Annotated in this window: 55 protein-coding genes and 1 riboswitch (2 of these 56 only partly in view); of the genes, 31 read left to right on the top strand and 24 right to left on the bottom strand. The window is 66.4% G+C overall.

Features of this window, described 5'->3' with window-relative positions:
• The 4 genes in view from fliL to SR870_RS11415 are tightly spaced (at most 6 nt apart) and all read left to right on the top strand, a layout consistent with a single transcriptional unit that may run on beyond the window.
• A protein-coding gene (gene fliL, locus SR870_RS11430; protein ID WP_322518074.1) for a flagellar basal body-associated protein FliL crosses the window boundary here: on the top strand, window positions 1-138 show its 3' end. It extends 366 nt beyond the left edge of the window; 138 of the gene's 504 nt are visible here — the last part of the coding sequence; its start codon lies off the left edge, out of view; the stop codon is at window positions 136-138.
• Between the two features lie 6 nt (window positions 139-144).
• On the top strand, window positions 145-1350 hold the full coding sequence (fliM, locus tag SR870_RS11425; RefSeq protein ID WP_322518073.1) for a flagellar motor switch protein FliM: 1206 nt from the start codon (window positions 145-147) through the stop codon (window positions 1348-1350).
• Entirely contained in the window at window positions 1347-1781 is a 435-nt protein-coding gene (locus tag SR870_RS11420; RefSeq protein ID WP_322518072.1) for a DUF6468 domain-containing protein, read from the top strand. The genes fliM and SR870_RS11420 overlap by 4 nt, the downstream gene beginning before the upstream one ends.
• A complete protein-coding gene (locus SR870_RS11415; protein ID WP_322518071.1) occupies window positions 1778-2554 on the top strand; it encodes a flagellar protein FlbB in 777 nt (258 codons plus the stop codon). The genes SR870_RS11420 and SR870_RS11415 overlap by 4 nt, the downstream gene beginning before the upstream one ends.
• A gap of 26 nt (window positions 2555-2580) precedes the next feature.
• On the opposite strand, the gene SR870_RS11410 is transcribed toward SR870_RS11415, so the two are convergent.
• On the bottom strand, window positions 2581-2910 hold the full coding sequence (locus SR870_RS11410; RefSeq protein WP_322518070.1) for a GrlR family regulatory protein: 330 nt from the start codon (window positions 2908-2910) through the stop codon (window positions 2581-2583).
• Window positions 2911-3257: 347 nt separating this feature from the next.
• On the opposite strand from SR870_RS11410, the gene SR870_RS11405 reads away from it, so the two are divergent.
• Window positions 3258-7022, top strand: a complete 3765-nt coding sequence (locus SR870_RS11405) for a tetratricopeptide repeat protein (RefSeq protein WP_416221150.1) — start codon at window positions 3258-3260, stop codon at window positions 7020-7022.
• Between the two features lie 194 nt (window positions 7023-7216).
• Here the strand turns inward: SR870_RS11405 and fliP are convergent, their stop codons facing one another.
• Window positions 7217-7981, bottom strand: coding sequence for a flagellar type III secretion system pore protein FliP (gene fliP / locus SR870_RS11400; RefSeq protein ID WP_322518068.1), 765 nt, complete (start codon window positions 7979-7981; stop codon window positions 7217-7219).
• Window positions 7978-8997 carry a flagellar biosynthetic protein FliO gene (locus SR870_RS11395; protein WP_322518067.1) on the bottom strand — a complete coding sequence of 340 codons (1020 nt, stop codon included), beginning with the start codon at window positions 8995-8997 and terminating at the stop codon, window positions 7978-7980. Before SR870_RS11395 ends, fliP begins: the two co-directional genes overlap by 4 nt.
• Before the next feature lie 341 nt (window positions 8998-9338).
• Here SR870_RS11395 and flgB point away from each other — a divergent pair, with 341 nt between their 5' ends.
• From flgB to SR870_RS11350, 9 genes are all read left to right on the top strand, one after another.
• The gene (gene flgB / locus SR870_RS11390; protein WP_322518066.1) at window positions 9339-9749 is read left to right on the top strand and encodes a flagellar basal body rod protein FlgB; all 411 of its coding nucleotides are present in this window, start codon (window positions 9339-9341) and stop codon (window positions 9747-9749) included.
• 25 nt (window positions 9750-9774) lie between these two features.
• Window positions 9775-10200: a flagellar basal body rod protein FlgC gene (gene flgC / locus SR870_RS11385; protein WP_322518065.1), complete on the top strand. Its 426-nt coding sequence runs from the start codon at window positions 9775-9777 to the stop codon at window positions 10198-10200.
• A gap of 26 nt (window positions 10201-10226) precedes the next feature.
• Complete coding sequence (fliE, locus tag SR870_RS11380; RefSeq protein WP_322518064.1) at window positions 10227-10532, top strand: flagellar hook-basal body complex protein FliE; 306 nt, start codon at window positions 10227-10229, stop codon at window positions 10530-10532.
• Window positions 10533-10677: 145 nt separating this feature from the next.
• Entirely contained in the window at window positions 10678-10941 is a 264-nt protein-coding gene (fliQ, locus tag SR870_RS11375) for a flagellar biosynthesis protein FliQ (RefSeq protein ID WP_322518063.1), read from the top strand.
• 112 nt (window positions 10942-11053) lie between these two features.
• Window positions 11054-11821: a flagellar biosynthetic protein FliR gene (fliR, locus tag SR870_RS11370; protein ID WP_322518062.1), complete on the top strand. Its 768-nt coding sequence runs from the start codon at window positions 11054-11056 to the stop codon at window positions 11819-11821.
• Between the two features lie 26 nt (window positions 11822-11847).
• Entirely contained in the window at window positions 11848-12924 is a 1077-nt protein-coding gene (gene flhB / locus SR870_RS11365) for a flagellar biosynthesis protein FlhB (protein ID WP_322518061.1), read from the top strand.
• A 189-nt stretch (window positions 12925-13113) separates the two neighbouring features.
• Window positions 13114-15657, top strand: a complete 2544-nt coding sequence (cckA, locus tag SR870_RS11360) for a cell cycle histidine kinase CckA (protein ID WP_322518253.1) — start codon at window positions 13114-13116, stop codon at window positions 15655-15657.
• Between the two features lie 160 nt (window positions 15658-15817).
• Window positions 15818-16825: a Tim44 domain-containing protein gene (locus SR870_RS11355; protein WP_322518060.1), complete on the top strand. Its 1008-nt coding sequence runs from the start codon at window positions 15818-15820 to the stop codon at window positions 16823-16825.
• 148 nt (window positions 16826-16973) lie between these two features.
• Entirely contained in the window at window positions 16974-17684 is a 711-nt protein-coding gene (locus SR870_RS11350; RefSeq protein WP_322518059.1) for a glutathione S-transferase, read from the top strand.
• Between the two features lie 188 nt (window positions 17685-17872).
• On the opposite strand, the gene SR870_RS11345 is transcribed toward SR870_RS11350, so the two are convergent.
• Entirely contained in the window at window positions 17873-18232 is a 360-nt protein-coding gene (locus SR870_RS11345) for a GFA family protein (protein WP_322518058.1), read from the bottom strand.
• 612 nt (window positions 18233-18844) lie between these two features.
• Here SR870_RS11345 and SR870_RS11340 point away from each other — a divergent pair.
• Window positions 18845-20149 carry a serine hydrolase domain-containing protein gene (locus SR870_RS11340; protein ID WP_322518057.1) on the top strand — a complete coding sequence of 435 codons (1305 nt, stop codon included), beginning with the start codon at window positions 18845-18847 and terminating at the stop codon, window positions 20147-20149.
• 35 nt (window positions 20150-20184) lie between these two features.
• Here the strand turns inward: SR870_RS11340 and SR870_RS11335 are convergent, their stop codons facing one another.
• Window positions 20185-20673: a hypothetical protein gene (locus SR870_RS11335; RefSeq protein WP_322518056.1), complete on the bottom strand. Its 489-nt coding sequence runs from the start codon at window positions 20671-20673 to the stop codon at window positions 20185-20187.
• A gap of 186 nt (window positions 20674-20859) precedes the next feature.
• On the opposite strand from SR870_RS11335, the gene SR870_RS11330 reads away from it, so the two are divergent.
• The 4 genes from SR870_RS11330 to SR870_RS11315 all read left to right on the top strand — a co-directional run bounded on the left by SR870_RS11330 (window position 20860) and on the right by SR870_RS11315 (window position 24800).
• Window positions 20860-21141, top strand: coding sequence for a BrnT family toxin (locus tag SR870_RS11330; protein ID WP_322518055.1), 282 nt, complete (start codon window positions 20860-20862; stop codon window positions 21139-21141).
• Complete coding sequence (locus SR870_RS11325) at window positions 21116-21355, top strand: hypothetical protein (RefSeq protein ID WP_322518054.1); 240 nt, start codon at window positions 21116-21118, stop codon at window positions 21353-21355. Before SR870_RS11330 ends, SR870_RS11325 begins: the two co-directional genes overlap by 26 nt.
• Window positions 21356-21543: 188 nt before the next feature.
• Window positions 21544-23031 (top strand): hypothetical protein, encoded by a 1488-nt coding sequence (locus SR870_RS11320; protein ID WP_322518053.1) that lies wholly within the window; start codon window positions 21544-21546, stop codon window positions 23029-23031.
• Between the two features lie 113 nt (window positions 23032-23144).
• Window positions 23145-24800: a fumarate hydratase gene (locus tag SR870_RS11315; protein ID WP_322518052.1), complete on the top strand. Its 1656-nt coding sequence runs from the start codon at window positions 23145-23147 to the stop codon at window positions 24798-24800.
• 143 nt (window positions 24801-24943) lie between these two features.
• Here SR870_RS11315 and SR870_RS11310 read toward each other — a convergent pair whose 3' ends face one another.
• Window positions 24944-25240: a hypothetical protein gene (locus tag SR870_RS11310; protein ID WP_011442639.1), complete on the bottom strand. Its 297-nt coding sequence runs from the start codon at window positions 25238-25240 to the stop codon at window positions 24944-24946.
• Between the two features lie 251 nt (window positions 25241-25491).
• Here SR870_RS11310 and SR870_RS11305 point away from each other — a divergent pair, with 251 nt between their 5' ends.
• On the top strand, window positions 25492-26199 hold the full coding sequence (locus tag SR870_RS11305; protein WP_322518051.1) for an Ig-like domain-containing protein: 708 nt from the start codon (window positions 25492-25494) through the stop codon (window positions 26197-26199).
• 24 nt (window positions 26200-26223) lie between these two features.
• Here SR870_RS11305 and SR870_RS11300 read toward each other — a convergent pair whose 3' ends face one another.
• Window positions 26224-26796 (bottom strand): inner membrane-spanning protein YciB, encoded by a 573-nt coding sequence (locus tag SR870_RS11300; RefSeq protein ID WP_322518050.1) that lies wholly within the window; start codon window positions 26794-26796, stop codon window positions 26224-26226.
• A gap of 511 nt (window positions 26797-27307) precedes the next feature.
• Here SR870_RS11300 and SR870_RS11295 point away from each other — a divergent pair.
• Window positions 27308-27973 carry an SET domain-containing protein gene (locus tag SR870_RS11295; RefSeq protein ID WP_322518049.1) on the top strand — a complete coding sequence of 222 codons (666 nt, stop codon included), beginning with the start codon at window positions 27308-27310 and terminating at the stop codon, window positions 27971-27973.
• A 244-nt stretch (window positions 27974-28217) separates the two neighbouring features.
• On the opposite strand, the gene SR870_RS11290 is transcribed toward SR870_RS11295, so the two are convergent.
• Complete coding sequence (locus SR870_RS11290) at window positions 28218-28616, bottom strand: hypothetical protein (protein ID WP_322518048.1); 399 nt, start codon at window positions 28614-28616, stop codon at window positions 28218-28220.
• 114 nt (window positions 28617-28730) lie between these two features.
• On the opposite strand from SR870_RS11290, the gene SR870_RS11285 reads away from it, so the two are divergent.
• Window positions 28731-29552, top strand: a complete 822-nt coding sequence (locus SR870_RS11285) for a helix-turn-helix transcriptional regulator (RefSeq protein WP_322518047.1) — start codon at window positions 28731-28733, stop codon at window positions 29550-29552.
• A 72-nt stretch (window positions 29553-29624) separates the two neighbouring features.
• On the top strand, window positions 29625-30290 hold the full coding sequence (locus SR870_RS11280) for a DsbA family oxidoreductase (RefSeq protein ID WP_322518046.1): 666 nt from the start codon (window positions 29625-29627) through the stop codon (window positions 30288-30290).
• A gap of 169 nt (window positions 30291-30459) precedes the next feature.
• Here the strand turns inward: SR870_RS11280 and SR870_RS11275 are convergent, their stop codons facing one another.
• Complete coding sequence (locus tag SR870_RS11275; RefSeq protein ID WP_416221162.1) at window positions 30460-31611, bottom strand: GNAT family N-acetyltransferase; 1152 nt, start codon at window positions 31609-31611, stop codon at window positions 30460-30462.
• A gap of 275 nt (window positions 31612-31886) precedes the next feature.
• Here SR870_RS11275 and SR870_RS11270 point away from each other — a divergent pair, with 275 nt between their 5' ends.
• Window positions 31887-33353: a caspase family protein gene (locus SR870_RS11270; RefSeq protein WP_322518044.1), complete on the top strand. Its 1467-nt coding sequence runs from the start codon at window positions 31887-31889 to the stop codon at window positions 33351-33353.
• Between the two features lie 10 nt (window positions 33354-33363).
• Here SR870_RS11270 and SR870_RS11265 read toward each other — a convergent pair whose 3' ends face one another.
• Entirely contained in the window at window positions 33364-33603 is a 240-nt protein-coding gene (locus SR870_RS11265) for a PilZ domain-containing protein (protein ID WP_322518043.1), read from the bottom strand.
• A gap of 195 nt (window positions 33604-33798) precedes the next feature.
• Here SR870_RS11265 and SR870_RS11260 point away from each other — a divergent pair, with 195 nt between their 5' ends.
• Window positions 33799-34095 (top strand): HdeA/HdeB family chaperone, encoded by a 297-nt coding sequence (locus SR870_RS11260; RefSeq protein WP_322518042.1) that lies wholly within the window; start codon window positions 33799-33801, stop codon window positions 34093-34095.
• 12 nt (window positions 34096-34107) lie between these two features.
• Here SR870_RS11260 and SR870_RS11255 read toward each other — a convergent pair whose 3' ends face one another.
• Entirely contained in the window at window positions 34108-34572 is a 465-nt protein-coding gene (locus SR870_RS11255; protein ID WP_322518041.1) for a PaaI family thioesterase, read from the bottom strand.
• A 328-nt stretch (window positions 34573-34900) separates the two neighbouring features.
• Here SR870_RS11255 and SR870_RS11250 point away from each other — a divergent pair, with 328 nt between their 5' ends.
• Together SR870_RS11250 and SR870_RS11245 are read left to right on the top strand one after the other, a co-directional pair.
• Window positions 34901-35182 (top strand): hypothetical protein, encoded by a 282-nt coding sequence (locus SR870_RS11250; protein WP_322518040.1) that lies wholly within the window; start codon window positions 34901-34903, stop codon window positions 35180-35182.
• A gap of 154 nt (window positions 35183-35336) precedes the next feature.
• Window positions 35337-36035 carry a Crp/Fnr family transcriptional regulator gene (locus SR870_RS11245; protein ID WP_322518039.1) on the top strand — a complete coding sequence of 233 codons (699 nt, stop codon included), beginning with the start codon at window positions 35337-35339 and terminating at the stop codon, window positions 36033-36035.
• Between the two features lie 51 nt (window positions 36036-36086).
• Here the strand turns inward: SR870_RS11245 and SR870_RS11240 are convergent, their stop codons facing one another.
• The 4 genes from SR870_RS11240 to SR870_RS11225 form a co-directional block, all read right to left on the bottom strand.
• Window positions 36087-36224 (bottom strand): hypothetical protein, encoded by a 138-nt coding sequence (locus tag SR870_RS11240; protein WP_322518038.1) that lies wholly within the window; start codon window positions 36222-36224, stop codon window positions 36087-36089.
• A gap of 270 nt (window positions 36225-36494) precedes the next feature.
• Window positions 36495-36854, bottom strand: coding sequence for a hypothetical protein (locus tag SR870_RS11235; protein ID WP_322518252.1), 360 nt, complete (start codon window positions 36852-36854; stop codon window positions 36495-36497).
• Window positions 36855-37374: 520 nt separating this feature from the next.
• Complete coding sequence (locus SR870_RS11230; protein ID WP_322518037.1) at window positions 37375-37518, bottom strand: hypothetical protein; 144 nt, start codon at window positions 37516-37518, stop codon at window positions 37375-37377.
• A gap of 207 nt (window positions 37519-37725) precedes the next feature.
• Window positions 37726-38124: a response regulator gene (locus SR870_RS11225; protein WP_322518036.1), complete on the bottom strand. Its 399-nt coding sequence runs from the start codon at window positions 38122-38124 to the stop codon at window positions 37726-37728.
• 172 nt (window positions 38125-38296) lie between these two features.
• On the opposite strand from SR870_RS11225, the gene SR870_RS11220 reads away from it, so the two are divergent.
• Entirely contained in the window at window positions 38297-38479 is a 183-nt protein-coding gene (locus SR870_RS11220) for a hypothetical protein (RefSeq protein WP_322518035.1), read from the top strand.
• Between the two features lie 73 nt (window positions 38480-38552).
• Here SR870_RS11220 and SR870_RS11215 read toward each other — a convergent pair whose 3' ends face one another.
• On the bottom strand, window positions 38553-38816 hold the full coding sequence (locus tag SR870_RS11215; protein WP_322518034.1) for a hypothetical protein: 264 nt from the start codon (window positions 38814-38816) through the stop codon (window positions 38553-38555).
• 152 nt (window positions 38817-38968) lie between these two features.
• Window positions 38969-39220 (bottom strand): hypothetical protein, encoded by a 252-nt coding sequence (locus tag SR870_RS11210; RefSeq protein WP_322518033.1) that lies wholly within the window; start codon window positions 39218-39220, stop codon window positions 38969-38971.
• Between the two features lie 372 nt (window positions 39221-39592).
• Here SR870_RS11210 and recA point away from each other — a divergent pair, with 372 nt between their 5' ends.
• The gene (gene recA, locus SR870_RS11205) at window positions 39593-40687 is read left to right on the top strand and encodes a recombinase RecA (RefSeq protein WP_011442619.1); all 1095 of its coding nucleotides are present in this window, start codon (window positions 39593-39595) and stop codon (window positions 40685-40687) included.
• Between the two features lie 470 nt (window positions 40688-41157).
• Here the strand turns inward: recA and gcvP are convergent, their stop codons facing one another.
• The 3 genes from gcvP to gcvT form a co-directional block, all read right to left on the bottom strand.
• The gene (gene gcvP, locus SR870_RS11200; RefSeq protein WP_322518032.1) at window positions 41158-44052 is read right to left on the bottom strand and encodes an aminomethyl-transferring glycine dehydrogenase; all 2895 of its coding nucleotides are present in this window, start codon (window positions 44050-44052) and stop codon (window positions 41158-41160) included.
• A 221-nt stretch (window positions 44053-44273) separates the two neighbouring features.
• Window positions 44274-44639: a glycine cleavage system protein GcvH gene (gcvH, locus tag SR870_RS11195; protein ID WP_322518031.1), complete on the bottom strand. Its 366-nt coding sequence runs from the start codon at window positions 44637-44639 to the stop codon at window positions 44274-44276.
• 9 nt (window positions 44640-44648) lie between these two features.
• Window positions 44649-45797: a glycine cleavage system aminomethyltransferase GcvT gene (gene gcvT / locus SR870_RS11190; RefSeq protein ID WP_322518030.1), complete on the bottom strand. Its 1149-nt coding sequence runs from the start codon at window positions 45795-45797 to the stop codon at window positions 44649-44651.
• A 135-nt stretch (window positions 45798-45932) separates the two neighbouring features.
• A riboswitch (glycine riboswitch) is annotated at window positions 45933-46037 on the bottom strand.
• A 227-nt stretch (window positions 46038-46264) separates the two neighbouring features.
• On the opposite strand from gcvT, the gene alaS reads away from it, so the two are divergent.
• Window positions 46265-48940: an alanine--tRNA ligase gene (gene alaS / locus SR870_RS11185; RefSeq protein WP_322518029.1), complete on the top strand. Its 2676-nt coding sequence runs from the start codon at window positions 46265-46267 to the stop codon at window positions 48938-48940.
• Window positions 48941-49240: 300 nt separating this feature from the next.
• Here alaS and SR870_RS11180 read toward each other — a convergent pair whose 3' ends face one another.
• The 3 genes from SR870_RS11180 to SR870_RS11170 all read right to left on the bottom strand — a co-directional run bounded on the left by SR870_RS11180 (window position 49241) and on the right by SR870_RS11170 (window position 53601).
• Window positions 49241-51205 carry an AI-2E family transporter gene (locus SR870_RS11180; RefSeq protein ID WP_322518028.1) on the bottom strand — a complete coding sequence of 655 codons (1965 nt, stop codon included), beginning with the start codon at window positions 51203-51205 and terminating at the stop codon, window positions 49241-49243.
• Between the two features lie 56 nt (window positions 51206-51261).
• A complete protein-coding gene (locus SR870_RS11175; RefSeq protein WP_322518027.1) occupies window positions 51262-51537 on the bottom strand; it encodes a GlsB/YeaQ/YmgE family stress response membrane protein in 276 nt (91 codons plus the stop codon).
• A 291-nt stretch (window positions 51538-51828) separates the two neighbouring features.
• Window positions 51829-53601, bottom strand: a complete 1773-nt coding sequence (locus tag SR870_RS11170) for a cation:proton antiporter (RefSeq protein ID WP_322518026.1) — start codon at window positions 53599-53601, stop codon at window positions 51829-51831.
• Between the two features lie 193 nt (window positions 53602-53794).
• Between SR870_RS11170 and ybaL the strand changes: the two genes are divergently transcribed.
• On the top strand, window positions 53795-55477 hold the full coding sequence (gene ybaL / locus SR870_RS11165) for a YbaL family putative K(+) efflux transporter (protein ID WP_322518025.1): 1683 nt from the start codon (window positions 53795-53797) through the stop codon (window positions 55475-55477).
• Window positions 55478-55525: 48 nt separating this feature from the next.
• Here ybaL and SR870_RS11160 read toward each other — a convergent pair whose 3' ends face one another.
• Window positions 55526-56027: the end of a prolyl oligopeptidase family serine peptidase gene (locus SR870_RS11160; protein ID WP_322518024.1), read on the bottom strand. The gene runs 1568 nt beyond the window's last position; only the last 502 of its 2070 coding nucleotides appear in the window; its start codon lies off the right edge, out of view; the stop codon is at window positions 55526-55528.

Below are 56027 nucleotides of genomic sequence, written 5' to 3'. Positions count from 1 at the left end.
CGCGAACTGCGCTCCGGCGACCTCAACGGTTCGGTCGGGATGTTCCGGATGAAGGAGGAACTGACCCGGCGCGTCAACGTCGCGATCGCCCCTGCGCAGGTGACCGCGGTGCTGTTCAAGGAAGTACTGGTGCAGTGATCTGACATGGCTGGCCAGGAACAACTCGACCAGGACGCCATCGCCGCCCAATGGGAAGCGTCGATGGCCTCGGAAGACCCCGAGGCCGCCGCGAAGGCGGCCGAGGAGAACGAACTCACCGGGACGATGGCGGAGCAATGGGCCGCCATGGTCGAGGACGGCGGCCGCGATCTCGCCGGCACCGGCAAGAACAGCGGCGAGCGCGTGCTGTCGCAGGAGGAGATCGACAATCTCCTCGGCTTCAGCGTCGGCGAGGTGCATCTCGACGAGAATTCCGGCATCCGCGCCATCATCGACTCGGCGATGGTCTCCTACGAGCGTCTGCCGATGCTCGAAATCGTGTTCGACCGCCTGGTGCGGTTGATGACGACGAGCCTGCGCAATTTCACCTCGGACAACGTCGAGGTCTCGCTCGACCGCATCACTTCGGTGCGGTTCAGCGACTACATGAATTCGATCCCGCTGCCGGCGGTGCTGTGCGTTTTCAAGGCCGAGGAGTGGCAGAATTTCGGGCTCGCCACCGTCGATTCCAGCCTGATCTATTCGATGATCGACGTGCTGCTCGGCGGCCGCCGCGGTCAGGCCGCGATCCGGATCGAGGGCCGGCCCTACACCACAATCGAAACCAATCTGGTGAAGCGGCTGCTGGAGGTCGTGCTCGCCGACGCCGAGCAGGCGTTCCGGCCGTTGTCGCCGGTGGCGTTCTCGATCGACCGGCTCGAAACCAATCCGCGCTTCGCCGCGATCAGCCGTCCGGCCAACGCGGCGATCCTGGTCCGCCTGCACATCGACATGGAAGACCGCGGCGGCAACATCGAGCTGCTGCTGCCTTACGCCACGATCGAACCGATCCGCGGCGTGCTGATGCAGATGTTCATGGGCGAGAAATTCGGCCGTGATCAGGTCTGGGAAGGCCATCTCGCCACCGAGATCGGCCAGGCCGATATTTCGGTCGACGCCGTGTTGTACGAGGCGGAGGTGCCGCTGAAGCAGTTGATGGCGCTGCAGGTCGGCGACACCCTGCCGCTGGATCTGCGCGCCGACGCGCTGGTCGCGGTGCGCTGCGGCAGCGTCACACTGACGGAAGGCCGGATGGGCCGGGTCGGCGATCGCGTCGCCATCCGGGTCACCAAACCATTGCGCAAGCCGGTCACGACCTACGCGATGTTCGAGCGGACCGATGAGCAGAGCAAAATGATGGAGGCACAATGAGCCATACTCTCGGACTGGTCATCGAAAGCCTGGTCGCTGTGCTGCTGATGCTGACGATCGGCTATTGCTGGCTGCTCAACAAGCGGCTGCTGCGGCTCAGGGCCGACGAACAATCGTTGAAGGCGACGATCGGCGAACTGATCACCGTCACCGAAATCGCCGAACGCGCGATCGGCGGGCTCAAGCTCACCGTGCGCGAGGTCAACGAGCATCTCGGCCGCGACATCGCGTCGGCGACGGCGCTGTCCGAACATCTCAAGAAGCAGCTCGCCGAGGGCGACAACGTGCTGCGCCGGCTGTCGAAGATCGTCGCTGCGGCGCGGCCGTCGTCGGAGCAGACCGACGAGCCGGTGATGTCGGCGGCGCGCGCTAATGCGGCGGCGGCGGAAGCCTTCGCCGAGCGACGACGACACAGCGGCCTGGCTGCATGAACGCCTTTCGGGACATCCGCATCCTTCCGGTGGTGCTGGTGGCCATCGCCGGCCTCGCCGTGCTGAAGATTGCCGGTCTGTTGCTCGATGGCGGCTACGTGTTCGACTACGATCCGAACGCGACCAAGCCGTCATGGGCGCAGTCCAACTTCAACTTCCCGGGCGGCAACGTCAAACCAGTGGATCCCGAACTCGCGTCCGATATCACCGGCTCGGTGCCGGCGCCGAAGAAAGAGGAGGCCAAGCCGGAGGTGTCCGCCCCGGAGGAGGTCAAGCTCGTCGATCAGCCGGTCGAACAGCCGCCGGGGATTTCTCCCTCGGAGCGTGCGCTCCTGGAACGGCTGCAGGCACGGCGGCAGGAGCTCGATGCGCGGGCGCGCGAAGTCGAAATCCGCGAGAGCCTGCTGAAGGCCGCGGAGAAGCGGATCGAGGCCCGCGTCGAGGAAATGAAGGCGACCGAGGGCCAGATCGGCAAGGCGACCGAGCAGAAGTCGGAGGCCGACGCCGCGCGCTTCAAGGGCATCATCACGATGTACGAGGCGATGAAGCCGAAGGACGCCGCCAAGATCTTCGACCGGCTGGAAATGCCGGTGCTGATCGAGATCGCGTCGCAGATCGCGCCACGCAAGATGTCCGATATTATGGGGCTGATGACTCCGGAAGCCGCCGAGAAACTGACCGTCGAACTGGCGCGCCGCGCCACCGGCAAGGCCACCGCCTCGGCCGCGGCGCTGCCGAAGATCGAAGGCCGGCCCGTTCCGGCCCGGCAGTAGGTCGGCTCGTCCCGGCAGCGCGCCGGTCAATCGCAGATCCGCGTCAACACCGCCTTGAAGCCCAGCGTCGGCGCTTCCGCGGCGACGCCTTCGACTTGCGCGAAATCGCCGATCGACGAGCCGTAGAAATCGACGCGGACTTCGTCGACGCCGAACACGGAAGGAAAATTGGGATCGCTGGTATGGCGGCGACTCATGACCTCGCCGCGGATCGAGCCGCCGTCCTGTTCGTAGGATCCGATGAAGGCGAAGGCCGAGCTACCCCCGCGCAGCTTTCCGTCCTCTGCGAACAACACGCCCACCGCTTTCCGGCGCGGTGTTTCGAACTCGACCTTGTACAGTCCCTTCAACAGCATGACGCAAGCGATCCTGAATGAAGCCGCTGGGACAACGTTCGAAGTAGCAATCAGATACCGTGCGGAATTGGCGCTTCGGTCCCGAGCGGGTCATACTACATAAAACGTGCTTAGCCGACCGATTTAAATCAGAGATTGTAAAATTGCTGGCACATACGGCCGCGCGTCGATTTCCGGGCGGACCCCGGCCCGCCGCGTACCGGGATGGTTAAGCCAGCGTTAACGGCTTCCATGCTGGAGTGGGGTGCGAATGCCTTCGCTGCGTCGGTGCGCGGCGAACGTCGAGCAATGCGAGAAGGCGGGTGCGGCCCGCCCGGCAGAACAGGGTCGTTGACCGGAAGATACGAATGGCGCGGATGGCTGCCGCTGCAGTTTGGTCGCAGGCGCTCTGCGGGCGCTTCGCACGAGTCTGCCTGGCGTTAGGGCTCGTTCTCGCCGCGGTGCTGTCGCCGCGGCCGGCGGCCGCCCAGGCGGTGCGCGGCGAAGTGAGTTTCGAGTCGACCGGCGGTTACGGACGGTTGCTGTTCAAGCTCGCCGAGGACGTCGAATCCGACGTCGTGATGGCCGGCCTGATCGTGGTGATCCGGTTCAAGCGGCCGGTGGATATTCCGATCGACAAGCTCGCGGATTCCGCGCCGAACTACATCGGCTCGGCGCGGCTCGATCCCGACGGCTATGCGGTCCGGCTGGCGCTGCTGCGCAAGTTCAGCGTCAATCCGATGTCCGCGGGCGAGCGTCTGTACATCGATTTCCTGCCCGACAATTGGGCCGGCGCGCCGCCCGGTCTGCCGCAGGACGTCGTCAAGGCGCTGGCCGAGCGCGCCCGCGCCGCCGAGCGCGCGCTGCGCGCGCAGCAGGCGCGGGCCGAGGTCAAAAAGCGGCCGCCGAGCCGGGTCCGCGCGTCGATGCAGCCGACTTTCGTGCGCTACGTGTTCGAGGTGCCGACCGGCGTGCAGGTGTCGTCGACGCTGACCGACAAGAAGCTCACCGTGCTGTTCAATACTGGGCTGAATTTCGATCTCGCCGATGCGCAGCTCGCGGGCGCGCCGAATGTCGGGTCGATCAGCCAGAAGATCGACGGCGACGGCTCCAGCGTGGACTTCGCACTGATCGGCGGCGCCGACGTGCGCTCGTTTCGCGAGGACAAGAATTTCATCGTCGATGTCAGTTTTCAGCCGCAGGATGCCGAGCCGGCGAAGAAGGATTCGTCGGCGCTGATGCTGCCCGAAATCGCCAGGCTGGAACGCGAGGCCGCGGCCGCAGCGTCGCGCGGCGCGGACAATCCCAAGCCCGATCCGAAGCCGGAGACCCGATCCGAGGCCAAATCGTCCGAGACCAAGCCCGCGGCGAGGCCGGATGCGAAGCCCGATACGAAGCCGGTCGTTGCGGCGGTGCCGCCGCCGGCGCCGCCGAAAGCCATGGCGGTCTCGCCGACGCCCGCCGGCCCGTCGGCGCGGCGCGACGAAACGCCGGTGCCGGCTGTGATCGCACCGGCCGTCGCCCTACCGGTCGCGGTCGCGCCGAAGATTGCGGCGCCGGCTGCCGTGGTGAGCGAGACGCCCACTCCCGCCGGGCCACCGGTCAAAGCCGGCGCGGCGGCGGCGGTCGCCGAGGCTCCGAAGCCGCCGCCCGCGCCCGAACCGCCGGCCGTTGCAATCAATCCCGCTGCAGCCAATGCGGCCCGTCCCGTCGAGGCGCGCCGCAACACCGACGGCCTGCAGCTCGCTTTCGCCTTCGCGGCGCCGACGCCGGCGGCGCTGTTCCGGCGCGGCGACATGATCTGGCTGGTGCTCGACAACACCGCCCCGTTCGATCTTTCGGCGATCCGCCGCGAGGGCGGCGGCATCGTCGGCGACGTCAGCCGCGTGGCGCTGCCGAACGGACAGGCGATCCGGCTGGGTCTCGATCGCCCGCAACTCGCAACGCTGAGCGACGACGACGGCTCCGGAAAGAACTGGTCGATCACGCTCGCCGATTCAGGCCGCGGCGCTGCGCGGCCGTTGACCGCGGTGCGCAACATCGCCGATCCCGCCCGCGCCACCGTCGCCGTGGCGCTCGCCGGCCTCGGCCAGATGCATCGCCTGACCGATCCGGAAGCCGGCGACGCACTCACGGTGATCACCGCGCTGCCGCCGCCGCGCGGTTTCATCAAGCGTCAGAGCTTCGTCGAGTTCAATCTGCTGGAGACGCTGCACGGCGTGGTGATCGAACTGAAGTCCGACGACGTCACCGTCGAGACGGCGGCGGATGCGGTGGTGCTGTCGCGGCCCGGCGGCCTGACGCTGTCGTCGGCCGAACCGGCCGGGCAGGCGGGCTCCCCGGCCGAGCGGCCGTTCTTCGACATCACCCAATGGGCCAAAGACCAGGAGGGGCGCTTTATCGATGCGCTCGACGCTCGCATCCGGACGGCGTCGGCGGCGACCGGCGACGACCGCTTGCCGACCCGGCTCGATCTGGCGCGGTTCTACATGGCGCGCGGCCTGTATCACGAAGCCAAGGGCGCGCTCGACCTGGCGTTGCTGGGCGTCAAACCCGGGCAGGAAGACGCCGCGACGATGATCGGCCACGCCGCGGCGAGCGCGCTGATGGCGCGGCCGGAGCAGACGCTGAAGGACGTCGCCAATCCGGCGATCGCCTCGACCTACGAGGCGCAGTTGTGGAAGGGCGTCGCGCTGGCGCGCCAGGGCAAATGGCCTGAGGCCCGCGAGAAGCTCAAATCCGTGCAATTCGCCATCACGGCGCTGCCGCTCGACATGCAGCGCGAGGTGCTCGCCACCGCGATGCGCGCGTCGCTGGAAGTGCGCGACTATGCCGGTGCCGCCAAGATCAGCAGCGATTTCGATCTGGTCGGGATTCCGCCGGAGATGAAGCCGCAGCTCGCGGTGATGCGCGGCTGGCTCGACGAGGCGCTCGGCCGCGATCCCGAAGCGCTCAGGAGGTACAAGGAAGCGATGGCGTCGGCCGATCGTCAGGCCGCCAGCGAAGCCAAGTTCCGCGACGTCGTGCTGCGCAGCAAGCGCGGCGAGATGACGCCGGAGGAAGCGCTGCCGGAGCTCGAGCGACTGTCGATGACGTGGCGCGGCGACGATCTCGAGGTTCGCACCCAGCAATTGCTGTCGAAGCTCTACGCCAATGCCGGGCGCTATCGCGATTCGCTGGCTGCGGCGCGGACCGCGACGCAGCTCGCGCCGAACTCCGAATATGCGCGCCAGGCGCAGGACGACAGCCGCGCGCTGTTCGCGCAGCTCTTCATCGGCAACAAGGGCGACGACCTTCCGCCGATCGAGGCGCTGGCGACCTTCTACGAATTCCGCGAGCTGACGCCGATCGGCCGCCGCGGCGACGAGATGATCCGCAGGCTCGCCGACCGCCTGGTCGCGGTCGATCTTTTGGATCAGGCCAGTGAGCTGTTGCAGTACCAGGTCGACAAGCGGCTCGAAGGCGCGGCGCGCGCCCAGGTCGCGGCAAGGCTGGCGATGGTCTATCTGATGAACCGCAAGCCCGACCGCGCCATCGCCGCGCTGCATTCGTCGCGGATCGCCGACCTCGCCGGCGAACTGCGTCAGCAGCGGCTGCTGCTCGAAGCGCGGGCGCAGAGCGATATCGGCCGTCACGATCTCGCACTCGACATCATCACCCATATCGGCGGCCGCGAGGCGATCCGGCTGCGCTCCGACATCTACTGGGCGTCGCGGCGCTGGCGCGAATCCTCCGAGCAGATCGAACTGTATCTCGGCGACCGCTGGCGCGATTTCACGCCGCTGTCGCAGGCCGAGAAGAGCGACGTGATCCGCGCCGTGGTCGGCTACGCGCTGGCCGAGGATGCGCTCGGCCTCGGCCGCTTCCGTGAGAAATTCGCGCCGCTGATGACCGATCCCGCCGACCGCGCCGCGTTCGATATCGCCAGCACGCCGGCCGCGGGCGATACGGCGGCGTTCGCTGCGATCGCCAAGATGGCGGCGAGCGTCGACACGCTGGAAGGCTTCCTGCGCGAAATGAAGCAGCGCTTCCCCGAGGCCAGCGCCCGCGCCACGCCGCCCGTCGCCGACATGACCTCGACCGGCTCGCTGCCGGAAATCCCGAAGATCCGCGTCATCAAGATGACGCGGTAGCAACTCGCTCCATTCGACAATCCTCTCGTTCGTCATTCCGGGGCGCGCGCAGCGCGAACCCGGAATCTCGAGATGTCCTGAACCTCTGGATTCCGGGTTCGCGAACTGCGTTCGCGCCCCGGAATGACGGATAGGACGTATCAGGAAGTACACAGGAGGAGGGCGAGCCACTATTCGCCCTATGGCATCCTTGACTACCCGCTGCCCGAATAGCTCTGCACCAGCGAGCCGGCGACCAGCGACCAGCCGTCGACCAGCACGAAGAAGATCAGCTTGAACGGCAGCGAGACGACGACCGGCGGCAGCATCATCATGCCCATCGACATCAGCACCGAGGCGACGACGAGGTCGATGATCAGGAACGGCAGGAACAGCAGGAAGCCGATCTCGAAGGCGCGTTTCAGTTCGGAGATCATGAAGGCCGGCATCAGGATGCGCAGCGACAGATCCTCCGGCGTCGCCGGCGGCGGCTCGCCGGAGAGGTCGAGGAACAGTTTGAGGTCCTTCTCGCGCACGTTCTTCTGCATGAAGATCCGCAGCGGGCCGGAGGCGCGCACCAACGCGTCCTCGACGCTCATCTCGTTGGCGATCAGCGGCTTGATGCCGTCGTCGTAGGATTTCTGCAGCGTCGGCCCCATCACGAAGGCGGTGAGGAACAGCGCCAGCGCGATGATCACCATGTTGGGCGGCGCCGTCGCGGTGCCGAGCGCGGTGCGCAGCAGCGACAGCACCACCACGATCCGGGTGAACGACGTCATCATGATCAGGATCGACGGCGCGATCGACAGCACCGTCAGCAGCGCGATCAGTTGGATTGCGCGCTCGGTGACGCCGGTGCCGCCGCCGCCGAGATTGATGCTGACGTCCTGCGCATGGGCCGGAGCCGCCAGCGCGGCTGCGGTGGCGGTCAGGACGGCGAGAAAAAGAACAACTCTACGCGGTGTGGCCGGGCGGCTCACGAAGGAGACTTCGGACGCCCCAGCAGCGACGCCATTTCGTCTTCGAGGCTCTCGAATCCGGATTTCGGCGAATCGGGGGCGGGCGCCGGTGACTCGGGGCGCGACGGCTCGAGGCGCGACGGCTCGGGGCGCGGCGGTTCGGACGCGCGGGGCGCCGGGCGGGCCGGCGGTTCGGGCGCGACCGGTGGTGCGGCTTCCGGCCTGGGGTCGGCCGGACGACGCAGCGCGGCTTCCAGCCGGTTGGCCATGTCGGCGAGATTCTGGTCGGCAGACGACAGCGCCGTCGGTGCCGGTTGCGCGGGGGCGGGCGGTGCCGGGGGTGGAGGCGGCGCCGGGCGCTCGGCCCGAATCGGCGGCGGCGCCTTCGGCGGCTCGGGCCGGGGCGGGCGCGGCATCGCCGGCTCGGCGCGCGGGCGCGGCGCGGGATCCATCCGGGGCTCGGGCCGGGATTCGCGGGGCTCGGGTCGAGGTTCCGGACGCGGCTCGTGCCGGGCGATCGGCGGCAGTTCGGGCCGGGTCATCGGCTCGGGGACCAGACCGGCGAACGGATCGTTGCCCGGGAACTCGGCGGGGCGGCGCGTCGGCATCGCCGGCGGTGCGGGCCTGCGCGCCTCGTCCGCGAACGAGGGGCGCGACGGGCGCGGCTGCGGCTCCGGTTCGGGCGCTTCGGCTGCGCCTTCGGGCTCCCAGTCCACCGGGCTCAGCCGCGGCTCCACGCCGAGCCCCGGACGCGGCGCCTCGCGCGCCGGGTTGGCGCGGACGATGTTGGGTTCGACGACGATGTCGCTCGGGCCGCCGATCATCAGCAGATGCTCGACATTGTCACGGCGCACCAGCACCAGCCGGCGCCGGCCGTCGACCGCGGCAGCGTCGATCACCGCCAGCCTCGGCATCCGGCCGCTCTTGGTGTGCGCGCCGAGGCGGTTGCCGGCGAATCGGCGAACCAGCCAGGCTGCCGCGCCGATCATCGCCAGGACGGCCAGAAACGCAAAAAAGAACAACAATGGTTGCGACATGCTCGATCCCCGGAGAGAAGCGGGTCGGTTTCGGCGTCCCCCGCCGTCACTGACCCGAATGAAGGTAGATGTCCGGCGACGCTCGGCGCCCCTCGTTCATCCTTCTTAATAAGCAGCGGCAAGAACTGCCATCCGATTTTTCTCATACGCCACGAATCATGGGGACCAAAACGCCTTCCGCACGCGGCAAACGCGATTTCGCGCAGCGTGCCGAAAGACATTCGTAACGAAATCGCAAGCCTTTCGTAACCAATCTTAACCGGCCGTTAACCATAACCCCGGCAAATTCTGCCTACTCCCGGCAGTGTCGCAAAGCAGTGGCGGCCGGGACGGAGGCGGCGATGGCGATCAATGATCTTCCGATGCTGGCGGCGCTGCGCACCAAGATGCAATGGCATCAGGAGCGCCAGAAAGTGCTGGCCGAAAACGTCTCGAACTCGGACACGCCGGGGTTCCAGCCGCGCGATCTGGTCGCGCCGAAATTCAACTCGGCCGGCCAACTGACCGCCAGTTCCGCCGGCGGCGCGCTGCCGATGATGATGACGAGCGCGTCGCATATGAAAGCGCCCGGCGGCACGGTTTCGTTTGCGGAGGATCGTCGGGCTGGATTCCAGACCCGTCCGGCCGGCAATGCCGTCAATCTCGAGGACCAGATGATGAAGGTCTCGGCCAACCAGATGGATTACGCCGCCGCGACCTCGCTCTACAGCCGCAGTCTCGGCCTGCTGAAAACCGCAATCGGCAAGCGCTGACCCACGCCACCCGGGAGATTGAACCATGGCAGACGACGCAGGCGATTTTTCAAGGTCGATGGGCATCGCCACCTCCGGGCTGCGTGCCCAGGCCGGGCGGATGCGGGTGATCTCCGAAAACATCGCCAATGCGGATTCGACCGCGCAGAAGCCGGGCGGCGATCCGTATCGGCGCAAGGTGCCGACCTTCACCTCGGCGCTCGACCGATCGCTCGACGCCCGCACCGTGGCGCTCGGCCGGGTCAAGCCGGACACCTCGGCGTTCCGGCTGAAATACGAACCGACCAATCCGGCCGCCGACCCGGCCGGCAACGTCAAGTACCCGAACGTCAATTCGATGATCGAGATGACCGACATGCGCAGCGCGCAGCGGTCCTACGAAGCCAATCTCAACGTCATCAGCGCGACGCGCCGGATGATCCAACGCACCCTCGATATCCTCAAGGCCTGAACCGGGCCCGAGCCGGGAGACCACCCATGGCGTCACCGATTTCCGCAGCCAATGCCTATGCGAGCCTCGCCCGGCTCGCCAATCCCGGCGGTGCCGGCAAGCCGACCGACGCCGGCCCGTCATTCGGCGCGCTGGTCAAGGATGCGATGGGCAGCGTCCTCGACGCCGGCCGCAAGTCCGACGCCCAGACCGTGGCGATGGCCAACGGCAAGTCGAACGTCATGGACGTGGTCACCGCCGTCGCCGAGACCGACGTCGCGGTGTCGACGCTGGTGTCGGTGCGCGACCGGGTGATCCAGTCCTACGAGGAAATCCTCAGGATGCAGATCTGATCGGCGACCGCTCGCAGACGGGTCGACGCCGACAGGTGCCGTCATTGCGAGCGAAGCGAAGCAATCCAGGACCAATCGGTGAAGCATCTGGATTGCTTCGTCGCTGCGCTCCTCGCAATGACGCCACACAACGAAGGATCTCCATATGACCGGCGCTGAAACTCTCGATATCGCCCGCGAAGCGGTCTGGACGATCGTGATCGTCTCGGCGCCGTTGATGGGGGTCGGCCTGGTCGTCGGCGTGGCGGTGTCGCTGGTGCAGGCGCTGACCCAGATCCAGGAACAGACGCTGGTGTTCGTGCCGAAGATTCTGGCGATGTTCCTCACGCTGGTGCTGACGCTGCCGTTCATGGCCGATCGGCTTCACGCCGAAATGCTGCGGATTTCATCGCGAATCGTCGGCGGTTGACGCATGATCGGGGTCCGCGCCACCGGACGGTGTGCGGCGTTCGCGGCCGCTATCGCAGCGGTCCGCCGCGCCGCCACCGCGGTCGCCCTTGATCCCGACGCAGATTCCCGCCATGCGCATCGACGTCTCGTTCCTGCCCGCGCTCGGCGCCGCCTTCATGCTGGTGTTCGCCCGCGTCGGCGCGATGGTGATGCTGATGCCGACGCTCGGCGAAACCAACATCCCGACGCGGATCAAGCTGTCGATCGCGCTCGGCCTGACGCTGATCATCCTGCCGCTGCACCGCAATGCCTATCAGGTCGACATGTCGTCGCTGACGCCGCTGCTGGTGCTGATGGTGCAGGAAATCATCATCGGCATCGTGCTCGGCGCCACCGCGCGAGTGACGCTGTCGGCGCTGCAGGTCGCGGGCTCGGTGATCGCGCAGCAGCTCGGGCTCGGCTTCGTCACGGCGGTCGATCCGACCCAGGGGCAGCAGGGGCTGCTGATCGGCAATTTCCTCACCATTCTCGGCGTGACGATGCTGTTCGCCACGGATTCGCATCATCTGGTGATCGAGGCGCTCAGCGACAGCTACAAGATCTTCGCGCCCGGCGAGTTGCTGAACAGCGGCGACGTCGCCGCGCTCGCCACCAAGGCCTTCGCCGCCTCGTTCAAGATCGGCATGCAACTCGCCGCGCCGTTCCTGGTGTTCGGCCTGGTGTTCAATATCGGCCTCGGCATCCTGGCGCGGCTGATGCCGCAAATGCAGGTGTATTTCGTCGGCGTGCCGCTCTCCATCGTGATCGGCTTCATTATCCTCGCGGCCGTGCTCACCACGATGATGACCACGTTTCTCAACTATTTCGGCGGCGTCATGCAGGAATTGACGCCACGCTGAGCCCGACCGCGCGGGACGCCTGAGCGATGTCGGACGACAGCGACCAGGAGAAACAAGAAGAGCCGACACAGAAGCGCCTCGACGACGCGCTCGAGAAAGGCGACGTCGCCAAGAGCCAGGAGGTCAACACCTGGTTCGTGATCGCCGGCGCGACCCTGCTGCTGTCGTCGTTTTCCGGCTCGATCGGCACCGGCATCACCGGGCCGATGAAGGTGCTGATCGAGAAGTCCTGGATGCTCCCAGTCGACGGCGACGGCCTTCTCGGGCTCACCAAGAGCCTGATGCTGACGCTGATCTCGGTTCTCGGCGTGCCGCTGCTGCTGCTGGCGCTGGTCGCGATCGGCAGCAATCTGATCCAGCATCGGCTGGTGTTCTCCGCCGAGGGGCTGAAGCCGAAACTCAGCAAGCTGTCGCCACTCGAGGGCGCCAAGCGGTTGTTCGGCAAGCAGGCGCTGGCGAATTTCGTCAAGGGCCTGTTCAAGGTGATCGCGCTCGGCGTGGTGATGGTCGCGGTGCTGTATCCGGAGCGCGACCGGCTCGACGCGCTGCTGCAGATGGACGTCGCCGCGCTGCTCGGCGTCACGGTTTCGCTGACACTGAAACTGATGGGGACGGTGGCGGCGGTGCTCGCCTTCGTCGCGGCCGGCGACTATTTCTTCCAGTACCACACCTGGCGCGAGCGACAGAAGATGTCGCTGCAGGAGGTCAAGGAAGAATACAAGCAGTCGGAAGGTGACCCCCACATCAAGGGCCGAATCCGGCAGATCCGTTACCAGCGGATGAAGAAGCGGATGATGGCGGCGGTGCCCGGCGCCTCGGTCGTCATCACCAACCCGACCCACTTCTCGGTGGCGCTGAAATACGAGCGCGGCATGCAGGCGCCGATCTGCGTCGCCAAGGGCGCCGACGCGATCGCGTTCAAGATCAGGGAAGTGGCGAAGGCCAACGACGTGCCGATCGTCGAGAACGTGCCGCTGGCGCGCGCGCTCTACGCCACCGTCGACGTCGACGAGGAAATCCCGGTCGAGCACTATCACGCCGTCGCCGAGGTGATCGGCTACGTCATGAACCTGCGGCGGCGCTTCGGCGGCCGGCGGACCTGAAGCAATGGCGATGCGGGGGCCGGGCGATCGCCGTGAGCGGATTTTCGGGGATTGCCGCTCCGATCAGGCCGTTCGGACCTGTCGGGAGAGCGGCCGGGACCGAGGATGTACTTGCGCGGTCGGCTCCGATTCAGGCAGGTGGGGCCGTGCCGCCGCTGCGCCGGCGGGCAAGGGATCGGTTCGGTGACCATGACCATCAACGACCATCAGGCTCCGCCCCCCGCCGCGGAGCCGGGGCGCCGCCGCGGCAGCATCGTCCTGGTGTTGCTGGTGGCGGGCGCCATCGTCGCCGCCGCCGTGGCGTTCATGACGCTCGGCCGCGCCGAGGCGCAGCCCTATATTCTCGGCCTGCTGGCGCTTCTGGCGATGGTCGGGCTGTTCATGCTGTTCGCCTTCGCCGCCGGGATCGTCGGCTTCGCCGACCGGGCTGCCGACGATCCGGTGCTGCGGGCGATCTCCGAGGGCGCGTTCGACGGCATCGCCGTCACCGATTCGCGCGGCCATGTGGTCTATGCCAACCCGGCCTATCTGGCGCTGACCGGCGCTGCGACGATGCTGGACGTCCGGCCGGTGGAGCGGGTGTTCATCGGCAATCCCGACGTCTCCGAGGCCGTGTTCCGGCTGCTGAAGGCGGCGCGCGAGGGCAAGCGGCTGCAGGAAGAGGTCCGCGTCGCCGGCGCCGACGGCGTGCAGGGCCGCTGGATGCGGATGCGGGTGCGTCCGCTCGGGCCCGGCAAGCGCGAGGCCAAGCAGACGGTGTGGTCGCTGGCCGACATCACCCGCGACCGCGAGCACCAGGAGGACGTGTTCCAGGAACTGCAGCACGCCATCGAATATCTCGACCACGCGCCCTGCGGGTTCTTCTCGGTCGATGCCGCCGGCAACCTGGTCTACGTCAACGCGACGCTGGCGAACTGGCTCGACCACGACCTCGCGGAAATCGGTTCCGGCGGCTTGAAGCTCGGCGACATCGTCTCCGGCGACGGCGCGGCATTGCTGACCTCGATCGTGCCCGAACCGGGCGAGGTCAAGACCGAAGTATTCGACATCGACCTGAAGATGCGCAGCGGCAAGACCATGCCGGTGCGGCTGTATCACAAGCTCGCCTTCGGCGCCGACGGCGCGCCCGGCGCGTCGCGCACGCTGGTGATCAGCCGCGCCCGCGACGAGCGGCTCGATCCGCAACGCGCCGCCGAGATCCGCTTCATGCGGTTCTTCGACCACACCCCGATGGCGATCGCCACGGTGGACAAATCCGGCGCGGTGGTGCGCGCCAATGCCCGCTTCGCCAAGCTGGCGCAGAGCCTGGACTCGTCGGGCGGCGCCGCCAGGTCGATTCTCGCCGCGGTCAGCACCCGCGACCGCGCCACGCTCGGCGCGGCGATCGATCAGGCCGCGCAGGGCCAGGCCGACATCGCGCCGGTCGAGGTGATGCTCGACGGCGCCAAGGAACGCTGGGGGCAGTTCTTCGTCACCGCGGTCGCCGACGACGGCGACGCCGAGGCCGCGATCGTCTATCTGCTCGAGACCACCGAGCGGCGCGCGCTGGAGAACCAGGTCAACCAGGCGCAGAAGATGGACACGATCGGCCAGCTCGCCGGCGGCATCGCGCACGATTTCAACAACGTGCTCTCGGCCATCATGATGGCCAACGACTTCCTGCTGAACGCGCACAAGCCGACCGACCCGTCGTTCCAGGACATCATGCAGATCAAGCAGAACGCCACCCGCGCCGCGACGCTGGTGCGGCAATTGCTGGCGTTCTCGCGCAAGCAGACATTGCGCCCGCAGGTGCTCGATCTCGGCGAGGCGCTGACCGACATCGACCGGCTGCTGAAGCGACTGATCGGCGAGAAGGTCTCGCTCGAAATGCAACACGGCCGCGACCTGTGGCGGGTCAAGGCCGACGTCTCGCAATTCGAGCAGGTGATCGTCAATCTCGCGGTGAATGCGCGCGACGCGATGCCCGACGGCGGTAAGCTCGCGATCCGCACCTCCAACGTCCCGGCCGCGGAAGCGGCGCAACTCGCCCACAAGGGCATGCCGGCGGCGGACTACGTGCGGATCGACGTCAGCGACACAGGCACCGGCATCCCCGCCGATATCGTCGACAAGATATTCGAGCCGTTCTTCTCGACCAAGGACGTCGGCAAGGGCACCGGCCTCGGGCTCTCGACCGTGTACGGCATCATCAAGCAGACCGGCGGCTTCGTCTACGTCGACTCCGAGCCCGGCCGGGGCACCACCTTCCACATCTTCCTGCCGCGCCACGACGCGCTGCCAGAGGCGCAGCCGGACGCGCCGGCGGTGATCGGCAGCGCGGCGGCGGCGGCCTCCGCCAAGCCGCGCGCCGACATGACCGGGCAGGGCACCATCCTGCTGGTCGAGGACGAGGAGGGCCTGCGCTCGCTCAACGCCCGCGGCCTGCGTTCGCGCGGCTACCACGTGATCGAGGCCGGCAACGGCATCGAAGCGATGGAAGCGCTGGAGGCGGAGAACGGCGGCATCGATCTCGTCGTCTCCGACGTGGTGATGCCGGAGATGGACGGCCCGACTTTGTTGAAGGAAATGCGCGCGCGCAATCCCGATCTGAAGATCATCTTCGTCTCCGGCTATGCCGAAGACGCGTTCGAGAAGAGCCTGCCGGAAAACGAGCAGTTCGCGTTCCTGGCGAAACCCTTCGCCCTGAGCGCGCTGGTTGCGAAGGTGAAGGAGACGATGGGGGCGAACTAAGCCGTTCGTCTTGGTTCCGGCCGATTCGGGCCGCAAACACGCCCTCCGCGACCGAGGGCCGCAGGCTTGCGACGCCCCTGCGACGTTGAGAAGGCTTCCAATCCGGGCCGCCCTGACCATTTTACAAGAGCTTCCCCCTGACGGGGATTGAGGGAAACCAATGAACTTTTTGCATCGCACGCGTGGCGTTGTTGCTGCACTGGCCGTGACCCTGTCGCTGGCCATGCCGCTTGCGCTTGCGCTCTCGTCGGCGGCCGAAGCGCGCGTGGGCGGCGGCGGCAGCTCGGGCTCGCGCGGCTCGCGCAGCTTCATGGCGCCGAAAGCCACGCCGACGGCGCCGAACGCCGCCCAGCCGTTCAATCGCACCATGAGCCAGCCGGGCAGCCCGGGCATGGCCGCGCCCGCGGCCGGCGCAGCCGCCAAGGGCGGCTTCTTCAACCGGCCCGGCATGGGGATGCTCGGCGGCCTCGCCGCCGGCTTCCTCGGCGCCGGCCTGCTCGGCATGCTGTTCGGTGGCGGCTTCCTGTCCGGCCTCGGCGGCTTCGCGTCGATCATCGGCCTGATCCTGCAGGTCGTGCTGGTGGTCGTGGTCGCGCGGTTGGCGTGGTCGTGGTGGCAGCGTCGCAACAACCCGCAGCCGGCCCCGGCCTATGCCAACACCAACTCGAACGCCGGTCCGACCGTCGGTCCGGGCCCCGAGCCCGCGCCGGCCTATCGCACCGGCTTCGGCTTCGGCAGCGGTGGCAGCGCCCCGAACCTGCCGCCTCTCGAGATCAAGCCGGAGGACTACGAGGCGTTCGAGCAACTGCTCGGCGACATCCAGTCGGCCTGGTCGAACGAGGACACGGAGAAGCTGAACCAGCTCACGACCCCGGAGATGGCGTCGTACTTCGCCAAGGATCTGGCGGAGAACAAGGCGAACAACGACATCAACAAGGTGTCGGACGTCAAGCTGCTGCAGGGCGATCTCGCCGAGGCCTGGCGCGAAGGCGAGACCGACTACGCCACCGTGGCGATGCGGTTCTCGCTGGTCGACAAGACTCTGGAGCGCGGCACCGACCGGCTCGTCGCCGGCAGCGAAACGCCGATCGAGGTCACCGAAGTGTGGACCTTCGCGCGGCGGCCCGGCGCCAATTGGGAACTGTCGGCGATCCAGCAGACCAACTGATCCTCACGCATGTGAGGTCGAAGCGCCGCGGAGGTTTCCGCGGCGCTTTTCGTTTGGGACGATGCGCGGCAATATCGTCGGCGATGAACCGCTGCCGCGTTGACGCATTGGTCATTCCGGCACCGCGTGAGGCAAGGGAGGATCGCCGATGCGCTACGAGCTGTACTACTGGCCGAGCATCCAGGGCCGCGGCGAATTCGTCCGCCTCGCGCTGGAGGAGGCCGGCGCCGACTATGTCGACGTCGCCCGCCGCAACAAGGCGGGCGTTTCCAAGATGATGAAGATGATGCAGGCCGAGCAGGGCACGCCGTCCTTCGCGCCGCCGTTCCTCAGGGCCGGATCGCTCACGATCGGCCAGACCGCGAACATCCTGCTCTATCTCGGCGCGCGGCACGGCCTCGCGCCGAAGACCGAGGCCGGGCGGCTGTGGGTGCATCAGCTCCAGCTCACCATCGCCGACTTCGTCCAGGAGGTGCACGACACCCACCATCCAATCGGAACCTCGTTGTACTACGAGGAACAGCGCGCGGCGGCGAAGAAGCGCAGCGTGGAGTTCCGCAAACAGCGCGCGCCGAAATATCTCGGCTATTTCGAGCGGCTGATCGCGGGTGGCGGCGGGCCGTTCGTCACCGGGCGCAAGCCGACCTATGCCGATCTGTCGCTGTTCCAGATCGTCGCGGGGATGCGCTACGCGTTTCCGCGCGGTATGAAGAAGCTGGAGCGCAAGCTGCCGGGCCTGATCGGCCTGCACGATCGCGTCGCCGCGCGGCCGAACATCAAGGCCTATCTCGACAGCGCCCGCCGCATCCCGTTCAACGAGGACGGCATCTTCCGGCACTACAAGGCGCTGGACAAGTAACGGGCCCGCCGGTCGTCGCGCATTGCCTCTCCGCGAGTCATTCCGGTCCTCTCCACGAGTCATTCCGGGGCGCGCGCAGCGCGAACCCGGAATCTCAGGGGCGAGTCATTGCGCAATCATCTCGGGATTCCGGGCTCGCGAGCTGCGCTCGCGCCCCGGAATGACGGCCGAGAGGGGAGGACTGGCGACTACCTGCTCCGTCCATCCACCGGCGTCATCTTCAGCGCGGCGAGATCGATCCCGTCGATGCACGAGACGTTCAGGGCGATCACTTCGCTGCCGTCCGGCTTGGTGCCGCGCGCGAACACGTCGACGCCGCATTCGATGCAGAGCTGGTGGCGGATGGCGCGCTGGTTGAAGAGATACTCCTTCAGGCTGTCTTCACCGGCGCGGAGCTGAAAGCTCAACGGCGGCAGAAACGTGAAGTGCAGCCCCTTCTTGGTGCAGATCGAGCAGTTGCATGCGGTCACCATCGCAAAATCGGTGGTGCATTCGAACCGCACCTGGCCGCAATGGCACCCGCCGGTGCAGACTTTCCGTCCGGTCATGGATTCGCTCCCGCGCGCGCCGCCTGGATCGATCGACGGCCTCGCCCGTTCTACCAGAGCGCAGGACGCCGGCGATAGCGTCGCGCACGGTCGCGGTGCGACGGATGCGGCGCCATGCAACCATCCGGCGACGCCGATCGTTGTCGAGACGGCGCGTCATCGCGGCGCCTGCGGGCCATCGTCACCAGGAATCGAGCATGGTCGGAAGCCGGACGGCGGATGTGAAAAGCCCCGCGCGAGGCGGGGCCGGTCACCGGGGCAGCTCGCCGGTCAGGCGAGCTGATCGATCCGCGTTCCCTGTCCGGGCGGCAACGCCGCCTTTGCCGGTGGGGTGGTCGTCGAATCGTCCTTGTCCCTGGCCGGGGGCGGCGGCGGAGGGCTCGCCTGCGTCGGCGTGGGGACGGTCGTCGACGACACGCTCGAAATGCTACTCATCATTGATCCTCGTAGGTTTGCGAGTGTCACCGACAATCACACGGCGCGACCTCGATCGAAGAAACCTCGTTCGACATCGCGCCCGTCGTCGGATCGCATCATCATCCCCCCAGCAGGTGAACTTTGCGCGCAACCGCCCGATCGCATTTGGTTAAAATACATCGATCGCCGTCGACCGTGGTGAGGACGCGCGCGGATCGTCGCGTCCTGGCTGCGGCGTGGCGGGCCGTTGCGCTGGTCTGCGTGCTTGCGTGCTTCGTCACCGCTCCCGCGCTCGCCGCGCGCGAGCGCATCGGCCCGCCGCCGCGGGCTGAACTGTCGCGCGACCTGCTGGCGTCGCGGATCGACAATTTCTTCAACGCCGAAGTCGCAGCCGGCAAGATCCCCGGCGCGATCGTGGAGATCCGCCACCGCGGCGAGACCGTCTACGCAAGGGCCTTCGGCCTGCAGAACGTCGACAGCGGCAAGCCGATGCGGGACGATGCGATTTTCGAGCTGCATTCGGTGACCAAGACGATTACCAGCGTCGCCGTGATGATGCTGGTCGACGACGGCAAGCTCGAGCTGAACGACCCCGTCGGCAAATACATCCCCGCTTTCGACCGGATGTTCGTCGGCGTCGAGAGCAAGGCCGACAACGGCAACCGGCAGCTCGATCTGGTGCCGGCGAAGCGGCCGATCACGATCGAGGACCTGCTGCTGCACACCTCGGGCATCACCTACGGCTTCTACGGCGGCGATAGCATGGTGAAGTGGCTGTACTCGGCGATGTATTTCGGCGACTACGACAACGAAGAGTTCGCAGACCGGATCGCCCACGCCGTGCTCGCCGACCAGCCCGGTACGCTGTGGAACTACGGTCACTCCTATGACGTGCTCGGCCGCGTCGTCGAGGTGGTGTCGGGCCAGTCGCTATACGCGTTCGAGAAGCAGCGGCTGCTCGATCCGCTCGGCATGACCGACACCAAGTTCTTTCTCACCGATCCGGCCGAGCGCGCGCGTTATGCGCAGCGGCTGCCGAAGGATCGTCGCGAGGAGCGCAACGCGCTGGAGCCGACGCGCTGGCAATCCGGCGGCGGCGGCATGGTCTCGACGCGCCGCGACCTGTCGCGCTTCGTGCAGATGCTGGAAAACGGCGGCGAATTCGAGGGTCGACGCTATCTCAGCCCGTCGGCGTTCAAGGCTATGACCAGCGATCACATCGGCCCGGAGACCGGCATCAAACGCAACGAGCACTACTATCCGGGCGATGGGTTCGGTTACGGCTACGGCTACGCGGTCCGCACCTCGGCCGGCCGCAAGCAGCCGCCGGACCCCGGCTCGCTGGGCGAGATCAAATGGGACGGCGCCGGCGGCGTGTATTTCGTCATCGACCGCGCGCAGCAATTGACCATCCTGCTGATGGAAAACCTCGGACCCGACCACGTCCGCATCCAGCAGGCATTGAAGCGGATCGTCTACGACGCGTTCGAGGAGAAGTAGGTCTCTCGTTCGTCGCGCCGGGCCCGAGTTCGCCCTTACTCCGCGTTGCTCCGCGAGATCGAAATCGACGACTCGGCCTTGCCGCGGATGCAGCGCATGTCGAGGCGGCGGAAGCGCGTCTTGATATCGTTGCCGCGCAACAGCCCGACGCGGCTGAAGCAGCGCTTGACGCCGCGCAGCGTGTCCGATTTGGGGATCGTGAACACGATAGCCGCAGCACTTGCGACCACCTCCTGAAACGCCACCGACGGTTTTCGCGAAGGCGCGATGCCGAACACCTCGTTCTTGAACGTGCGGCTCGGGCAGCCCAGCCGCAACGACTTCGCCGCCGGATGCGACAGGTAGATCACATTGGCGACCGTCTTGCCGACGGAGACGCTGTCGATCTGCGACTTGAGCTGCTGCGCAAGGTCGTCGCAGCGATCGGCGCGGGCCGGGGAGGCGGCGAGGGTTAACGCGGCCAGCGCGAGGGCGGCGAGCGCGGCGCGGCGCGGGCGAGACAAGGCGGCTGAAACGACGATCATCAGGCAATGCTCCACGAACAATCCGGCCAAGCTTCATAGCGAAGGCGGCGCGGAATGCAAAATGGGGGGAGGGGTGCGTCCCCGCAGGACGGGTCGTGGTACCGCTTCGGAGCAGCAAGCGGGCTCGTTGTGGGCCATAACGAAATATGGTAATATAACCATATCAAGCCGAGCCGGGTGGCACTGATGTCGGACTTCGAATGGGACGACGCCAAGAACCGGCTCAACCAGACGAAGCATGGGATTGGATTCGAACTGGCACAGCGGGCATTTCTCGATCCGCTCCGGGTGATCGCGGAAGATCTCGATCACAGCCGGGACGAGCGCCGTTATTTCTGTTTTGGCAAAGTGGAGGGCGGCATCGTCACGGTGCGGTTCACGATGCGCAGCGGCAGGATCAGGATCTTCGGCGCCGGCTATTGGCGCAAAGGAAAGGCGATCTATGAGGAAACCAACGGTCAAGTATAGCAAGGGCGAGATCGGCCGCGTCCGGATCGTCGACGACTTCCTGCCGTCGCCGGATCAACTCGTGCTGCGCGAGAACAACGTCAAGGTCACCATCAGCCTGTCGCAGCGCTCGGTCGATTTCTTCAAGCGCGCCGCCGCGAAGCAGAAGGTGCCCTATCAGCGCATGATCCGGGCGCTGGTGGATGCGTATGCGGAAAAGCAGGGGAAGGGGTGAGCGTGGTGTAGTCAGGATGGCGCGGCGGTCTCGCGGCTGCGCGTGTGGGGTGGAACGGATTTAACTCTGGCCTCGCTCTAAAGGGTGGCTCTTGGGGGCACCTTAAACCAAAGCGCCATTTCCATCTTTCGTTTTTATAGTATTGATGCGATATTACTACTTTGAATTGTGGCTTCCGGGGCGATTCGATGTTGGATATTCCAAGCTATTTGTGTCGTGGGGAACGGGCGCGGTTATTTCCCGTTCTGGCGGATACCTCAAAAGAAGGGAGGACGGCATCCATCCTCTTAGCTTGCCTGGCCAATGTGGACGAATTCGGCCGTTCGATGATGAGTACGCTTGGCCAGCGCGCCGGCCCCCGAACTAAAATAGAGACGTTTACCGAAGTCTGTTTTTCGTCTCAGGCCGACAAGATGCGACCAGACGGTCTGATCGTGCTAACGACTGGCGGTCGGGAATGGCGGGCTTTGGTCGAGGCTAAGGTCGGCAATTCCGATCTGGAGGTCGGACAGGTCGAAAGTTATCTGGCTCTCGCACGCGAAAACGAGATCGATGCACTGATTACGATCTCGAACCAATTTGCTGCCGTTCCTGCGGTACATCCGCTTCAGCTTCCTGCAGCGGCGCGCAGAAAGATCGAACTGTTTCATTGGTCTTGGATGCACGTATTAACGGAAGCGAGCTTGCTTCTGGCCAACGACGAAATTCTTGACCGCGATCAGAGGTTCGTCCTCAACGAGATGGTTCGTTTCTTGACCCATCCCAGCGCAGGCGTGAAGGGCTTCGACCAGATGCCCGCCTGTTGGACGGATTTGGTCGCGGCGATACAGGCGGGAGCGGTGCCTGCATCCAGCTCACCTTCCACTCGCGAAGTGGTTGGAGCATGGCATCAGGTCGTGCGCGATCTTTCACTTACGATGAGTCGACAGCTCGGAGTGGAGGTCTCCCCGCGGATTCCGAGGGAGCATCTGCGCGATCTGGATGCGCGGGCGAAAGCGGACATCTGTCATCTGTGCGACGACCACGCGCTGTCGGCGACCTTGATCGTTCCCGATGCGGCATCTCCTTTGGAGATCACTGCTGATATCAAGACACGGTCGTTAATTGTGTCCATGCATCTCCGTGCGCCGGACGACAAGAAGGGTACGAAGGCGAGGTTGAACTGGTTGCTACGTCAGTTTCCCCAAACAACCAATGACAATTGGCACGTCCGTCTGTATTGGCCGGGTCGCACAAGCAGCACTCAGAGGCCGCTGAAGGTGCTGCGGGAGAATATTGACGCAGCTGTCGATGAGCGGGCAGGCCAGGTGGTGACGTCGTTTGACGTCATCATGGTTCGCGACATCGGCGCTCGTTTCGCCCAGAGGAAAAATTTCATCCTAGATCTAGAAGCGATTGTGCCCCAAGCCTACGATCAGGCTGGGCAGCATCTGCGAGCGTGGCAGCGGACGGCGCCTCGCCTGCCAGAAGAGAAGGCTGTACCTGCCAGCGTGAGTACCGAGGCCATGCGAGACGCTGCAGAACATGAATTGACTGGCGCGCAGGACCGGTCTGCGATGGCAACACTGCCGGCGGCAGTGGTGAGTGTCGAAACCGAAGAAAGGGTGATTGAGCCGGCAGTCCTGGGCGAGCCCAGGACCGCCGACAGCCAGGACGTGGCAAAGGACGGCGAATAGGTGAGAGCTACGTCGCCTTAGCGACTTCACGACCACTGTCCCCGTTTTGAACCCTTCAAAACCCCGCCGAAACCGACTAGACAGGGCCGCAAATCCATCCTGAGGCCCCGTCCATGAACGCACCCACGCCGATCCCGTCCGCCACCACCCCGGTTCCGCCCTACACCCACACGCCGCTGTTTCCGCTCGGCAAGGACGAGACGCCGTATCGCAAGATCACGTCGGAGGGTGTGCGGGTGGAGACGGTGCTGGGCCGGCAGATGCTGGTGGTCGAGCGCGAGGCGCTGCGGGCGCTGTCGGAGGCGGCGTTCGGGGACATCAACCATTATCTTCGGCCGGGCCATCTTGCCCAGCTCCGCAAGATCCTCGACGATCCGGAAGCCAGTCCGAACGACAAATTCGTGGCGCTGGACTTTTTGAAGAACGCCAACATCTCGGCCGGCGGCGTACTGCCGATGTGCCAGGACACCGGCACCGCGATCATCATGGGCAAGAAGGGCTGCAACGTCATCACCGACGGCAGCGACGAGGCGGCGCTCTCCGAAGGCGCGCGCGACGCCTATCTGCGCCGCAATCTGCGCTACTCGCAGGTGGCGCCGCTGACGATGTACGAGGAGAAGAACACCGCCAACAACATGCCGGCGCAGTGCGAGATCTACGCGGAAGGCGATGACGCCTACAAGTTCATGTTCATGGCCAAGGGCGGCGGCTCGGCCAACAAGAGCTTCCTGTTCCAGGCGACGCCGTCGGTGCTGACCCGCGACCGGCTGCTGGCGTTCCTGAAAGAGAAGATTATGACGCTCGGCACCGCGGCGTGCCCGCCCTATCATCTGGCGATCGTGATCGGCGGCACCTCGGTGGAGTCGACCATGAAGACGGTGAAGCTGGCGTCCGCGCGCTATCTCGACGCGCTGCCTACGCAGGGCTCGGAATTCGGCAACGCCTTCCGCGATCTCGAGATGGAGCAGGAAATCCTGAAGATGACGCAGTCGCTCGGCGTCGGCGCGCAGTTCGGCGGCAAGTATTTCTGCCACGACGTCCGCGTCATCCGGCTGCCGCGCCACGGCGCCTCGTTGCCGATCGGGCTCGGCGTGTCGTGCTCGGCCGATCGCCAGGTGCTCGGCAAGATCACCAAAGATGGCGTTTACCTGGAGGAACTCGAGCACAATCCGGCACAGTATCTGCCGGAAGTCGAGCAGGCGCTCGGCGGCGAGGTGGTGCAGATCGACCTCAACCGGCCGATGCAGGAAATTCTGGCGACGCTGACGCAGTATCCGACCAAGACCCGGCTGTCGCTGACCGGCACCATGATCGTGGCGCGCGACGCCGCCCATGCGAAATTGCGCGAACGCCTCGATAAGGGCGAGAAGCTGCCGGACTACTTCAAGAACCATCCGGTGTACTACGCAGGCCCCGCCAAGACGCCCGACGGCTACGCCTCCGGCGCGTTCGGCCCGACCACCGCGGGGCGGATGGACTCGTTCGTCGATCAGTTCCAGGCGGCCGGCGGCTCGATGGTGATGGTCGCCAAGGGCAACCGCGCGCCGGCGGTGCGTGACGCGTGCAAGAAGTATGGTGGCTTCTATCTCGGCTCGATCGGCGGCGCCGCGGCCAACCTCGCCGAGCACTGCATCAAGAAGGTCGAGGTGCTGGAATATCCCGAGCTCGGCATGGAGGCGATCTGGAAGATCGACGTCGTCGACTTCCCGGCCTTCATCATCGTCGACGACAAGGGCAACGACTTCTTCAAGGAGCTGAATCTGGGCTGAGGCGGCGCTAACAACCTCGTACCGTCATTCCGGGGCGCCGCGTAGCGGCGAACCCGGAATCCAGAGATGACGAACACTGCGAGATTCCGGGTTCGCTCGCTGAGGCGAGCGCCCCGGAATGACGCGACCGACGCCTGGCGGCCTTACGCCCGCGTGCCGGTGAAGGGGAACGAGCCCATCGGGCCGATGCCCATTTCGCCGGAGATGCTGTCGCCGCTCACCTTGCCGGTGTAGGCCAGCGTCAGCGGCATCGGGTTGGTGATCGACAGTTTCCAGGCGACGTCGTCGCCATTCACCGTGCCGTCGAAGATCTCGCCCGCATCGCCGTCGGCGGATTGCGTGCCGGTGAGCGTGGTTCCGTCGGCCTTCAGCGTCAGGTCGGCCTGCCGCTCGCCCATCGGCGTGCTCATGGTGATCTTCCAGTTTCCGTCGACTGCCATTTGTCTCTCCCTTGGTCCGGCCTCGAAAGATGCCGGGCGGCCCGTCTTAATATGCCGCGGGGCGCGCAAACAACCCCGATCACGAATGTCGGCTGCGGCGAGGGGCCGCTACGACTTTGAGCCGAGGGCACGGTGGTGTTCTGCTCTGACGGTCGTGCATGGGGATACCGGTGGTGCGCCGCAACAGTCGTGCTATTATGCCGGGCTGGAGGACGCCTCGAGGTTCGACCGCTCGATCGGTGGAGCTCGACATGCGTTTGTTATATTTGCGCGGCTTGGCGCTGGCCGCCCTGCTGCTCTCCGCCGGCCTGACCGGCACGGCCTCTGCCCAGGTCGAGGTGATCACCGAGAGCACGACGGTTGCGCTCTCGGCTGCCGCAGACAAGGCTGTGCAAGGCCGCGTCACCCTGACCGCGGCTATCACCACCCGATATGGCGCCGGCGCCGCCGACGGCCGGATCACCTTTCTCGATATGACGACGATGCGGGTGCTCGGCTGGACCAGCGTGGCGCAGCCACGGCTCACAGTCGATGGCCTCGCGCCCGGCCGGCATCTGCTGCGCGCCGACTACAGCGGCAGCGCAGGCCGGCTGCCGGTGATCGTGCTGCCCAGCCAGTCGGACGAACTCGCGCTCGACGTGCTGGCGCGACCGATGGTGACGCTGTCGTCCTCGGCTGGCGTCACCGCGCCGGGCGAGCTCGTGACCTTCACCGTGACGGTGACCGGCAGCGCCGGCACCCCGGGCGGGCTGGTGACGTTGCGCGATGGCGACAGCGTGATGGCGGCGCACGTGCCGCTCGACCGCGTTGGGACCGCGGCGTTCACCACCTCGGCGCTGCCCGACGGCGTCCGCGCCGTCACGGTGGATTACCAGGGCGATGCGCGCTACGCAGCAGCGGAAGCGCAGATCGACCACCGAGTCACCGCGACGATCGCCTCCGCCGAGCCGCGGATGTAGCGCCTTCGTCGCCTGCGAGCGTTGCTATTCGGCCATCGCTGCGGAGGCGACCGCTGCGGCGCGGCGGCGATTGCGGATCGCCAGCCGGAACACGAGATATTGAATCACCATTGCCGCGACCTTGGCGGCCGGGGCCACGATCATCACATAGAAGGTCCAGGTCTTGATGTCGCCGGTCAGCGCCGCGGCGATCACGCCGCCGCCGAGCACGATCATCAGCACCGCCCAGAAGTACCCGGCGACCCGCACATATTCCGGGATCGTCGTCGCCACGATCGGCGGCACGTAGCGCAGCATCCAGTCCCGCCGCAGCATGATCGCGCCGACCGCGATATGGCCGACGCTGGGCTTGATCAGCACGAAACGCGGATCGTTGGTGAACAGCGTCGCGCCGCCGAGCACGACGACCAGCGCCACGCTCGCATAGGCCATCACGTCGAGCCGCTGGCCCCTGACCCGCGCATAGACGAACTGTCCGACCGCGCCGACCACCGCGACGATCGTCGCCAGCGCGACATTGCCGGTCGAAAAATACAGCACCACGAAGATGATGGTGGAGAAGAAGTCGCTGCCGAGCTTGGCGAACACGGCCTTCATCGCAGGCTCCTCCCGGCGGTCGTCACGCCCGGACCGGCGGGCGCGCCGCCGCGAATGTCGGGGGCGAGTGTGCGGGGCGCGCCGCGCGAAGTAAACCGCGCGCGAGCGCGAGGCATCGACACATCTTTCTGAGGCAACGTCGTCGCCGGAGAAGACAATGACATAGGCTCCTGCCAACCAGGCCGCGCCGCTACGGCGGCTCAGTCAAAGAGAAAAGCGTCGCCGAGGCTTCGCGCAAGGCCGCGACGCCAAGAAAAACTCCAGTTCGGAATTCTTCCAGAGAGCCTGGAGGGCCGGTCGTGGTGGGACGCAAGCGTCGCCGAGGGACGGCTCGCCGCCCTGGCGCGGCGTCACCGCGATCGCCGGCCAAAGCACCGGCCCGGACACGCCGGCCCGACGCCAAGCTGGGGAAGGTTCGGCCGGCGGCGATGAAACCCCTGCCAATTGCCGTGGAATCGATCTAGAAGGCCGGCTTGTGTCCTGTTCCGTGGCCTCCAGCAGCTCGAAGATCATGCCCGCTTTGTCGAACAAACCCTACCGTATCGGCCGCTCCAAGACCGGGCTCGGCCTGTTCGCCACCCAGCCGATCAAGAAGGGCAGCAAGATCATCCGCTATTTCGGGCCGATGCTCGACTGCAACAAGAAGAAGGACGACGCGGTCGAGAACAAGTACCTGTTCCAGATCAGCAAGCGCTGGACCGTCGACGGCTCGGTGCGCAAGAACGTCGCGCGCTACATCAACCACGCCTGCAAGCCGAACGCGGAGTCGGACGTCAACGTCAAAAAGCGCAAGATCATCATCCGCGCGATCAAGGACATCGAGCCCGGCGACGAGATCAACTACGATTACGGCACCGACTACTTCAAGGAATATCTCAAGCCGATCGGCTGCAAATGCGATTCCTGCGAGAAGAAGCGCAAGAAGAAGGCCGCCGAGGCGCGCGCCGAAAAGGCCCTGCTGAAGCAGAAGGCCGAGCGCAAGGCGCAGAAGCAGGCCGAGAAGTACGCGGGCAAGGGCAAGGCCAAGAAGGCTGACAAGGCGAGGGCAGCGAAGACGAGCAAAGCCGGCGGCAAGACGGCGAAAGCCACGAAGTCCAAGGCGAAGACGACGAGCGTGAAGGCCAAGAAGCCTGAGGCCAGGAAGCCCAAGGCCAAGAAGCCCAAGGCTGCCGCGTAGGACCCGCTGGAGGCCGCACAAATCGTCTGACATTCGTCATGCCCAGGCTCGTCCCGGGCATCCACGAATTTACCGCGAAACAGCAAGCAAGGCGTGGATGGCCGGGACGAGCCCGGCCATGACGTGGTGTAGGAATCTCGATCGTTCAGAGGCTCCTCCACGTCATTGCGAGGAGCGAAGCGACGAAGCAATCCAGATCAGTGCTTGATGCGTGGATTGCTTCGCTGCGCTCGCAATGACGGCATCAGGCCATCACCGCCCGCTCGCTCCGCCGCAGGCCCATATATTGCAGCTCAGCGAACGCGCCGACCGCGATCGCCTGGATCACGACGAAGCCGATGCCGAGCGCGTTCGGCGTCACCGCGCCGCTGACCAGCAGCGCGACGCTGCCGAGCGTCCACAGCGCGTTGCCGACGATCACCAGCAGCACCAGCGGCTTGCTCAGCGCCGCGCGGGTGCCGAGCCAGCCGACGAAGGCCGCATAGGCGATCAGGAACAGTCCGGTCTCGAGCAGCAGCGGCTGCGGCAGCGCGAGCAGCGGCGACAGCGCGCCGGCGCCGAATGCCAGCAGCAGCGCCATCGCGCCGCTGACCAGCGCGTCGGCCTGGAGCGCGCGGCGGAGCAGAATGGACGGTCGGATCATGGGGGTCTCCTTCGGTTCGGTTGGCGAGGGCCGAAGCATCTCCGCGTTTGCCGCCGAATTCGATTACCTCGCAGGTCATGGAAGCCGCGAAAGCTGCGTGCTAGTTTTGCGGCCATGAACACGAGCATCTCATCGGCCGCAGCGGCGGCCGGCGCGCAGCCGGTCCGGATCGGCGATTGCTTGCGGCAATGGCGGCAGCGCCGCCATCTCAGCCAGCTCGACCTCGCGCTCGACGCGGAGATTTCCGCGCGGCATCTGTCATTCGTTGAAACCGGCCGCGCCGCGCCGTCGCGCGACATGGTGATGCGTCTCGCGGAGCGGCTCGACGTGCCGCTGCGCGAGCGCAACGTGCTGCTGGTAGCGGCGGGCTTCGCACCGGCGTTCCCGCAGCGGACGCTCGACGATCCGGCGCTGCGGGCGGCGCGCGCCGCGGTCGATCAGGTGCTGCGCGCGCACGAACCAAGCCCCGCGCTGGCGGTCGACCGGCACTGGAACCTGGTGTCGGCCAATCGCATGGTGATGCCGCTGCTGGAGGGCATCGCGCCGGATCTGCTGGCGCCGCCGCTCAACGTGCTGCGGCTGTCGTTCCATCCCGAAGGGCTCGCTGCGCGCACCGCCAATCTCGGCGAATGGTGCGCGCATCTGTTGGAACGTCTGCACCGGCAATGCGAGGCGACCGCCGATCCGAAGCTGATCGCGCTGTATCGGGAATTGAAGACCTATCCGGTGCCGGCCCGCGCCGCGCCGATCGCGCCGGACGCGGTGGCGGTGCCGTTCCGGCTGCAACTCGGCGACGAGGTGCTGAGTTTCATCTCGACCACCATGGTGTTCGGCACGCCGGTCGACGTCACGCTGTCGGAAATCGCGATCGAGACCTTCTTCGCGGCCGACGACGCCACGTCGGCAAGGCTGCGCGGCATGGCGGCCGCGCTGTAGCGCCTTGCCTGCGGTTGTCGCGGCCCTATCTCTGTGAGACTGTCCGTCGAGGAAACGACGAAGGAGGCGCCGATGAGCGCGATCAGGCCGTTGAAGATCGATGTCGTGTCCGACGTCGTCTGCCCGTGGTGCTACATCGGCAAGCGCCGCATCGAGCAGGCGCTGGCGCTCGCGCCGGACGTGCCGGTCGAGCTCAACTACCGGCCGTTCTTCCTCAACCCGTGGGTGCCGCGCGAAGGCATTGCGCGCGATGACTATCTCACCAAGAAGTTCGGCTCGCCCGAGCGCTACAAGGAGATCGCGAGCCGCGTCGTCGACGCTGCCGCGCAGGAGGGGCTCGCCTATCATCCGGACCGCGTGCAGCGGCAGCCGAACACGATCGACTGCCACCGGCTGATCCACTGGGCCGAGGCGATCGGCCAGGGCCCCGCGATGAAGCAGCGGCTGATGGAATTGTACTTCCGTGACGGCGGCGACCTGACGGACATCGACGTGTTGGTGCAGGCCGCGGCCGATATCGGCCTCGACGCCGGCGAGGTCCGCGCCAAGCTGGCCACCGATACGGATGTCGAGCTGATTTCGGGGCAGGCCGAAGAGGCGGCCGAGAAGGGCATCTCCGGCGTGCCGACCTTCGTGTTCGCGCAGAAATACGCGGTGTCCGGGGCGCAGGATCCGGCGCAGCTCGCCAAGGCGATCCGCCACATCTCGGCGGAGATCAACGCCGAGGCGGCGGAGTAGTCAGCGATCTATTGCAGCGAAGGGCCTTCCCAAGAGGCACGGCCTCCTCATCCTGAGGAGCCCGGCGAAGCCGGGCGTCTCGAAGGATGAGGTCACGGGGGGGCGGCGGCGCATGGTTCGAGACGGCGCTGCGCGCCTCCTCACCATGAGGCCGTGCTCTTTGTGAGTTCTAGCGCTTCAGCAGCCGTTTCGCGGTCTGACGCAGCACCTCGCGGGCGCGTAGCGCGAACGTGGTCGGGCCGAACAGCGGATCGCGCGGGCGCAGCGGGATCAGCAGGTCGCCGATGGCGAAGCGGCCGCGCCAGATCGGGTCGATCATCGGGTGATCCGGCGCGGCGGTGGAATCCGCCATCGTGATCGCCGGATCGGCGCAGAGATGCCGCGTCAGCTCCAGCGTCAACAGCACGCCGGGCGAATGCCGCGCGAAGCTTTCGGCGATACCGAGCTTGAAGAAATAGGCGCGGTCCGCGTGCCGCAGCACGATGCCGGCGGCGATCGGCTCGTCGCCTGCGTGCAATAGCGCGATCTCGCAGGCGCCGCGTGCGGCGAGCGTGATCGCGGCCTGACGCAGCCGGGCGGCCAGTTCGGATCGGTGCAGCAACGCCGTGCCGCGGCGGCCCTTCCAGCCGCTGGCTTCGAGCGCGAGGAACACGTCGTACGCCTGCGCCACCGTATCCGGCGTTTGCGCCACGGTGAAGCGCACCTCGCCGTGATCGCCGAGCCGGCGCATCAGCCGGCGATATTCCTTGAGGCGCTTGCCGCCGAGTGCGTCGCGCAGCAGTTCGTCGGCGTCGCTTGTGGCGTCGAGGCAGGCGCGCGACCAGCCGCGCAGCAGCACCGGCGCGAGATCTTCAGCAGCGGCTGCGCGTGAGAACGCCCGCGCGGCGTCGCCATCGCAGGCGACGTCCCGCAGCAGCAATGCGCGGGCGCCGGTCGCGCGAGCCCGCGCGAGCATGGCCGCGGCGGCGCGGTCGGCGGCGTCACGATCGAGCAGCGGCGTATCGAGCGAGCGGAACGGATCGGCGGAGACCAGCACCGGCAGCGGCAGCCGGAATGCCTTCCACGCCGACAGCACCGGCAGCAGCCCAATCAGCGCGCCGGCGTCGTTCTGTGCGGTCAGCGCGCGCGTCGCTGCGCGCGCCCGTGGATCGCCGTTCGCGGCCATGGCCCATTCCGGCAGGTAGTAGCCATTCGGCTCGAGCACCCGGCCTGCGAGATCGCGCCAGGCGCCGGCATCGACCGCCGCCATCAACGGCAGCACGGCGCGCGCCGTGGCCGCGTCCGCTTGCGGGGCGCGTGCGACCGGCGATGAACTCGTGATTTCGACCACGTCGGCTTCCTACCCATGGCGGCGCGGCCGCGATCGATCGCGGCGCCCGGCGTCGATCGGAAAGTAACGGAGACAACTTGGAAATGAGTGAGTTCCATCGGGCATTTTAGGGAGTAATGTTAACCGCGGCTTGCCCGCGCAAGTTGCTGTGCGCGGGCTGCCGCGCGGATGCCGGGCGCGGCGTCCAATTGCCACGGGCGCGGACTGAACCCGTTTGCTGCCGCGGCCGACCAACTGCGGGAATTGCTTTGGAAGAGGAGAGGTCGATGTTGCGTGCGATGCTGTGGAACGCGGCGGTAGCTGCAACGATGCTGCTGGGCACGGAGGCGGCGCTGGCGGAAAGCCGCGTCGCATTGGTGGTCGGGCAGTCGGCCTATCGCGCCGTGCCGGCGCTGCCCAATCCGGTCAACGACGCCAAGGCGATCGAGAAGATGCTCGGCGACGCCGGCTTCGAGGTCACCGCCGCCAACGATCTCACCCAGACCGAGTTGCGCCAGATGGTCGGCGATTTCGCCGCCAAGGTCGCGGCCAAGGGGCCGGACACCGTGGCGCTGATGTTCTATGCCGGCCACGGCATCCAGGTCGACGGCGAGAACTATCTGGTTCCGGTCGACGTCGATCCCAAGCGCGAGGCCGACATCCCGCTGCAGGCGGTGCGGCTCAACGACGTGCTCAACACCCTGACCTCGGTGCCGACGCGGACCCGCATCATCATGCTCGATGCCTGCCGCAACAACCCGTTCCCCGAGATCCGGAAGACCACCGGACAGGGGCTGGCGCTGGTCGATGCCAAGACCGGCGCGCCCGGCACCTTCCTGTCGTTCTCGACGGCGCCGGGCTCGGAGGCCGAAGACGGCGGCGGCGGCAACAGCCCGTACACCGCGGCGCTGCTGAAGGCCGGCCGCGAGAGCGGGCTGCAGATCGAGGATACGTTCAAGCGGGTGCGACTGGCGGTCAATCAGGCCACCTCCGGCCGGCAGACGCCGTGGGAAAGCTCGTCGCTGGTCGACGATTTCCGCTTCTTCGGCACGGCCGAGGACGGCATCAAGCCGGAGAAGAAGCGCAGCGTCGAGGAGTGGAAGGCCTTCCTCAAGGGCAAGCCGATCGAACAGGCCAACGAGTTGATCGTGTCCGACGGCTCCGGCGACGCCTACGAGGCGTTCGTGTCGCTCTATGCCGAGCCGCCGCTCGGCCCCGAGGCGAAGCGCTGGCTCGACCGCTTTCGCCAGATGCAGGCCTGGAACCGGGCGGTGCTCGCCAACAGCGGGCCGGCGTATCGGTCTTTCCTCGACCAGTATCCCGACAGCGACCTGACCCCGACCGCGAAGAAGCTCGAAGAACGCCAGCGCAACAAGCCGGTGCCCGCGGTGGCGATCCCGGCTGCGACGCAGGCCAGCCTCACCCCGCCGGCGGTCGCGGCGGCGCCCGCGTCCGCGGCGACCTGCCCGTGCAGCACGCCGCCCGCGATCCAGAAGAAGGTCGACAAGCCGAAGCGCGTCGAGCGCGAACAGCCGCCGAAACGGACCGCCAAGCCGCCGCGCGGCCGGGTGTACTATGAGGATGATGACGATGTCGTCGTGGTGCGGCGTCCGCCGCCGGTCTATTACGACCCGCCGCGCGGCCCGAGCATTTCGATCGGCGGCGGCATCCGCGGCGGCTATGGCGGCGGCGGTTACGGCGGCGGCCCGAGCAGAGGCGGCGATGGTGGCCGCGTCGGCGGCAGCCGCTACTGAGAAGCCTGCGCTACTGGAAGGCGACGCCGATGCGCCGGGCGGCGCTCCAGATCGGGCGGCAGCGGTGTTTCACCTTGTCGGTTTCGATCACCAGCACGAATTCCTCGGGCAGGGCGACGGGCCCGTCGACGTCGATCCGCGCCCCGGTCGCCGACAGATTGCGGACCGTGCAATCGAAGCCCGCACCGCTGAACGCGATCGTGCCTCGCTTGAACACCCTGTGGCGCGGCGCGCCTCGTCGCTCTGTCATCGTCGTCGTCCGATCACCGGTTGGTGCGGCGAGTTTCGCGGAAACGGTTTGCGAAGTTCTGAAAGCGCCTGCGGCTTCCGGCGCCCTCCGATTCAGAAAAATTTCACCAAATGCGGCGAAGCGGCCGGATTGAGAGTCCCGCGGGGGTGTGGCGTACTGGATCCCGGCCGAGGGCCATCAGGGCAGGGGGGAGATATGTTGAAATTCGCGGGTGTGCTCGTGGCGGCCGCCGGGCTGCTGGTATCGCCGGCCGGCGCCAGGGCGGAGGTGCTGGATCTGGCGACGATGTCGTGCAAGCAGTTCATCGACTCCGGCCCGGACGAGATCAAGATGGTGCTGACCTGGCTCGACGGCTGGTACAAGGGCGACTCCGACGACGCCATCATCGACACCGAAGTGTTCGTCGCGAACGCCAAGAAGTTCGGCGCCTATTGCGGCGCCAACCCCAGTGTGAGCATCGTCACCGCGGCCGAGAAGATCCTCGGCAAGTGATCGCCGCGTCGGTCACAGCATCGCGAAGGCGCTCGACACCATCGCCACCGGCTTGCCGTCGTCGGCGCTGCGCAGCGTCACCCGGCCGAAGCTCATGGTGCGGCCGAGCCGCACCACCCGCGCGTCCGCGAGCACGTCCGACGAGGTCACCGCCTTGAGAAAGTGGGTGGTCTGATCGACCGTGGTCATCGGCCGGAACCCGCGATTGGCTGCCAGGATGGCGATCACCATCGCGGTGTCGGCCAGCGCCATCAGCGCCTGTCCGCAGACGATGCCACCGCTGCGGCACAGCCGCTCGGAGAACGCCATCCGCAGCGTCGCGCCGGGCTGCCAGTCATCGCCGGCGCCGGCCGGCGGCGCCGTCTCGACCGCGTCCACCGACAGGTCGAGGTCCTGCACCCAGGGGGCGAACACCTCACCGAGCGTGCGCCGCGCATCCGCGAGGCCGAATTCCGCCACCTGGCCGCTCTCCGTCATTTCGTCTCCCATGCTCTGGTTTGTTTTGGTTTCTGTACGTGTCCGTACCGGATTTGGCGGTCGGAAGTCGTTGAATTGCCTGCATCGGACCCGATTCTTGCCGGCTTGAAAACGCCATGGTCGTTCCCTTATGGTCCCCGCAGTCTGGTGGGTGGCGTGTGGCGAAGCGTTCGGCTTTGATCCTCGGCGTGGTTGCCGCGGCAATTCTCCTCGACGGCTGCACCAAATGCGGCCCGATCTGGGAGGATTGGATGCAGCCGCCGAAGTCCTGTCGGTCCGATCGTCTGTAGCGCGGCCGAAGCCGTCAAGCGCGCGAAGGGAGTTTCCAATGAAGTTGTTGCGCGGCGTCGCACTGAGCGTCCTGCTGGCCGGGCCTGCCTATGCGCAGATGCCCAACGTCAATCTGGTCCCCGAGATCCAGCACAAAACGCCGGAAGAAAAAGCGCAGGACGCGATCAGGGAGAAGGCCTATCGCGAGTCGCTGCGCAAGATCCCCGATGCCAAGGGGCCGAGCGATCCGTGGGGCGACGTGCGTAGCAACGAGCCTGCACCGGTGAAGCCGAAGACGGCGACGACGAGATCGAAAAAGACCGGGCCGACCGCGAACTAATTTCGGCCGGGACGCGCGTAGTGCATGTTCAAAACGGCACAGACTTTTCCTGAGAATTGATGTTGATGGACCGACGCGGCGAATGTTCGCCGCGCGGCTCTTGAACGCCTGCAATCGATGGCGAAGAGCTTGCTTCGCGATTGCAGGATGAGACGTGAATTCTTACGAAGCGGCGTTCGATCCCACCGCGTTTCTCGGCAGCGCTGGACCGGGACGGGCCCTCCAGCAATTCCGCAAGAACCAGAGCATTTTCGCGCAAGGTGACGAGGCCGACAGCGTGCTGTTCCTGCAGCATGGGCGCGTCAAGCTGGTGGTGATGTCGGAGCAGGGCAAGGAGGGCGTGGTCGCGATCCTGGACTCGGGCCAGTTCTTCGGCGAGAGCGCCCTGATCGGCCGGCGCCGCCTCGCGACCGCGGTGGCGCTCGAAGATTGCACCGTCACCACATTGGCGAACACGATGCTGATCGCCACGCTGCAGCACGAGCCCGGCATGTGCGAGTTCTTCATAACCCACCTGCTCAGGCGCAACTGCCGGGTCGAGGAAGACCTGATCGATCAGTTGTTCAATTCCAGCGAGAAGCGCCTTGCGCGGCTGTTACTTCTGCTCGCTGATATCAACCATGGCGACACCGCCAAGTCGCTGCCCGTCGATATCAGCCAGGAGACCCTCGCGGAAATGATCGGTACGACGCGGTCTCGCGTCAGCCACTTCATGAACAAGTTTCGCAAGCTCGGCTTCATCGACTACAACGGCCACATCGAAGTCTATCCGTCGCTGCGCAGCGCCGTGCTGCCCGACAAGGCGCGGCTGCCCGACGGCGATGCGCGGTCGGTTCGACTGAACGATCGCTGATTGCGGATCGCGGGATCGAGCGCGGCGAGCGGCGGCGGCGCGAACCTGCGCTCAGCCCTTTTCGCCGAGCAGCTTGCCCGACGAGCGATTGATGAAGTGCACGTGGGTACAGGCGGGGCAGCGCACCAGTTCGAAGGTCGTCGGCTCGGGCGCACCCACTTCCTCTGCGACCCAGGTCTGAACCTTCATGGCCGTCCGCGGACATTTGTAGATGAGATGCGCCATCAGATCGGAGCCGGATCTTCCACGAAGTTTCCGGACAATTGCCGCTCCCAGCCTCGGTCATTTGATCTGAATCAATAGTAGTAATATTCTACCTATAAATTATCGGAAAGGTGGCTCGAAGCTCCTCTGATGGTGTTTGGGTGTAGGGTTCCTGCAGCTCAACCCATTGGATAGATTTGAAAAAAAGCCGCCCACATCGGGGCGGCTTTCGGTCGATCGAGGCGAGGGCCGGCGCTATTGGCGAGCGCAGCTCAGCACGATGCTGGTCGAACTCGGTCCGCAGCGGGCGGTCATGACGCCGTTTTCGACGACGATCGTGTCGCTGAATTTGGCGGAGGCGTTGCCGATGCAGAGCGCCGACACCAGCGTCTCGCCGCTGTCGCAGGTCAGCGGGCAGCCGTTCGAGGAACAGGTCGTCGAGCTGACGGTGCGGATGCTGCTTGCGGATGCGCCGTCCTTGCCGGGAGGTCCGGGAGGGCCCGCCGGCCCCTGGGCGCCCTGTTCGCCCTTCGGCCCGGGCGTGCCCTGGCCCACGTCACAGCCGGCCAGGGCGATGGCTGCCGTCATCATCACGATCAAAGTCCCGAGGCGCATTCCTGTACTCCCTGCCAGACGGCCCGTGCATTCCGCCGCGGGCCTGATACGAGCGATTGTCGATACTCGTCGATCTTGCTTCATCGCGCGCTCGCGCGCGAGCCCGCAATGCGGTTGCGATCGATCTACTTCAGCACCGATCGGACGATATTGCGATGGCGCAAGCGACACGCGATGGCTCACGGCGATCGCCGGGATCGAGTCGCGCTGCGGTCGCGATGGATTCGGCGACAGCACGGCGGCCGATCGCGCGGATGCGCGCTTGCATTGCGCATCGCCGCACTCCGAATCGAAAGAGCCCCGAACGAGGCCATGTTCGGGGCTCTCCGTCAGCGTCGGAACTCCCCACCTCTAGAAAGTTCGGCAATGACGAAAGGAAAGCTATCGGTGAGCGCCCCGTGCGCATTGCGTGAAATCAAATACCGTCGTCTCCGCGGATAACGCGGCGATCGATCGCAGTTCGAGCACCTCGGCAGAATGCGGGCGTCGCACCCCCGGACCGGTCCCGATGCGCTGACGATCACGTCGCAGCGCGATCGGATCGGTCGCGTGGCGCGAGGCTGGCGATCAGTTGCAACAGGACGCGGCGGCGCTCTTCGTCGTGCGTCTCCGCCAGCAGCCGCCGATACAGCTTCAGATTCTCCTCGCGAACAAAATCGTCCAAGAATCTCCCCGTTGTTTTCATGCCGACTCGACCGGCTCGAGACTGGTGTGGAAAGGCGCGATGCGGTTGCTGGAATAATATCTGACTGCGAATCGCTGTCGATCCGAAGTCGCGGCGAGCCGTGCCGTAAATCGACGGACGCTGTCCGGGAACGACTGGCAGAAGGCTGCTCGAGTTCGGGGGCTTCGCCTCAGCGAGGCAGCAGCGTCACGCGGTCGGCGGCACGGCGGGATTGGCGTTGTTGAGAAGCTGCGTCACGGCGGCGATCACCTGCGATGGCGCGAACGGCTTGGTGAGCAGCAGGCTTCCGGGCACGCCGCGGGCGGCCCATTCGGCCGCGCTGTCGCCGGTCATGTAGATCACCGGAAAGGCCGGATCGGCCTCGCGGACGAAGCGGCCGACGTCCCAGCCGTCCATTCGGTCGCGGCCGAGATTGACGTCGGTCAGCAATGCGCGAAAGCGCTGCAGATCGTCGAGTAGTTTCACGGCCTCCTCACCCGAGGAAGCAATCACCGCGTCGAAACCGCCTTCTTCGAGGGCTTCCTGCACGACGCTCTGAATCATCGGGTCGTCTTCGACGACCAGGACGACGATGGAATGGTCCAACAACGTTCCCCTGCCTCGGGCGAAATCAATGATGCGCATCGATAAGTCGCGCCGGCTCCCGAAGTTCCGTGGCGTGGGATCGGCCGGGGACGGCGGCCATGATTCCAATTGCGGATGGCCGTCCTATGCCGACAGGCTAAAGCAATCGTGAACAGCGCGAGGATCGCTACAGATGAGCTGGTACGTCGACGCCATTCTGATCGGACTTGTTTTGCCCTGGATCATCGTGACCTATCGGCTGATCGCGGCGTTTCGTCAAAGCGTGGCGAAGGGCGTGACGACATGGGCGATGTGGGCCGCGCCCTGCGTGCCGGCGATGTTGCTGCTAATGTGGGGCGTCACCAGTCTGCGCTGATCGAGGTGCGGTGCCGCACGCAACGACGGGCGCGCGAACGCATCACCACGCGACACGGCCGCGCCGGGCGTACTCACCCGCTGTAGCCGCCGTCGTCGCCGCTGCGGTGGATCGACAGCATCATGCCGTTCTTGATCCGGCGGACCTCGGTGAACGCGCGCTGCACGCCGAGATCGGCGGAGTCGGTCGAGAAGGTGATCAGCTTGTTGCAGTTCGGGCACTGCACCTGAGTGCCCTCGCGGACGTTCCTGATCTTCTCACGAAACGGCACGCGGCATTTGGTGCACAGCACCCGGATCTTGTCCGGCGATTTGGGTGGGGCGAGCTGCATCGTCATGCAGCAGTTCTGCGCGGGGAGCGTTGAGAATCGATGAACGAGGCCGGGCGCCACCGGTGCCTCGCCGGGCTTGCGTTGCCCGCGGCGCGGAGCCACGGGGGCACGGCGCGGCGTCCGTCGCAACGGTCGACGGGATGCAGACCGCGGCGCGGTCAGCTGTCGGTCGGCGGTGGTGCGGCCCCCGGCGGCGGGGTGTCCGGCGCCAGCGCGCAGCCGAACGGACAGGCCGTTCGGGACGCCCGCCAATGCGTCGGTAATTGCGTCACGAATTCATGGGTGTCGCAATGGACCCATCCGCCGACCACCCGCCGGCATGGACCCGAGCTCCAACTCACGTTGCCATCGGTGATCACCGCCAACTCGAGCTGCACGTCGTAGTTCTCGGTCCCGATCGGTTGCCACATTCGACGAAAGGAGCATGTCTCGCTGGCTGTTACATTGTCGCAGATCAACTCATGGAAGAAGTTCTGATCGCTTTCGCGTGATCGGACGTTTCTCTCGGCGCAATTGCGGTCGGCCCGGCGCATCGCGCCCACAGTGGCCCGAACTTGCGCCGATCGCCGGTCGCATCCAATGCGCGGCGGGCAGGCCTGAAGGGGGCTTTCTCGGGTAGGACAACGCCTATCCATCTGAATTCGGACAAAAGGCGTCAAATGCGGCCGTCCCGCAGAAGGAACATATTGCGAACTGAGAACAAATAGGGTACGATGATTTCTGTCGGCCATGGGTCGGCGCGGTTTGTCCCACCGGCGAATCCCGTTCATAAGGAGCTTCATATGGCTGCTGCCCCCACCGCTTTGCGTATCGTCGAAGGATCCTCCATGGACAAGACCAAGGCCCTGGCCGCTGCGCTGTCTCAGATCGAGCGCCAGTTCGGTAAGGGCTCGGTGATGAAGCTCGGCAAGAACGACCGGTCGATGGATATCGAAACGATTTCCTCCGGGTCGCTCGGGCTGGACATCGCGCTCGGCGTCGGCGGCCTGCCGAAGGGGCGGGTGGTCGAGATCTACGGGCCGGAATCCTCGGGCAAGACCACGCTGGCGCTGCATTGCGCCGCCGAAGCCCAGAAGAAGGGCGGCATCTGCGCCTTCATCGACGCCGAACACGCGCTCGACCCGGTCTATGCCCGCAAGCTCGGCGTCAATGTCGATGAACTTCTGATCTCGCAGCCCGACCATGGCGAGCAGGCGCTGGAGATCGCCGACACGCTGGTGCGCTCCGGCGCGATCGACGTGCTGATCGTCGATTCGGTCGCCGCTTTGGTGCCGCGCGCCGAGCTCGAGGGTGATATGGGCGATGCGCTGCCCGGCCTGCAGGCGCGGCTGATGAGCCAGGCGCTGCGCAAGCTCACCGCCTCGATCAACAAATCCCACACCATGGTGATCTTCATCAACCAGATCCGGATGAAGATCGGCGTGATGTACGGCTCGCCGGAAACCACCACCGGCGGCAACGCGCTGAAATTCTACGCCTCGGTCCGGCTCGACATCCGCCGGATCGGCCAGATCAAGGAGCGCGACGAAGTCGTCGGCAATCAGACCCGCGTCAAGGTGGTGAAGAACAAGCTGGCGCCGCCGTTCAAGCAGGTCGAGTTCGATATCATGTACGGCGAGGGCGTCTCCAAGATGGGCGAGATTCTCGATCTCGGCGTCAAGGCCGGCATCGTCGAGAAGTCGGGCGCCTGGTTTTCCTACGACAGCCAGCGGCTCGGTCAGGGCCGTGAGAATTCCAAGGCGTTCCTGCGCGCCAATCCGGACATGACCGCCAAGATCGAAGCCTCGATCCGGCAGAATTCCGGCCTGATCGCCGAGCAGATTCTCGCCGGCTCGCCCGAGAGCGACGCCGACGGCGAGGAGCCCGGCGACGAGTGAGGCATCGCGGCCGGCGTCAGCCGGCCGGAGCCGTCAAGAGTTAAAGCCGGCGGGCGCCGCGGACCCCTGTTGCCGGGGCCCCCGTAGCGCTCGCCGCACCTTTTTTGAGATGTCTTGTTTGCGTCTCGATGAGGCGGCGCTGAGCAGCAAACTCAGCCGTCATGCGCGGGCTTGACCCGCGCATCCATCGCGTGCGCAGCGCGCTGAAAGCAAGGCATCTTGCGATGAGGATGGATTGCCGGATCGAGCCCGGCAATGACGTGTCTTGTTGAAGTGATGACCCGCGCCGCTCTCAGCCGTCATCGCCCGCGAAGGCGGCGACCCGGTATTCCAGAGCGCGTGTTGAGCTGTCGTGCGTTGCCCAGACGCTTTGCGATACTGGATCACCCGCTGTCGCGGGTGATGACACCCTGTTGCGTGGCATCGCGCGGTGAGGACTCTTCCGCCCGTGCTGATTTCGCCGTCCGCGCTTACTCCGCCGCGCGCGCGTAGTCCGCGGCCAGCGCGTAGTCCTCGATCGGCGGGCACGCGCACACCAGGTTGCGGTCGCCATAGACGTTGTCGACGCGGCCGACCGGGCACCAGTATTTGTCGGTGCGCGAGTTCGGGGCCGGGAAGCAGCCCTCGGTGCGCGGATAGGGCCGGGTCCATTCGGCGCTGGTGACGTCGTGCACGGTATGCGGCGCAAACCGCAACGGCGACGCCTCGACCTTGAAGCGGCCGTCCTCGATCTGCGCGATCTCGTGCCGGATCGCGATCATCGCCTCGCAGAACCGGTCGATCTCCGCCTTGGATTCGGATTCGGTCGGCTCGATCATCAGCGTGCCCGGCACCGGGAAGCTCATTGTCGGTGCATGGAAGCCGTAGTCGATCAGCCGCTTGGCGATGTCGTCCACCGTCACCCCGGTGGTGGTCTTCAGCGCCCGCGGATCGACGATGCATTCATGTGCGACGCGGCCGCGCAAATTGCGATACAGCACCGGGAAATGCGGCTGCAGCTTTGCGGCGATGTAGTTGGCGTTGAGGATCGCGATTTCGGTGGCGCGCTTGAGACCTTCGCCGCCCATCATCAGGATGTAGATGTAGGAGATCGTCAGGATCGACGCCGAGCCGTAGGGCGCGGCCGACACCGTGCCGCCGCCGTGCAGCACGCCGTTCAACGGCTCGCCCTCGGCCGGGTGCCCCGGCAGGAACGGCGCCAGATGCGCCTTGACGCCGATCGGCCCCATGCCCGGGCCGCCGCCGCCGTGCGGAATGCAGAAAGTCTTGTGCAGATTGAGGTGGCTGACATCGGCGCCGTAGTCGCCGGGGCGGGCGAGGCCGACCTGCGCGTTGAGATTGGCGCCGTCGAGATAGACCTGCCCGCCATGGGCGTGGACGATGTCGCAGATGTCGCGGATATGCTCCTCGAACACGCCGTGGGTCGACGGGTAGGTGATCATCACCGCGGCGAGCTCGGCCGAATGCTTCTCCGCCTTGGCGCGCAGATCGTCGACGTCGACGTCGCCATGGCTGTTGCAGGCGACGACGACGACGTCCATTCCGGTCATCGCCGCGGAGGCCGGATTGGTGCCGTGCGCGGAGGAGGGGATCAGGCAGATCTTGCGATGCGGCTCGCCCCGCGCCTGGTGATAGCCGCGGATCGCCAGCAGGCCGGCATATTCTCCCTGCGCGCCGGAGTTCGGCTGCAGCGACACCGCATCATAGCCGGTGATCTCGGCGAGCCAGGCTTCCAGCCGCGCGAACATCTCGTGATAGCCTTCCGCCTGCGCGCGCGGCACGAACGGATGCAGGCTGCCGAAGGCCGGCCAGGTCAGCGGCATCATCTCGGTGGTGGCATTGAGCTTCATGGTGCAGGAGCCGAGCGGAATCATCGCGCGGTCGAGTGCCAGATCGCGGTCGCTGAGCTTGCGCATGTAGCGCAGCAGTTCGGTCTCGGAGCGATAGTCCTTGAACACCGCCTGCGTCAGGTAGTCGCCGCTGCGCGTCAGCGCTGCGGGCAGCGTGTCGGCCGCGTCGCGCTCGACGCTCGCATAGTCGAGCGATCCGCCGAACGCGCGCCACAGAGCCTCGACGGTCGCTTGCGTGGTGGTTTCGTCGAGCGCGATGCCGAGCGAATTCGCGCCGATGCGCAGGTTGATCTTGTCGGCCTCGGCGCGCGCGACGATGGCGTTGCGCTTGTCGCCAACCTCGATCGTCAGCGTATCGAAGTAAGTCTCGTTGACCGGCGCGAAGCCGAGCCGCTTCAGCCCGGCCGCCAGCGTCGCGGTGCGACGGTGCACCCGGCGCGCGATCGCCTTGAGCCCGTCGGGGCCGTGATACACCGCATACATCGAGGCTATCACCGCCAGCAGCACCTGCGCGGTGCAGATGTTCGAGGTCGCCTTCTCGCGGCGGATGTGCTGTTCGCGGGTCTGCAGCGCCAGCCGATACGCCGGCTGGCCGTGGCTGTCGATCGACAGGCCGACGATGCGGCCGGGCAGGCTGCGCTTGAGGCTGTCGCGCGCCGCCATGTAGCCGGCATGCGGGCCGCCATAGCCCATCGGCACGCCGAAGCGCTGCGCCGAGCCGATCGCGATGTCGGCGCCGAGTTCGCCCGGCGAGGCGATCAGCGTCAGCGCCAGCAGATCGGCGGCGACCACCGCCAGCGCGCCCTTGGCGTGCAGCGTCGCGATCGCGGCGCGCGGGTCGCGCAAGGCGCCCGACGAGCCGGGATATTGCAGCAGCGCGCCGAACACGTCGGCGGCTTCGAGCTCGGTCTCCGGATCGCCGACGATGATCGACCAGCCGAGCGGCTCGGCGCGGGTGCGCAGCACCGCCAGCGTCTGCGGATGTGTGTCGCGATCGACGAAGAACGCCTTGGTCTTCTTGGCAGCGGCGCGCTCCACCAGCGCCATCGCCTCCGCCGCCGCGGTCGCTTCATCCAGCAGCGAGGCGTTGGCGACGTCGAGCCCGGTGAGGTCGCAGATCATGGTCTGGAAGTTGAACAGCGCCTCCAGCCGACCCTGGCTGATCTCCGGCTGATACGGCGTGTAGGCCGTGTACCAGGCGGGATTTTCCAGAATGTTGCGCTGGATCACGGTCGGCAGGATCGTGCCGGAGTAACCTTGCCCGATCAGCGAGGTGAACACTTGGTTCTTCGCCGCCAGCTCGGTCATATGCGCCAGCGCGTCGGTCTCCGACAGCGGCGCGCCGAGCGACAGCGGCTCCTTGATGCGGATCGCATAAGGCAGCGTCTCGGCCATCAGCTGGTCGAGGCTGCCGGCGCCGACCGTCGTCAGCATCGTCGCGATGTCCTGCGGCGACGGGCCGATATGGCGTCGCACGAAGTCGTTTGCAGCGTCGATCGGGCGGCGATTCGGCATGCGATGCTCCTGGTCCTTCAAGACTGACTGAAACGCGCGCCGCGCTTTCAGAGGTCGCTCAACTACTCACATTTATCGTTCTTCCGTCATGGCCGGGCTCGTCCCGGCCATCCACGTCTTGCAGCCATCGATACGCCAAGGGCGTGGATGCCCGGGCCTTCGCCGCGCCGAAGGGGCTTCGGCCCCGCAGGCGGGACAAGCCCGGGCATGACGGCTTGGTATCAGGCCGTGTGGGCCTTGTAGGCGGCTTCGTCCATCAGGCCGTCGAGTTCGCTTTTGTCGGCGATCTTCAGCTTGAAGAACCACGCCGCTCCGCCGGCGTCGGAATTCACCAGCCCGGGCTCGGTGCCGAGCGTCTCGTTGACTTCGAGGACCTCGCCGGTGATCGGCGCGTAGACGTCGGAGGCGGCCTTGACCGATTCGACCACGGCTGCGGCCTCGGCCTTCTTGACGCTGCGGCCGACCTTCGGCAGCTCGACGAACACCACGTCGCCGAGCTGTTCCTGCGCGTAGTCGGTGATGCCGATGGTGGCGACGTCGCCCTCGATCTTCAGCCATTCGTGATCGGAGGTGTAGAGCGTGGTCATGCGGATTCCTCAGCGCTTGTAGGTGTTCGGAACGAAAGGCATCGAAGCGACGCGCAGCGGCAATCGCTGGCCGCGCACTTCGGCAAACACAAGGGTGTCGCGCGCGGCTTGGGCGGTCGGCAGATAGCCCATCGCCACCGGCGCGTTCAGGCTGGGGCCGAAGCCGCCCGAGGTGACTTTCCCGATCGCCTCGGTCGCGTCGGCGCTGTCATACAGCGCTGCGCCTTCGCGCACCGGGGCGCGGCCTTCCGGCCGCAGGCCGACGCGGGTGTGGACCGTGCCGCCATCGAGCTGCGCCAGGATTGCGTCCGAGCCGAGAAAGCCGCCCGGCCGCGCGCCGCCGGACCGGCGGCTTTTCTGGATCGACCAGCTCAGCCCGCCCTCGACCGGCGTGGTCGTGGTGTCGATGTCGTGGCCGTAAAGGCAAAGCCCGGCTTCGAGCCGCAGGCTGTCGCGGGCGCCGAGCCCGATCGGCAGGACGTCGGGATTGCCCAGCAGCGCCTGCGCGAAGGCTTCGGCGCCGTCGGCCGGCACCGAAATCTCGAAGCCGTCCTCGCCGGTGTAGCCGGAGCGCGAGACGATGCAGGGCAGGCCGTTCAGGCCGAGTTCGGCGACGTCCATGAATTTCAGCCGGGTGACGTCTGCACAGAATTTCGCCAGTGCGGCTTCGGCCTTCGGCCCCTGCAGCGCCAGCAGCGCGCGCGCGGGCAGCGTGGTGATCTCGCACGTCTCCGACAGATGCGCCCGCAGATGCGCCTCGTCCTCGGCCTTGCAGGCGGCGTTGACCACCAGGAACAGCCGGTCGCCGAGATTGGTGACCATCAGGTCGTCGAGGATGCCGCCGGATTCGTTGGTGAACTGCGCGTAGCGCTGGCGGCCCTGAGCGAGCGCGGCGATGTCCTGGGGAACCAGCGCTTCCAGCGCACGGGCGGCGTCGTCGAGCTTGCCGGATTTGGCGCGCAACTCGATCTGGCCCATATGCGACACGTCGAACAGGCCGGCGCCGGCGCGGGTGTGGAGATGTTCCTTCAGCACGCCAGGCGCGTATTGCACAGGCATGTCGTAGCCCGCGAACGGCACCATCTTTCCACCGCGCGCCAGATGCAGCGCGTGGAGCGGGGTTCGTTTCAGAGCAGCAGAATCGTCACGGGCCAGCATTTCCAGGCTCCCACGGTTCCCGAGACCTATTTCTCGTCACCATTCGAGCCCCATCTGTCGCTGTGCCTGAGAGCATTATCCCGTCGGCGGACCCGCAGCGGGCTTGCGCCCGACCGGGTCTCTTTCCAGATGTCATCCTGTCGCGCGGTCCGTTTGCCTGAGAGTTTCCGGGGCGGTTGCTCCTTCGGCGCCGGCCCCCTTCACTGAAGAATTGGGCCGATCTCTCCCGACGCGACTTAGTCTCAACAAGTAGGACACAAACACGGCTTCAGCAAGGCTGTCAACGCAGTGCAGCGAGCTATCAACGGGTCTTCGCGGCCGCCCGCAAACCCCCCGGGCAGGTGGCAAACAACTGAATCCATGCCCACTTTCTGGACAGCGCGCGGCCTCGCGTCTAAAAGGCTGGGCACCCGGACAGCGGTGGACCCAGCCGGCATTTCGCGGGCATCCCGGACGATTGGACGAACATGAGCGGCGTTAACGATATCAGGTCTGCGTTTCTGAACTACTTTGCGAAGAACGGTCACGACATCGTTTCGTCGTCGCCGCTGGTGCCGCGCAACGACCCGACATTGATGTTCACCAATGCGGGCATGGTGCAGTTCAAGAACGTCTTCACCGGGCTGGAGAAGCGGCCGTATCAGCGCGCCACCACCTCGCAGAAATGCGTGCGCGCCGGCGGCAAGCACAACGACCTCGACAATGTCGGCTACACCGCGCGGCATCTGACCTTCTTCGAAATGCTCGGCAATTTCTCGTTCGGCGATTACTTCAAGGAACGCGCGATCGAGCTCGCCTGGAATTTGATCACCAAGGAATACGGCCTCAAGAAGGACAAGCTGCTCGTCACCGTCTATCACACAGACGACGAGGCGGCCTCGTACTGGAAGAAGATCGCCGGCTTCTCCGACGACCGCATCATCCGGATTCCGACCTCGGATAATTTCTGGGCGATGGGCGACACCGGCCCGTGCGGCCCGTGTTCGGAGATCTTCATCGACCGCGGCGAACACATTTTCGGCGGCCCGCCCGGCTCGCCGGAGGAGGACGGCGACCGCTTCCTCGAATTCTGGAATCTCGTCTTCATGCAGTACGAGCAGGTGACGAAGGACGAGCGCCTGCCGTTGCCGCGCCCGTCGATCGACACCGGCATGGGCCTGGAGCGGATGGCCTGCATCCTGCAGGGTGTCGACAGCGTGTTCGACACCGACCTGTTCCGCAGCCTGATCGACGCGACGTCCTCGGCGCTGGGCCGTGGGCCGACCGAGCAGGATGCCGCGTCGTTCCGCGTCATCGCCGATCATCTGCGCTCGTCGTCGTTCCTGATCGCCGACGGCGTGCTGCCCTCCAACGAAGGCCGCGGCTACGTGCTGCGCCGGATCATGCGCCGCGCGATGCGCCACGCCCAGTTGCTCGGCGCCAGCGAACCGCTGATGTGGCGGCTGGTGTGGGCGCTGGTGCGCGAAATGGGCCAGGCCTATCCGGAGCTGGTGCGCGCCGAGGCGATGATCGAGGAAACGATGCGCCTCGAAGAGACCCGCTTCCGCAAGACGCTCGATCGCGGCCTCACAATCCTCGACGAGAAGAGCGCGTCGCTGAAGAAGGGCGATATGTTCGACGGCGACACCGCCTTCACGCTGTACGACACCTACGGCTTCCCGCTGGATCTGACGCAGGACGCGCTGCGCAACCGCGGTATCAGCGTCGACATCGCCTCGTTCACCGACGCGATGGACCGGCAGCGCGCCAAGGCGCGGGCATCGTGGGCGGGTAGCGGCGAGGCCGCGACCGAGACCGTGTGGTTCGGCCTGCGCGAGAAGCTCGGCGCGACCGAGTTTCTGGGCTACGACACCGAGACCGCCGAGGGGGTGGTCACGGCCCTGGTCAAGGACGGCGCCGAAGTCGATGCGCTGAAGGCCGGCGACACTGGCGCGATCGTGGTGAACCAGACGCCGTTCTATGCCGAGTCCGGCGGCCAGGTCGGCGATACCGGCGTGCTGACCGCCGAGGGCGTGCGCTTCCGCGTCACCGAGACGCTGAAGAAAGCCGGCGATCTGTTCGTGCATCTCGGCACGGTCGAGCAGGGCACGATCCAGCGCGACATCGCGCTCACGCTCGACGTCGATCACGCCCGCCGCTCGTCGATCCGCGCCAATCACTCGGCGACGCATCTGCTGCACGAGGCGCTGCGCCAGGTGCTGGGCGATCACATCGCGCAGAAGGGCTCGCTGGTGGCGCCGGATCGGCTGCGCTTCGACTTCGTGCATCAGAAGCCGATCAGTGCGGACGAACTGCGCCGCGTCGAGGACATCGCCAACGATATCGTGCTCGAAAACGACGAAGTCACCACGCGGCTGATGGCGGTCGACGACGCCCGCGAGGCCGGGGCGCGTGCGCTGTTCGGCGAGAAATACGGCGACGAGGTCCGCGTCGTGTCGATGGGCAAGAGCGCCCGCGACCACGGCTCCAACGCGCTCGGCTGGTCGGTCGAATTGTGCGGCGGCACCCATGTGCGGCGCACCGGCGACATCGGCCTGATCTCGGTGACCGGCGAGAGCGCGGTCGCCTCCGGCGTCCGCCGGATCGAGGCGCTGACCGGGCGCTACGCGCGGCAGAGCGCCAATGCGGCGATCAATACCGCCAAGCAGGCCGCGGCCGAACTGCGCACCACGGTCGACGACATGCCGGCGCGGATCGCCGCATTGATGGACGAGCGCAAGAAGCTCGAGCGCGAACTCTCCGATGCGCGCAAGAAGCTGGCGATGGGCGGCGGTGGTGCGGCCGGCGCGGCCGATGGCGGCGCCGATGTCCGCGACGTCGGCGGCATCAAGCTGATGGCGCGCGCGGTCGAAGGTATCGAGATCAAGGATCTCAAGAGCCTGGTCGATCAGGGCAAGAAGCAGCTCGGCTCCGGCGTGATCGCGCTGGTCGCCAGAAGTGAGGACGGCAAGGGCTCGATCGTGGTCGGCGTCACGCCCGATCTGGTGGCGCGGTTCTCCGCGGTGGACCTTGTGCGCACGGCGTCCGCAGTGCTCGGCGGCAAGGGCGGCGGCGGCAAGCCCGACATGGCGCAGGCCGGCGGCCCCGACGGCTCCAAGGCGCAGGCCGCGCTCGACGCCATCGCCGCGGCGATCGGCGGCTGAGCCGGTCCGATGTCGCCGGCGCTGGCGTGGCGGGTCGAGCAGGCCTGCCTCGACGCCTGGCCGGCGCTGCGTAGCGCCCATCCAGCCCCGGCCTGGACACTGAGCTGTATCGCTATCACTATCGGCGGGCGGCGAAGTAGTTAGCTCCCGCCGTCATTCCGGGGCGCGAGCGAAAGCTCGCGAACCCGGAATCCCGAGCTTGTCACGAAAAACGTCAGACAACTTCGAGCTTCCGGATCGCCGCTCCACGGCGTCCGGAATGACGATGCTTGGCGTGAATGACGGCATCGGGGCGACCGCTCAGACGACCGCGCGCGCAGGCACTTCGATCGTCTGCGGCGGCGGCGGTGCGGCGTGCGCCTCCTCGACGCAGAACTTCACGGCGTCCCGCAGCGTCAGAATGGTCGCATCCGCCTTCGCCGACTCGTTGGTGTCGGCAATCTTCGGGTCTTCCGCCGACCACAGCGCCACGATGATCTTCGCATGCGGCGCCTTGCGGCGCAGACGGCGCACGGCATAGCGGATATGGGCGGTGTTCGACGCCTCCAGATACGACAGGCAGATCAGAGCGACGTTCGACACGTCGAGGCCGAAAATGTTCTTGGTCGACAGCGCGCTGGACGGCTCGACCCGGGCGCCGATGCCGTGGACGCGGCAGAGGTGGGCCAGCATCAGCGCCGCGGCCTCGTCCAGCTGGCTGCGCCCGCCGATGCACAGCACGGGCGCTTCGCCCTGCCATTCCTGCTTCAGATCGCTCGGCTTCAGCATCGGGATGTCGTCGCCGGCGCTGTCGCCCGACGTCTCCTCCACCGCGGCTGCCGCCTCGGTGTCGGTGGTGGTCTGTTCGCCGTCCGGCTCCTGATCGACCTCGTCGGTGAGGTCGTCAGTAAACTCCTGCACCGTCTCCTTGATCCTGGTCAGCCGCACCAGGTCGAGGGCGTCGCGGTCGAGGTCGGCCTGGGCAAGTTGCAGGCCCTTCAGGGCGACGTCGTCGTAGTAGGACGACAGCGAGCGCTCCTTCAGGAACTGCTCGGCCTTCTCGGCGGCTTCGGTGGGATCTCCCGCCAGCATCCGCTGGTAGAAGATCTCCGGCGGCGACAGCGCGGGCCGATCCCCGAACATCACGTCGAGGAACGCAAGGCGCTCGACATGCCGCCCCAGCACCACAAGACAAACCGTCAGCGGCGTCGCGAGCACGAGGCCGATCGGCCCCCACAGCGCGGTCCAGAAGGTCGCCGAGATCACCACGGCGACCGGCGACAGCCCGGTGCTGCGGCCATACACCATCGGTTCGATCGCATGGGCGATCGCAGGCTCGATCACGAAGAACAGCAGCGCCGTCCACACCAGCATCGACCAGCCGGGATCGACCGCGACCGCCAGTGTCAGTGGGAAGGCCGCGGCGATAATCGATCCGATATACGGCACGAAGCGAAGCACTGCGGCCAGAATGCCCCACAGCGTGGGGCTCGGAACGCCGATGATCCAAAGTCCGATGCCGATCAGGACGCCGAACCCGGAATTGATCAGCAACTGATTGAGAAACAGTCGGCTGAGCCGGCTGGCCGCATCGTCGAGCGCCGCGGTGGTGCGCTGCAGATCATGCGCGCCGGCGAGACGGATCAGCCGGTTGCGCAGATCCTCCCGCTGCAGAAGAATGAAGATAACGAAGATCACGATGATGCCGGTGGTGGCGAGCGGCGACACCAGCGGGGCGATCAGCGAGCGCAGATTGGCCAGGGTCCCGGGATCGGGCTGCAGCACTTCGACCGGGACGGGCGTGACGGGCCGCGACGACAAGGTGTTCGGCGGCGGATTGGTCAGCGACGGCGGGGGAGCATTGGTCGGCTTGTTGAGCTCCTTGCTGAGATCCTGCAACATGCCGCCGGCCCGCTCCAGCGTCGTGGAGCCGCCGGTGACGCCGCGCAGCGAGGTGATCTTGGACTGGATCGTCGACTGATATTGCGGCAGATCGCCGGCCAGCCGCGACAGCTGCGTCGCGATCAGGCTTCCGAGTGCGAAGATCACCGCGAATGCGAGCAGTACGGTGACGATGGCGGCGATCGCGCGCGGCACATGCCACGACTGCAACAGATTGACCGGGCGGGCCAGCACGAAGCTGAGCAGGATCGCGAGCGCGACCGGCACGAACACCTCGCGGCCGACATACAGCGCCGAGATGATGATCACGGCCAGTATCGTGACGGCGCAGGCCCCGACCAGGCCGGCGACGTCTCTCAGGGATTGGGTTTTGCCCAGCTTCATCGGTTCGACGCTTTTGGTGAGTTGATGATCGGACCGGCGATGCCGTCGAGGATGGTTTAGTACCTGCGGAACCCGCCGCCGCGGACCAGCCGGAGGACGAGCAGCAGAAGGACCGCGCCGATGGTCGCGTTGATGATCGCGCGAACGATGCCGGCTCCGAGCTGGATGCCGAGCTGCGGCAAAAGCCAGCTGCCGATCAGGGCGCCGACGACGCCGATCAGGAGATCGCCGATCAGCCCGAAGCCTGCACCGCGGACGATCTGGCCGGCCAGCCAACCGGCAATGATGCCGACGAGAAGAATGACGACCAGGCTTTCGCCGGACATGTCCATCAAAGAAACTCCGTACGGCGGGAAGCCGATCATCGATAAGTGCGGCCGAGGTTGTGAGTTCCGGGCGCCCGGCGAGTCTTGCGTCGGCTCGGACGGCCGCAGATCAAAACGGGACAGCCATGGCGGTGGGATCGCGGTTGGCGCGCTTTGCGGCGGCGGCGATCAATCGACGGATTTCGTCCGGTTGCGTCTTCTATCCTGAACGCGAGAACAGGCTGTTCTCGAATCCGGGCTCGCGCTGCGCGCGCGCTGGAATGACGAACGAGGGGGCGAGCGCGAACGACGGATCGGTCAATCCGCGGCCACGCCTTCCCGCACCTGTTTCTTCCGCGCGTCGCGTTCGTCGTGGATGATGGCGATCACTTTGCCGACCGGCATGCCGACGGTCTGCAGCACTGTGCTCGCGATTTCGAAGCTCGCTTCCAGGACTTCGCGGACGACGTCGGTGGCGCCGAGCTTGAACAGCCGCACGGCGTGTGCGGCGTCGCGGGCACGGACGATCACCGGGAGGTCGGGACGCTCGGCCCGAGCTGCGGCGACGACGTGCTCGGCGGCGTTCGCGTCGTGCATCGTGACTACCAGCGCCGTCGCTTCGTCGAGCCCGCATTTGCGCAGGAAGGCGCGCTGCGTCGCGTCGCCGTAGATCAGATTGTGTCCGGCCTTGCGCGCCTTCCGCACCGCCTCGGGGTAGATCTCGATGCCGATGAACGGCTTGTCCTGCTTCTTCAGGATGTCGCCGAGGATGCGGCCGACGCGGCCGTAGCCGACGACGATGATGCGGCCCGCCTCGGCGGGGCCGGGATCACCGTCGCCGTCGGCCAATGCGGTGGCGTTGTGGACACGTTTGCTTGCCTTGCGGCTCAGCCGCGCCAGATACGGCGTCAGCAGCATGGTGCCGGACGACACGAGCAGCATGAATTGCTCGACCTCGCGGGTGACGAGCCCCGATGAACTGGCGAGCCCGAGCACCAGGAAGGCGAATTCGCCGCCGCCGGCGAGCAGCAGGCTCGCTTCCGCCACCACCGGCCACGACAGCCCGAAGCCGCGCGTCAGCGCCGCGATCAGCACCGCCTTCAGCGCCACCATGCCGAAGACCGAGGCAGCCACCATCGCGGGGTAGCGCGCCACCTCGGCGACGTCGATCCGCATCCCGACCGAGATGAAGAACAGCCCGAGCAGCATGCCCTTGAACGGCTCGATGTCGACCTCGACCTGGCGGCGGAATTCGGTTTCCGCCAGCACCAGCCCTGCCAGGAAGGCGCCGAGCGCCATCGACAGCCCGGCCACATGGGTGAGTAACGAGGTCCCGACCACCACGAACAGGATGGTCGCCATGAACAGTTCGCGGTTGTTGGTGTGCGCCACCAGCCGGAACAGCCGGCGCAGCACCAGCCGCCCGAAACCGATGATCAGCAGGATCGCGGCGGCAGCCTGCACCATCGCCATGCCGAGGCCGTACCAGACCGATCCGGCCGCGACCGCGCCCGAACCGGCGGCGCCCGAATTGCCGAGCACCACGATCAGGAACAGAATCGGCACCACCGCGAGATCCTGCGCCAGCAGCACCGAGAAAATGCTGCGTCCGGCGATGGTCGCCAGCCGCTTCTGCTCGGCGAGGAGCTGCAGCACGATCGCGGTCGAGGACAGCGCCAGACAGGCGCCGATCACCAGGCTGGCTTCGACGGTGTTGCCGAATCCCAGCGCGATGCCGCTGATCGCCGCCGTGGTCAGCACCACCTGCGACATGCCCAGACCGAATACCAACCGGCGCATCGTCCACAGCCGGTCGAACGACAGCTCCAGCCCGATGGTGAACAGCAGAAAGGCGACGCCGAGCTCGGCTAATCGGTCGACCGCGTCTTGCGAGGTAATGGTGATCGCCTGCAGCCAGGGGATACCTTGGCCGATCCGGCCGAGGCTGTAGGGGCCGAGCACCAGCCCGGCAACCAGGAAACCGAGCACCGGGCTGATGCGCAGACGCGCCATCAGCGGAATGAGGACGCCGGCGGTCCCGAGAAACACCAGGGCCTCCCGGTAGACGCCGATATCGGTTGCTGCTGCCATGATGGTCCATCAATCACGGCGTTGCCGCGTCGGCGAGGGGTTCGGTCAAAATGGGTCGACCTGCGGCAAAAGATCGCAATTTCGTCGTCAATGCCAGCGACAAATTGCGGCCTTTGATCGATTGCAATCGCTGCGGCGATGGGTAGCCGGATCGAAGGTGGCATCTCGCGTCGTCATGCCACACAACGAGTTTATGGAACACAATACGCCTCTCATCTCCACGATCGTGGCCGGCCTGGTGCTGGCTTTCATGTTCGGTGTCGCGGCGCAGCGGCTGCGCGTGTCGCCGCTGGTCGGCTATCTGCTCGCCGGCGTCGTGATCGGTCCGTTCACGCCCGGCTACGTCGCCGACCAGAAATTGGCCAACGAACTCGCCGAGATCGGCATCATCCTGCTGATGTTCGGCGTCGGCCTGCATTTCTCGCTGAAGGATCTGCTGTCGGTGAGGAGGATCGCGATCCCCGGCGCGGTGGTGCAGATCGGCGTCGCGACGGCGCTCGGCGTTGGCCTCGGTCATACGCTCGGCTGGACGTTCGGGGGTGGGCTGGTGTTCGGCCTGGCGCTGTCGGTGGCGAGCACCGTGGTGCTGCTCCGCGCGTTGCAGGAGCGCCGGCTGATCGACAGCAATCGCGGCCGGATCGCGGTCGGCTGGCTGATCGTCGAAGACCTCGCAATGGTGCTGACGCTGGTGTTGCTGCCGGCGGTGGCGGACCTGCTCAAGGGCCAGGCCAATGGCGCGAGCTGGGACAGCGTGGCGCTGCCGATCGCGCTGACGCTCGGCAAGGTCGCGGCCTTCGTGGCGTTCATGCTGGTGGTCGGCCGCCGCGTGATCCCGTGGATGCTGCACTATGTGGCGCATACCGGCTCGCGCGAGCTGTTTCGCCTCGCGGTGCTGGCGATCTCGCTCGGCGTGGCGTTCGGGGCGGCGATGCTGTTCGACGTGTCGTTCGCGCTGGGGGCGTTCTTCGCCGGCATGATCCTGTCGGAATCCGAGCTGAGCCAGCGCGCCGCTAACGAGACGCTGCCGCTGCGCGACGCCTTCGCGGTGCTGTTCTTCGTCTCGGTCGGCATGCTGGTCGATCCAGGCATCCTGATCCGTGAGCCGCTGCCGGTGCTCGCCACCGTGCTGATCATCATTTTCGGCAAGTCGCTCGCGGCGTTCCTGATCGTGCGGCTGTTCGGTCATCCCAACATGACGGCGCTGACGATCTCGGCCAGCCTGGCGCAGATCGGCGAATTCTCCTTCATCCTCGCCAGCCTCGGCGTCAGCCTCGCCTTGTTGCCGGATCGTGGCCGCGATCTGGTGCTGGCCGGCGCGATCATTTCGATCCTGCTCAATCCGCTGATGTTCGCGCTGCTCGATCGCTTCGGCATGCGCGAGACGCTGTCGAAGACGAAGGTGAAGGCGCCTGACCCGGACGCCCGGGCGAAGACCACGTTGGGCGCGGGGGCCAAGCCGGCGCATCACGACGGCCACGTCGTGCTGATCGGCTACGGCCGGGTCGGCTCCACCGTCGGCGCGGCGCTGCGCCAGGACGGCGCTGACCTCGTAGTGATCGAGAACGACGCTGAACGCGTGGCGCAGTTGCAGCGCGAGGGCATCGCCGCGATCGGCGGCAACGCGGCGGCGCCGGACATGCTGGAGGCCGCCGCCATCGCCGGCTCGCGCGGTCTGCTGGTGGCGATCCCCGACGCCTTCGAGGGTGGCCAGATCGTCGCCAAGGCGCGCGCGCTGAACCAGACCCTCCCGATCATCGCCCGGGCGCATTCCGCCGAGGAAGTCGTGCATCTGAAGAGCAACGGCGCCGACGTCGTGATCATGGGCGAGGACGAGATCGCCAAGGCGATGCTGGCGAGGCTGGGCCGCCCGGCCTAGCGGCGACGGGGTCGATGTTGCAGCCGATCATGCCGGCGCGCGCAGCGCTCAATCCGCGCAGATCGTGCTGCGCAAAAACGCAAAGCCGAGCGCCTGACTCTGCGCCTGCTTGGTGTTGTCGACCGCGCCGGAATGGCCGCCCGCTACGGTTTCGTCGAACCACACCGGCTGCCCGAACGCCTGCAGCCGGGCTGCCATTTTGCGGGCGTGGCCGGGATGCACGCGATCGTCGGTGCGGTTGGTGGTGATGAAGATCGGCGGATAGGGTTTCGCGCCACTCGCAAGATGATAGGGCGAGAAGCGGCGGATGAACTCCCACTCCTCGGGATTTTCCGGGTCGCCATATTCGGCGATCCAGCTCTGCCCGGCGAGTAGTTTGGTGTAGCGCGCCATGTCGAGCAGCGGCACGCTGCACCAGATCGCGCCGAACAACTCCGGATAACGCGTCAGCATGTTGCCGACCAGCAATCCGCCATTGCTGCCGCCGTGGCAGGCGAGTTTGGCTGCGGTGGTGACGCCGCTCGCCGCGAGATCGCGTGCGACCGCTGCG

This window comes from Rhodopseudomonas palustris (assembly GCF_034479375.1).
GTDB classification, from domain to species: Bacteria; Pseudomonadota; Alphaproteobacteria; order Rhizobiales; family Xanthobacteraceae; genus Rhodopseudomonas; species Rhodopseudomonas palustris_M.
Note: the sequence above shows the minus strand (reverse complement) of the source record. Positions and strands in the feature narration are given on the sequence as shown.

Excerpts from the sequence above, each read along its gene's own strand:
- fliM (WP_322518073.1), top strand. The coding sequence starts at position 145 with ATGGCTGGCCAGGAACAACTCGACCAGGACGCCATCGCCGCCCAATGG.
- SR870_RS11420 (WP_322518072.1), top strand. The coding sequence starts at position 1,347 with ATGAGCCATACTCTCGGACTGGTCATCGAAAGCCTGGTCGCTGTGCTG.
- SR870_RS11415 (WP_322518071.1), top strand. The coding sequence starts at position 1,778 with ATGAACGCCTTTCGGGACATCCGCATCCTTCCGGTGGTGCTGGTGGCC.
- SR870_RS11410 (WP_322518070.1), bottom strand. The coding sequence starts at position 2,910 with ATGCTGTTGAAGGGACTGTACAAGGTCGAGTTCGAAACACCGCGCCGG.
- SR870_RS11405 (WP_416221150.1), top strand. The coding sequence starts at position 3,258 with ATGGCGCGGATGGCTGCCGCTGCAGTTTGGTCGCAGGCGCTCTGCGGG.
- SR870_RS11395 (WP_322518067.1), bottom strand. The coding sequence starts at position 8,997 with ATGTCGCAACCATTGTTGTTCTTTTTTGCGTTTCTGGCCGTCCTGGCG.
- flgB (WP_322518066.1), top strand. The coding sequence starts at position 9,339 with ATGGCGATCAATGATCTTCCGATGCTGGCGGCGCTGCGCACCAAGATG.
- flgC (WP_322518065.1), top strand. The coding sequence starts at position 9,775 with ATGGCAGACGACGCAGGCGATTTTTCAAGGTCGATGGGCATCGCCACC.
- fliE (WP_322518064.1), top strand. The coding sequence starts at position 10,227 with ATGGCGTCACCGATTTCCGCAGCCAATGCCTATGCGAGCCTCGCCCGG.
- fliQ (WP_322518063.1), top strand. The coding sequence starts at position 10,678 with ATGACCGGCGCTGAAACTCTCGATATCGCCCGCGAAGCGGTCTGGACG.
- fliR (WP_322518062.1), top strand. The coding sequence starts at position 11,054 with ATGCGCATCGACGTCTCGTTCCTGCCCGCGCTCGGCGCCGCCTTCATG.
- flhB (WP_322518061.1), top strand. The coding sequence starts at position 11,848 with ATGTCGGACGACAGCGACCAGGAGAAACAAGAAGAGCCGACACAGAAG.
- cckA (WP_322518253.1), top strand. The coding sequence starts at position 13,114 with ATGACCATCAACGACCATCAGGCTCCGCCCCCCGCCGCGGAGCCGGGG.
- SR870_RS11355 (WP_322518060.1), top strand. The coding sequence starts at position 15,818 with ATGAACTTTTTGCATCGCACGCGTGGCGTTGTTGCTGCACTGGCCGTG.
- SR870_RS11350 (WP_322518059.1), top strand. The coding sequence starts at position 16,974 with ATGCGCTACGAGCTGTACTACTGGCCGAGCATCCAGGGCCGCGGCGAA.
- SR870_RS11345 (WP_322518058.1), bottom strand. The coding sequence starts at position 18,232 with ATGACCGGACGGAAAGTCTGCACCGGCGGGTGCCATTGCGGCCAGGTG.
- SR870_RS11335 (WP_322518056.1), bottom strand. The coding sequence starts at position 20,673 with ATGATCGTCGTTTCAGCCGCCTTGTCTCGCCCGCGCCGCGCCGCGCTC.
- SR870_RS11330 (WP_322518055.1), top strand. The coding sequence starts at position 20,860 with ATGTCGGACTTCGAATGGGACGACGCCAAGAACCGGCTCAACCAGACG.
- SR870_RS11325 (WP_322518054.1), top strand. The coding sequence starts at position 21,116 with ATGAGGAAACCAACGGTCAAGTATAGCAAGGGCGAGATCGGCCGCGTC.
- SR870_RS11320 (WP_322518053.1), top strand. The coding sequence starts at position 21,544 with ATGTTGGATATTCCAAGCTATTTGTGTCGTGGGGAACGGGCGCGGTTA.
- SR870_RS11315 (WP_322518052.1), top strand. The coding sequence starts at position 23,145 with ATGAACGCACCCACGCCGATCCCGTCCGCCACCACCCCGGTTCCGCCC.
- SR870_RS11310 (WP_011442639.1), bottom strand. The coding sequence starts at position 25,240 with ATGGCAGTCGACGGAAACTGGAAGATCACCATGAGCACGCCGATGGGC.
- SR870_RS11305 (WP_322518051.1), top strand. The coding sequence starts at position 25,492 with ATGCGTTTGTTATATTTGCGCGGCTTGGCGCTGGCCGCCCTGCTGCTC.
- SR870_RS11300 (WP_322518050.1), bottom strand. The coding sequence starts at position 26,796 with ATGAAGGCCGTGTTCGCCAAGCTCGGCAGCGACTTCTTCTCCACCATC.
- SR870_RS11295 (WP_322518049.1), top strand. The coding sequence starts at position 27,308 with ATGCCCGCTTTGTCGAACAAACCCTACCGTATCGGCCGCTCCAAGACC.
- SR870_RS11290 (WP_322518048.1), bottom strand. The coding sequence starts at position 28,616 with ATGATCCGACCGTCCATTCTGCTCCGCCGCGCGCTCCAGGCCGACGCG.
- SR870_RS11285 (WP_322518047.1), top strand. The coding sequence starts at position 28,731 with ATGAACACGAGCATCTCATCGGCCGCAGCGGCGGCCGGCGCGCAGCCG.
- SR870_RS11280 (WP_322518046.1), top strand. The coding sequence starts at position 29,625 with ATGAGCGCGATCAGGCCGTTGAAGATCGATGTCGTGTCCGACGTCGTC.
- SR870_RS11270 (WP_322518044.1), top strand. The coding sequence starts at position 31,887 with ATGTTGCGTGCGATGCTGTGGAACGCGGCGGTAGCTGCAACGATGCTG.
- SR870_RS11265 (WP_322518043.1), bottom strand. The coding sequence starts at position 33,603 with ATGACAGAGCGACGAGGCGCGCCGCGCCACAGGGTGTTCAAGCGAGGC.
- SR870_RS11260 (WP_322518042.1), top strand. The coding sequence starts at position 33,799 with ATGTTGAAATTCGCGGGTGTGCTCGTGGCGGCCGCCGGGCTGCTGGTA.
- SR870_RS11255 (WP_322518041.1), bottom strand. The coding sequence starts at position 34,572 with ATGACGGAGAGCGGCCAGGTGGCGGAATTCGGCCTCGCGGATGCGCGG.
- SR870_RS11250 (WP_322518040.1), top strand. The coding sequence starts at position 34,901 with ATGAAGTTGTTGCGCGGCGTCGCACTGAGCGTCCTGCTGGCCGGGCCT.
- SR870_RS11240 (WP_322518038.1), bottom strand. The coding sequence starts at position 36,224 with ATGAAGGTTCAGACCTGGGTCGCAGAGGAAGTGGGTGCGCCCGAGCCG.
- SR870_RS11235 (WP_322518252.1), bottom strand. The coding sequence starts at position 36,854 with ATGCGCCTCGGGACTTTGATCGTGATGATGACGGCAGCCATCGCCCTG.
- SR870_RS11220 (WP_322518035.1), top strand. The coding sequence starts at position 38,297 with ATGAGCTGGTACGTCGACGCCATTCTGATCGGACTTGTTTTGCCCTGG.
- SR870_RS11215 (WP_322518034.1), bottom strand. The coding sequence starts at position 38,816 with ATGACGATGCAGCTCGCCCCACCCAAATCGCCGGACAAGATCCGGGTG.
- SR870_RS11210 (WP_322518033.1), bottom strand. The coding sequence starts at position 39,220 with ATGTGGCAACCGATCGGGACCGAGAACTACGACGTGCAGCTCGAGTTG.
- recA (WP_011442619.1), top strand. The coding sequence starts at position 39,593 with ATGGCTGCTGCCCCCACCGCTTTGCGTATCGTCGAAGGATCCTCCATG.
- gcvP (WP_322518032.1), bottom strand. The coding sequence starts at position 44,052 with ATGCCGAATCGCCGCCCGATCGACGCTGCAAACGACTTCGTGCGACGC.
- gcvH (WP_322518031.1), bottom strand. The coding sequence starts at position 44,639 with ATGACCACGCTCTACACCTCCGATCACGAATGGCTGAAGATCGAGGGC.
- gcvT (WP_322518030.1), bottom strand. The coding sequence starts at position 45,797 with ATGCTGGCCCGTGACGATTCTGCTGCTCTGAAACGAACCCCGCTCCAC.
- alaS (WP_322518029.1), top strand. The coding sequence starts at position 46,265 with ATGAGCGGCGTTAACGATATCAGGTCTGCGTTTCTGAACTACTTTGCG.
- SR870_RS11180 (WP_322518028.1), bottom strand. The coding sequence starts at position 51,205 with ATGAAGCTGGGCAAAACCCAATCCCTGAGAGACGTCGCCGGCCTGGTC.
- SR870_RS11175 (WP_322518027.1), bottom strand. The coding sequence starts at position 51,537 with ATGGACATGTCCGGCGAAAGCCTGGTCGTCATTCTTCTCGTCGGCATC.
- SR870_RS11170 (WP_322518026.1), bottom strand. The coding sequence starts at position 53,601 with ATGGCAGCAGCAACCGATATCGGCGTCTACCGGGAGGCCCTGGTGTTT.
- ybaL (WP_322518025.1), top strand. The coding sequence starts at position 53,795 with ATGGAACACAATACGCCTCTCATCTCCACGATCGTGGCCGGCCTGGTG.